The following is a 56968-nucleotide window of genomic DNA, read 5'->3' on the forward strand; positions in this document are numbered from 1 at the left end:
TCGACCGCAACACCGAGGCCAAGTTCATCTCCGCCCTCGAAGAGCACAACCGCGACGCCGCCGACCGCATCAAGGCGCTGATGTTCACCTTCGACGACCTCGGCAAGCTCGACGCCGGCGCCATCCAGACGCTCTTGCGGCAGGTGGAGAAGGACAAGCTGGCGCTGGCGCTGAAGGGCGCCAAGGAAGGCGTGCGCGACTTCTTCTTCGCCAACATGTCGGCCCGCGCCTCGGCCATGCTGAAGGAGGACATGGAGGCCATGGGCGCCGTGCGGCTGCGCGACGTCGACGACGCCCAGGCCGCGATGATCAACCTCGCCAAGGATCTCGCCGCCAAGGGCGAGATCATGATTTCCAAGAACAAGGGCGAAGACGAACTCGTCATGTGACGACCGTCCCCCGAGGAGTATCCGCTGATGGCGGCACCGGCCCGCTTCCTGTTTGACAACGATTTCTCGGCGCCCGCCAGCCGGGCCGACGCCGCGCCGGCCGTCGTGATGATCGCCGAGCCGCAGCATCTCGCGGCCATCGCCGCCGCCGAGGCGGCCGCCTACGAGCGCGGCCTCGCCGCCGGCCGGGAGACCGCCGAGGCGCAGGCCGCCGACCGCACGGCGCGCGAGGCGACGCGCCTCTCCGACGAGGCGCAGCGGCTCGCCAGCGCCGCCCAGTCGATCCTCGCCGTGCTCGACACCGAGCGCGCCCGCATCGAGGCCGACGCCATGCGCCTTGCCGAGGCGGTGGCCGTCAAGATCGCCGGCACGCTGGTCGAGCGGCAGCCGCGCGAGCGCATCCTCGGCCTGCTCGAAGACTGCTTCGCGCCGCTGCGCGCCGCGCCCCACCTCGTCATCCGCCTGTCCGACGCCGACGCCGGGCCGATCCAGGGCGAGTTGAAGCGCCTCGTCGCCGAGCGCGGCTTCGAGGGCCGCCTCGTCGTGCTCGGCGAGCCCGGCATGGCCCGCGGCGACTGCCGCATCGAATGGGCCGACGGCGGCATCGTGCTCGACCACGCCGCCGTCGTCGCCGGCATCGAGGCGGCGATCGCCCGCCACCTGCCGGCCACCGGGCCGGACGATCTCATTTCCCAAAGCGGAGACGCGTCATGACCGCCGCCGACGAACCCACCGGCATCGACCTCGAAAGCCACGTCGCCGAGCGCCGGCGCGGCGACGACGGCGAAGACCACGCCGTCGCCCGCTCGGCCGCCGAGCTTGAGGCGGTGTTCGACGTTCCCGTGCGCGTGTCGGCCATCCTCGGCCGCGCCCGCCTCGGCGTCAGCGACCTCCTCCAGCTCGCCCCCGGCTCCGTGCTGGAACTCGACCGCAAGGTCGGCGAAGCCATCGACATCTACGTCAACGACCGGCTCGTCGCCCGCGGCGAAGTGGTGCTGGTCGAAGACAAGCTCGGCGTGACGATGACCGAAATCGTCAAGGCCGAGCGCTGACCGGAGTTAGACCTATGCGCCTCCTGATCGTCGGCTCGCTCAACGGCCAGCTCACCGCCGCCACCCGCATCGCCATGGACAAGGGCGCCTCGGTGCTGCAGGCCGACACCATCGACACCGCGCTGAAGACGCTGCGCTCGGGGCGCGGCGCCGACCTGGTGATGATCGACGTGTCGCTGCCGGTGCAGCGGCTGATCGCCTCGCTCGAAGAGGAGCGCATCCACGTTCCCGTCGTCGCCTGCGGCATCGCCACCGACGCCAAGGCTGCCGTCGCCGCCATCCGGGCCGGCGCCAAGGAATACATCCCGCTGCCGCCCGACGCCGAGCTGATCGCCGCCGTGCTGGCCGCCGTCGCCGCCGACAGCCGCGACCTCGTGGTCCGCGACGAGGCGATGCAGGCGGTGCTGAGGCTCGCCGACCAGGTGGCGGCGAGCGAGGCGTCGATCCTGATCACCGGCGAGAGCGGCACCGGCAAGGAGGTGCTCGCCCGCTACGTCCACCGCAAGTCGGCGCGCGCCGACAAGCCCTTCGTCTCGGTCAACTGCGCCGCCATCCCCGAGAACCTCCTGGAATCGGAGCTGTTCGGCCACGAGAAGGGCGCCTTCACCGGCGCCGTCGCCCGCCGGGTCGGCAAGTTCGAGGAGGCCTCCGGCGGCACGCTGCTGCTCGACGAGATTTCCGAGATGGACGTCCGCCTGCAAGCCAAGCTGCTGCGCGCCATCCAGGAACGGGTGATCGACCGCGTCGGCGGCGGCAAGCCGGTGCCGGTCGACATCCGCATCGTCGCCACCTCCAACCGCAACCTCACCGACGCCGTCAAGGAAGGCCGCTTCCGCGAGGACCTGCTCTACCGCCTCAACGTCGTCAACCTGAAGATCCCCGCGCTGCGCGACCGGCCCGCCGACATCCTGGCGCTGGCCGAGCACTTCGGCCGCAAGTATGCCGAGATCAACGGCATGCCGGAGCGGCCGCTCGCCCCCGACGCCAAGCGCGAGCTGATCGCCGCCCGCTGGCCGGGCAACGTCCGCGAGCTGGAGAACACCATCCATCGCGCCGTGCTGCTGGCCACCGGCATCGAGATCGGCGTCGAGGCGATCCGCTCGCCGGACGGCGCCCGCATGGAAGGCGCCGTCGCCGTGCCGCGCGCCGCCGACCCGGTCGCCCGCGCCGCCCAGACCGCCGAGGCGGTGACGCGGGCGCTGGTCGGCCGCACCGTCGCCGAGGTGGAGCGCGACCTCATCCTCGACACGCTCGACCACTGCCTCGGCAACCGCACCCACGCCGCCCGCATCCTCGGTATCTCCATCCGCACGCTCCGCAACAAGCTCAACGAATACGAGGCCGAGGGCATCGACGTGCCCGACCCCGGCACCAGCCGCATCGCCACGGCGTGAGGAGACGTCACTGGAGTTCAGGATAGACCCGTTTCCGGCCGAGGCCGACATCGGGGCGCTCTGGCGCGCCGCCTGGGGCGGCCCGCTGCCGCCGCGCTTTGCGGATATCCTCGCTCGCAGCCTCGGACACGTGGGCGCCTATGACGGAGACAGGATCGTCGGCTTCGTCAACATCGCCTGGGACGGCGGCCTTCACGCCTTCATCCTCGATCCCTGCGTGCATCCGGATTTCCGCCGGCGGGGCATCGCCACCCGCCTGGTGAAGACGGCCGAAACACTCGCCCGGCAGCGCGGCGCGCATTGGCTGCACGTCGACTTCGAGCCCCACCTTACGGACTTCTATCGCCGCTGCGGCTTCCGCCCGACCGCCGCCGGGCTGATCGATCTCCGGCAAGATCAGGCGCAGTGAATCCGCCCGAGCCTCTCGTCAGGCCGACTTCTTGAGTTCGGCATTTTCCTTGTAGAGCGCCAGAAGCTGCTTGAACGGCCCGTCGACATAAGCCTGAAACGTCGGCAACTGCGCCGGCGCCGATCCGCTCTCCTTGGCGAAGCGGGCGATGATGTCGTCCGATTCTGTCATGTAGCTGTCGCCGAGGCGCAGCGTCGGATAGCTGACCTTGTCGAGATGAGGCTCCAGCTCCGCCCGCATGGCCTTCTCCTCCTCCGGCGAGCGGCTTTCGCGCAGGGTGACGGTGTCGAGGAGTCCGGCCTCGAGAAGATAAAGGCGCACCTTCAGGCAGAAGGGGCACTCATGCTTGACGAACAGGACAGGCTTTTCCGTACGTGTGGACATGGGGATCTCCAGTCGCGGTTTGGCCTGACGGAACCGTTTCGTCACCCGGATGTTCCAGCCGCCGCCGTCTGGGCGTTCGGACCGGGCGGCGCTTTTGAATTGGCGACCGCCGGCGGCCGTGCGGCGGCGGGCTTTTCGGACGCCATGAAATCCTCGATCGCCTTCAGATACTGCTTGGGATCCTGCAAATGGGCGGGATGGCCGACGTCCTTCAGCACGACGAGCCGGGCGCCCGGAATGACGTGGGCGATATGGGCGGCGTGCTCGGGGCGGATGACCGGATCATGGTCGCCGATGACGATCTCGGTGGGCACGCGGATCCTGGCGAGATCGCCGTCCGAATAGTTGGGCTCGGTCGCCCACAGCCGCTTGAACACCCGCTCGCGCGCCATCTGCCGGTCGCGCGCCCGCGCCGCCGGATCGGGCTGCGCCTCGCCGCCCGGCGACAGGCTGTCGGACAGCGGCGGCGGATCGATCTCGGGGATGGTCGTCAGGCCGGCCGGCGTGACGTTGGGCGCCTGCGCGAACAGCCCGTCGAGCAGCTTCGGATGGTGCATGGCGATGTCGATGCCGATGATGCCGCCGTCGCTCCAGCCGACCAGCGTCACCCTGTCGATCTTCAGCTTGGCGAGCAGCGCCACATAATCCTCGGCCATCCGGTGATAGGTCAGCCAGGCAAGGCCGTGCGTCGAGCGGCCTTGGCCGCGGCTGTCGGCGACGATCACCTCGTGCGCCCTGGCCAGCGCCGGCACCTCGAAGCTCCAGACGTCGCCGCTGGAAAGGCCGCCGTGGATCAGCAGGATGGGCGATCCCTTGCCCTCGCCGTAGACGGAATAGAACATGCTGATGCCGCGGATGTCGGCAAAGCCGCTCTCGTCGGCCGGCGGCATCGGCGGCGGCGCGGGAAACTGCTGCCACTTCGGCAGGGCGGCGGCCGACGCGGCGACGGCGATGCACAGCAGGCAGGCGGCACCCGGAAGGGAGCGGAAAATCGGCATCGGCGTGCCTCGCGGATTGGTACGGCAATTGTAACCGTGTACCGACGACAATGCCGCTCAAACAATCGTCATCGTCGGGCCGTCCCGGCCGGAACCGGGACGGCCCCTCTCCTCACCGTTTCGATGGCTTGTCCTTCAGGAGCGAGCGCACCGTCCGGCTGAAGGCGCGCTCGCGCTCGCGCCGCTCGGCGAGACTGGCCGAATTGAAGGCTTCCTCGCGTTGCAGCTTCTGCCAGCGCCGCAGCCGCATCTCGTCGATCTCGCCCGCCATGATCGCCGCCCGCACGGCGCAGCCGGGCTCCTCCTCATGCCGGCAGTCGCTGAAGCGGCAGCGAGCGGCAAGCGCCGCCAGATCGGAGAACACCTCGGCGATGCCCTCCGCCGCGTCGGCGAGCTGAAGCTCGCGCATGCCGGGCGTGTCGAGCACGGCATAGCCTTCCGGCAGCAGGTGGAGATGCCGGCCGGTGGTGGTGTGCCGGCCCCGGTCGTCGTCGGCCCGAACCGCGCCGGTCGCCGCCGCCGTCCGGCCGGCCAGGGCATTGACCAGCGTCGACTTGCCCACCCCCGACGAGCCGAGGAAGGCGACGGTGCGGCCGGGCTTGCACCAGGGGGCGAGCTTCTCCTTCGGCTCGGGACCGAGCGCATCGAGGACGACGGCCGGCACCGCCGCCGACACCGTCGTCGCGGCGGTGGCGAAGCGGTGGGCATCGTCGGCGAGGTCGGCCTTGGTCGCCACGATCACCGGCTCGACGCCGGCCTCGAAGGCCAGCGCCACGTAGCGTTCGAGCCGCGCCACGTTGAAGTCGCGGTTGCAGGAGGTGACGACGAACACGGTGTCGACGTTGGCGGCGATCAACTGCACCTGGCGGCCGGTGCCGGCCGCCCGCCGGTGGAACAGGCTCTTGCGGTCGAGCAGCCGGCTGGCGCCGGGCCGGGCGGCGTCATGCAGCAGCCAGTCTCCGACCGTGGCGTCGGCGCGCGGCGGCAGCGTCGCGCTGAAACCGTCGCCCTCGACGCAGAGGCCGCTGCGCTCGACGCTCATGACGCGCGCCGGCGGCATCCGGGCAAGTTCGTCGACGCTCACCTGCTGGGCGAAGAAGGCTTGCCAGCCGAGCCGTTCGAGCGAGGTCGGCGCGTATAGTCTCGGGCCGCCCGGAAGGGGCGGCAGAAAGCGGGAATAGTCCCGTGCCATTGCGGTAGGCTTTCCAATTTCGGCCGCGGGCAGGCGATGCCCCGGCGCGATGATGTCGGAATTGGAGAAAGCGCAAGCCTCCAGGCGCCCGCGCAACACCGGCGGGCGTCAACGGTGGAGCGATCTTGCGAGGGGAGGCACTCTGGCCTCCCCGCCTTACCGGGGCATAAAGCCTCCTGAGCTGAGGAATTGGGAAAATACCCGCCGGGCCGGGCGTTGTCAAAGCGCCGGCGACCTCCTCAGCCGGCCAGCCGGGCCGGCGGACCGTTGCTGCCGGCCGTCTCGCCGGTGGAACGGGCAAGCGTCCTCACGACGTCATCGAGATCGACCCGCCCGACAACGGCGCCGTTGCCGTCGGTGACGTCGGCGAACGACAGTCTGGCCTCGACGAGACGCAGCGCCGCATCGGCGAGCGGCAACGCGGCCGGCAGCCTGAGGGCGGCCGGCGCCCCGGATTCCGGCCTCGCCAGCGCCGACAGCTTGACGACGCGGCCGCGATTGACGTGCCGGACGAAGTCCTCGACATAGGCGGTGGCCGGCGACAGCACGATATCCTCCGGCCTGCCCTGCTGCACCAGTTCGCCGTCCTGCATGATGGCGACGCGGTCGCCGATCTTCAGCGCCTCGTCGAGGTCATGGGTGATGAAGACGACGGTCTTCCTGACCTCGGCCTGCAGGTCGAGCAGGATGGCCTGCATGTCCAGACGGATCAGCGGATCGAGCGCCGAGAAGGCTTCGTCCATCAACAGGATCGGCGCGTCGTTGGCGAGCGCCCGCGCCAGGCCCACCCGCTGCTGCATGCCGCCGGAGAGCTGGCTGGGATACTTGTCCTCGAAGCCGGCGAGACCGACGCGGTCGATCCAGCGCCGCGCCGTCTCCATCTGCGCCTCGCGGGGCACGCCGCGGATCTCCAGCCCGAACACCACGTTGCCGAGCACGGTGCGGTGCGGCAGCAGTGCGAACTTCTGGAACACCATGGCCGCGCTGGTCCGGCGGAAGGCGCGCAACTCGCTGGGGCTCAGCGCCCGCACGTCGGTGCCGCCGACGATCACCTCGCCGGCGGTCGGCTCGATCAGCCGGTTGATGTGACGGATCAGCGTCGACTTGCCCGAGCCCGACAGGCCCATGATCACCTGGATGTGGCCGGCCTCGATGTCGAGCGACACGTTGCTGAGGCCGAGCACGTGATTGTGCCGTTCGAGGAGTTCGGCCTTGTTCATGCCGCTGTCGCGGACGGCCTCGATGAAGCGATCGGGATACGGCCCGAACAGCTTGTAGACATTGCGGATTTCGATCGAGGTCCGGGACTCAGGCATGTTCGGCCTCGCGATGCTTCTGGAGCCGGCGGCCGAACGCCTGGCTGGTACGATCGAAGATGATGGCGATGCCGACGATGGCGAAGCCGTTGAACACGCCGAGCGTGAAATACTGGTTGGCGATCGCCTTCAGCACCGGCTGGCCGAGCCCCTGCACGCCGATCATCGAGGCGACCACCACCATGGACAGCGCCGCCATGATCGTCTGGTTGATGCCGGCCATGATGGTCGGCAGCGCCAGCGGCAGTTGCACCTTGCCGAGCTTCTGCCAGGCCGAGGCGCCGAAGGCGTCGGCGGCTTCCAGCACGTCCTTGTCGACAAGCCGGATGCCGAGGTTGGTGAGGCGGATGATCGGCGGCGCCGCGTAGATCACCACGGCGATCAGGCCGGGCACCTTGCCGATGCCGAGCAGCATCACCACGGGAATGAGATAGACGAAGCTCGGCATGGTCTGCATCACGTCGAGCACCGGCAGGAGGACGGCGCGCGCCCGCGCCGACCAGGCCATCAGGATGCCGAGGGGAATGCCGATCGCCACCGACATCAGCGTCGCCACGACGATCATCGCCAGCGTGCGCATGGTGTCTTCCCACATGCCGAAATAGCCGATTGCCATCAGGGCGACGACGGCGCCGGCGACGAGGCGCAGGCTGCGGCTGGCCAGATAGACGAGGCCGGCGATCACCAGCAGTACCACCGGCCAGGGCGTGGTCACCAGGAGCCGCTCGACGAAGATCAGGAACGACCGGAGCGGCAGGAAAAAGTCTTCGACGGTGGCGCCGAATTCGCGCGTGAAGGCGCGGAAGCCACCGTCGATGGCTTTCTTGAGAGCGGTGAGGGTGTCGGCTTCCATCACCGGAAAACCGTCGAAGAACGACATGCGCTCGATATCTCCTTGCGGGGTCGAATGCCGGTGGCGCCGCGCCTGGAAGCGGACGGCGGCCGATGCGAGGGAAAGGCGGGGCGCCGAAGGCGCCGCCGCGTCGCGGTCTCACCGGAATTCGGACTGTGCGGCAAAAGCGGAAGCCGGACGCCCGGCTTCCGGCGGATTCAGAGCGCCGCCTTGACCTTTTCGGCGACCTCGGCCGGGACCCACTTGGTCCAGATGTCGGCCTTTTCCTTGAGGAAGTAGCGTGCGCCCTCCTCGCCGGTCGCCTGATTGTCGGCCATCCAGGCCAGCATCTCGTTGACCGGATCGTTGGTCGGGAAGGACCGGGTCTTGATGTAGTCGTAGGCGGGGCCGGCTTCGTCGGCAAAGCGCTTGGTGACCACCGTGAACACCTCGGACTTCGCCCAGGCGTTCTTCTTGGGCGACGCGCAGTCGGCCACCGAGGTGCAGGAATTCCATTCCGCCTCGTCATAGGGCACGTCGAAGTCCAGCCGGACGAGGTGATACTTGCCGAGAATGGAGGTCGGCGCCCAGTAATAGCCGAGCCAGGGCTGCTTGCGCTCGTAGGCCTTGGCGATCGACCCGTCGAGGCCGGCGGCCGAACCGGTGTCGATCAGGCTGAAGCCCCGGTTCGCGGCGTCATAGGCCTTGAAGAAATTGCCGGTGGTGATCTGGCAGTTCCAGCCCGACGGGCAATTGTGGACGGCGCCCTTCGACGGATCCTCGGGATCGGGGAACAGGTCGGGATGCTTCAGCGCGTCGTCGATCGTCTTGATGTCGGGATGGGCCTCGGCGACATAATCGGGAATCCACCAGCCCTCGACGCCGCCCTCGCCGAGTGCCTCGACGGCATAGACGAGCTTGCCTTCGTCGACCGCCGCGTCGAGCGTTTCGCGCATGGCGTTGATCCAGGCTTCGGGCGCGATGTCGGGCTCGCCCTTCTCGGCCATCGAAGTCAAGGTCGGCTGGGTATCGCCGGGCACCAGGTCGACGTCGCAGCCGTAGCCGTTCTCGAGGATCGCCTTGTCCATCCAGGCGATGAGTTCGGCGGATTGCCAGTTCATGTTCGCGATGGTGACGCGTCCGCAGGTGCCGTCCGCCGCGAACGCCGGTACCAGGGAAGTCGACACTGCAACAAAAAACGTGGTCGCGAGAAGCTGTTTCATCATGATCTCCGGGCTTCGCGTTTCGGTCGTTGCGAATGATGAAACAGCCCACGACCCCGAACCTCCAGAAGCGGGGCGCCTTGCCGATGGAACTGGGCGTTCAGTCATTCGTCGACGCGCCCGCCACTGCCGAGCGCGCTCCGGCAGTATATAGATCGATATTCCCGAGGCAACCTCGTTTTTACTTCGTTAGAAGTCGCGAAGCCGATAGATTTATATTCCGTCGCACAAAAATTAACTTTATAAAACTTGATTTATACGTTTCAAGCAAAAGAAATAATGGTCATTTTGATTTTCAATAGGCCATTGGGCGAAAGATGGACTTTTCAAATCTCTCTTTCCACACTCCAGTTTCCGCCGGAGGCCAACCTGTTTGGAAATCGGCCGCTTTTCGGAACATGCCCTCAAAAGTTGTGAATGGCAGAAAACGCCCTCATAAGAAGATCGAACTATTCGGCGGGCGTTATTCTTCCAATTTCCGCCACTCATTTGCCGTGCCGCCGACACAATCCGCACCGGCGACAACGTCACGCCGAAGCGGCATGCCTCAGGGGACATCGCCTCCCGCGTTAACCACCCGTTAACCATGCGGTCGGCAAATTCTGCCGGGTGGCGCAATGCGCGTCGCGGCGACGAACCGGGGACGACCTCCTTGAGCGACATCACTTCAGAGCCGTCCGCGGCATCGCCCTCGCTGCCCTTCGGCCTCAGTGTACCGACGCGCGCCGACATCCGCTCGACGATCTTCCGCGGCGACATCGGCCTCGCCGTCGGCATCATGCTGATCATGGTCATCCTGATCCTGCCGATGCCGGCGATGCTGCTCGACTTCATGCTGGCGGTGTCGATCATCTTCTCGGTGCTGATCATGATGACGGCGCTGTTCATCCAGACGCCGCTGGAGTTCACCGCCTTCCCGACCATCCTCCTGATCTCGACGATGCTGCGACTGGCGCTCAACCTCGCCTCGACGCGCCTCATCCTCAGCCACGGCCACGAGGGAACCGACGCCGCCGGCCACGTCATCGAGGCCTTCGGCGGCTTCGTGATGGGCGGCAACTTCGTCATCGGCATCATCGTCTTCGGCATCCTGATCATCGTCAACTTCGTGGTCATCACCAAGGGTTCGGGCCGCATCGCCGAGGTGGCCGCCCGCTTCACCCTCGACGCCATGCCGGGCAAGCAGATGGCCATCGACGCCGACCTGTCCTCCGGCCTGATCAAGGAGGACGAGGCGAGAAAGCGGCGCAAGGACCTCGAAGCGGAAAGCGCCTTCTTCGGCGCCATGGACGGCGCCTCCAAGTTCGTGCGCGGCGACGCCATCGCCGCCCTGCTGATCACCTTCATCAACGTCATCGGCGGCATCATCATCGGCACCATGCAGATGGGCATCACGCTCGCCGAAGCCGGCCATTCCTACACGGTGCTCACCGTCGGCGACGGCCTGGTCAGTCAGATTCCGGCGCTGATCGTCTCCACCGCCGCCGGCCTCCTGGTGTCGAAGGCGGGCGTCTCCGGCTCGGCCGACAAGGCGCTCAGCGGCCAGCTCACCGGCTATCCGGCCGCTCTCGGCCTCTCGGCCACCGTCATGGGGCTGTTGTCGCTGCTGCCCGGCCTGCCCTTCCTGCCGTTCGCCACACTCGGCGCCGGCGCCGGCGGCCTCGCCGTCTGGGCCAAGCGCGAGAACGCCAAGCGGAAGATCGCCGCCGTCGTGGCCCAGGCGGAAGCCGACGCGCCGCCCCCGCCGCCGGCCGAGGAGCCGATCGCCACCGCCCTCAAGATGGACGACCTGCGCGTCGAACTCGGCTACGGCCTGTTGCCGCTGATCAACGACAACGGCAAGGGCGGCGAGAAGCTGTCCGACCAGATCAAGGCGCTGCGCCGCCAGATCGCCGCCGACCTCGGCTACATCATGCCGCCGGTGCGCCTGCTCGACAACGTGCAGCTCGGCGCCAACGAATACGTGATCAAGATCAAGGAGGTGGATGCTGGCAAGGGCACGCTGTTCCCCGGCCAGTACATGGTCATGGACCCGATGGGTGGCAAAGTCACCATTCCCGGCACCCAGACCACCGAACCCACCTTCGGCCTGCCGGCCACCTGGGTCGATGGCCGGCTGCGCGAGGAGGCGGCGATCCGCGGCTACACCGTCGTCGATCCGGCCACCGTGCTCTCGACGCATCTTTCGGAAACGCTGAAGACCAACGTCTCCGAGCTGCTGTCCTACGCCGACGTCAAGAAGCTGTTGTCCGAGGTGCCGTCCGACCAGGCCAAGCTGATCGACGAGATCGTGCCGAGCCAGATCACCGTCTCCGGCATCCAGCGCATCCTGCAACTCCTCCTGTCCGAGCGCGTATCGATCCGCGACCTCGGCACCATCCTCGAGGGCATTGCCGAGGGCCTGTCCATCTCGCGTTCGACCCAGACCATCGCCGAGCACGTCCGCGCCCGCCTCGCCCGCCAGATCTGCGCCGCCAACATGGCGCCCGGCGGCTACCTGCCGCTGATCAGCCTGTCGCCGGCCTGGGAGCAGGCGTTCATCGAGAGCGTGGTCGGCGAGGGCGAAGACCGGCGTCTGGCCATGGCGCCCAGCCGGTTGCAGGAATTCGTCGCTGCCGTCCGCGACCAGTTCGAGGAAGCGGCCAAGAAGGGTGAGTTGCCGGTGCTGATGACCAGCCCGATGAATCGGCCCTTCGTCCGCTCCATCGTCGAACGCTTCCGCGCCCATACCACGGTGATGAGCCAGGCCGAGGTGCACCCGAAGGTGCGCCTGAAGACGGTGAGCGCCATCTGAGACAGCGGTTAACGTAAACCGGCGCTTAAGCCCTCGGCGCTAATCTTGGCGCCATGAGGCCATTTCGTATCGCGTCCGGTCTTCTTTCCCTGGTGCTGTCCGCCGCTCTGGCGGGCTGCGGCTTCTTCGAATCCGAGGAGCGCGAGCCCTGGCGCGCCCAGGCGGAAGCCGCCTGCTACGCCCGCAACCTCGTCAAGCTGTCGCCGCTGATCCAGCCGGCCAGGGCCGTCGAGGGCAAGGGCATCTGCGGCATCGACCGGCCGCTCAAGGTGAAGGCGCTTGAGGACGGCACCATCAGCCTCGGCTCGCGCTCGCTGGTGCTGTCCTGCCCGATGACGGCGGCGCTCGAACGCTGGGTGGCCGAGAGCGTCATGCCGGCGGCGCTGTCCCGCTACGGCCTGCCGGTGGTCGAGATCAGGAATTTCGGCACCTACAACTGCCGGTCGCGCAACAATGTCGCCGGCGCCCGCCTCTCCGAGCACGCCTTCGCCAACGCCTTCGATTTTGCCGGCGTCGTGCTGTCCAACGGCTACACCGTCACCGTCAAGAAGGGCTGGTACGGCAACGCCACCGACCGCGCCTTCCTGCGCGAGGTGGCGCGCGGCGCCTGCGGCGCCTTCACCACCGTGCTCGGCCCCGGCGCCGACCGCTCGCACGACGACCACCTGCACCTCGACCTCGCCCGGCACAACAACGCCGGCACCTATCGCTATTGCAAGCCGCATCCGGACGTGCCGCCGCGCGGCGCGCCGATGTTCACGCCCGACCAGAACCTGCCGATGGCCAGCAACCTGCCGGCCAATCCGGTGTGGCCGGCCGCCCAGCCGGCGCCCGCCCCGACCTACGCCGCCGGCACTCCGGGCTTCGATGCGCCGCTGCCGCCGGCGCCGGTCGGCAACCCGGCCTACCAGACGGCGCAACCCGTCTATCAGCCGCCGCAACCCGTCTACCAGCCGGCGCCGGTCGTCCAGCCGGCCAACTGCCCGCCCGGCTACATCTGCACGCCGGTCGGACAGGGCGACTACGTACCGCCGCCCACCGGCGCCGGCAACATCGGCTGGAGCGTCGGCGCCCAACCCGTCCAGGGCTACGCGCCGACCGACATCACCGGCTCCATCGCGCCCTACTCGGACGATTGAGCCGCCTGGGCGCGTCTTGAGGCATCATGATCCATCATGACACGATGCCCCTCCGGACAGAGGCGCGCCCTGGCGCCCCAAACCCGTGACAAACTCGCGCTGCTGTCCGGGACGCCGAGTGACTGAATGACTCCCCGAGTTCATCCCTTCGTCTTACGCAGTTTCCCGATCAAATTTTGCTGACCTGGGCCGTTCGGGCTGGCCTTGCCGGCTCTGAACCGCTACAAGACACCTCTAGGCAGGCCGTGAGTTTCATCTCGCGCGTCCCGGCATTCTCCGGGTCCTGCACCCAGCATTTAGGTTCCGCCATGCAGACCTCGACCGGCCAGCCGGTTCGCCAGGGTCCCGGCTTTGCCGAGACCGTCGCCCTCATCGCCGCCCTGATGGGCCTGACGGCGCTCGCCATCGACACCATGCTGCCGGCCCTGCCGGCCATCGGCGCCAGCTACGCGCTGGCCGACGCCAACGAGTTGCAGCTCGTCGTCTACGCCTACATGATCGGCTTCGGCGTCGCCCAGGTGATCTACGGGCCGCTGTCGGACGTCTACGGCCGCCGGCCGCTGGTCATCATCGGCCTCGCCATCCTGATCGTCGGCGCCATCGTCTCGGCGCTCGCCTCCGACTTCGACCACCTCCTAGCCGCCCGCGTCCTGCAGGGCATTGGCGCCGCCGCGGCGCGCGTCATCGCCATTTCCATCGTGCGCGACCGCTATGCCGGCCGCGAGATGGCCCGCGTCATGAGCTTCACCATGATGGTGTTCATGATCGTGCCGGTGCTGGCGCCTACCTTCGGCGGCCTGCTGCTGGCCGCCGCCGGCTGGCGGTCGATCTTCGCCACCATGGCCGCCCTGTCGATCGCCGTTGGCCTGTGGTTCTACGTCCGCATGCCCGAGACGCTGCATCCGGAGTTCCGTCGCTCCCTGTCGGTGCGGTCGATCCTCGAGGCGGCGCGCATCTGCGTCACCAACCGCGAGGCGGTCGGCTATTCGCTGGCGATCGGCCTGCTGTTCGCCATGCTGATGGGCTTCATCGGCTCGGCCGAGCAGATCCTCGGCTCGGACGGCTATCACCTCGGCACGCTGTTCCCGCTGGCTTTCGCCTCGGTGGCGATCACCGGCGGCGTCGCCGCCTTCGTCAACAGCCGCCTGGTGCGCGCCTGGGGCATGCACCGCCTGTCGCACGGCGGCCACATCATCCATTTCGCGCTGACGATCGTCTTCTTCACCGTCGCCCATGCCTGGAACGGCCTGCCGCCGCTCTGGCTGTTCATGGCGCTGATGGTGATGATGCAGTTCTTCTTCTCGATCGCCATCTCCAACTACAACGCCCTGGCCCTCGACCCGCTCGGCGAGGTGGCAGGTACCGCCTCCTCGCTGATCGGCGCCTTCACCACGCTGGTCGGCACGATCGGCGGCGCGCTGATCGGCCAGTCCTTCGACGGCACGGTGGTGCCGCTCTCCGCCGGCTTCCTCGCCGCCTCCGGCGTGACGCTGCTGATCGTCGTCTGGACCGAGCGCGGCCGGCTGTTCCAGCCGCATCACCAGGGCGCGGTGCCGGCCGTCGCCGAATGACGACGACAATCGCCTGAGGGCGACAGACAGCAACCCGGAGCGAAACGGCCTCGGGCCGTCCGCACCGCACGCTACGCGCAACAACGCCGACACCTGATCGCTCGCGGCAAACGGGCGGTCGGTTGTCGGTGTTCTGCATTTGTCGGAGCATTTCCCTGTCCAGGCGTCCCCCGGCGCAAGACCGGCTCCCGCTTTTTGAAATTCTTTTCTCATCAAATACTTACAGAGACTTTCGCGCGCTGTCGGCACGACACTTTCCGGCGCTCACCGTCCCGATGGCCGACCGGACGGGCGGACGCCGGTCCGCCCGGCACCGCTTCCCGGCCGAACGGCGCGGTTGATAAGCATCTTCACCGATCGACCTTGGTCGCAAATCCCCAAAAAGCGACAAACCTGTAGTGACCGCTACTGAACTTGGCCCATCTCGACGGTAGAACCAGCTTCAACGCGGATCGGAACCGTTTGATCCAGTTCGGACCCAATGAAATGACAAAAGCCGAGGGAACTGCCACGCCTCCTCCTCCCATCGTGCCGTGGATGGAGTTCCAGAACCAGGAGATGTGGGAGAAGGCCCTGCATCTCGGACGCAAGGTGCTCTGGAAGGGCAAGACCTGCATCCAGCGGCCCGGCGATGACGTGACCGGCATCTTCCTGATCCGCGAGGGCGTCATCAAGGTGTCGGCCACCAGCGCCGAGGGCGTGCAGCGGACGCTCTGGTTCATGGGTCCCGGCAGCATTCTCGGCGAGGCGGCGTTGTTCGCCGGGCAAAGGAACACCCATCACATCGACGCCGTCGAGGACTGCGTGGCCTACGAGTTCTCCAGAAGCAACGTCGTCGACCGGCTGCTGGTCGACCATCCGGACCTCGGCGAGGCGCTGCTGACCAACCTCGCCACCAAGAGCTACATCATGTCGACGCAGGTCGAGGAGAGCACGTTCCTCAGCGCCCATCGCCGGATATGCCGCTTCCTCTACGGTCTCTGCCTGTCGCGCAACTCGCCGCAGATCTCGCTGTCGCACAGCGTGATCGCCGAACTGCTCGGCCTGCACCGCGTCACCGTCTCCAACGCCATCGGCGACCTCAAGCGGCGGGGGCTGCTGGAAGAACGCGGCCACGATCTCGTCGTCGCCGATATCGGCGCCATCGCCTCGCTGATCAACTCGGACATCTGACCGGCGATCATTCAACCACAGAACGCCTTTTCCCCCGGATCGTCGCGGTCCGGGCCGGGTGCTTGCACCCAAATTTCCGAAGTATTCCGACAACAAGCCAAGACAGGAGAAACGCTATGGACAAGCACTACGTTGCCGAACCCTACAAGATCAAGGTCGTCGAGCCGATCGCCGTCACCAGCCGCTCCGAACGCGAACGGTTCATGGCGGAAGCCGGCTACAACACCTTCCTGCTGCGCTCCGACCAGTGCTACATCGATCTCCTGACCGACAGCGGCACCTCGGCCATGAGCGACAACCAGTGGGCGGGCATGATGCTCGGCGACGAGGCCTATGCCGGCAGCCGCAACTTCATCCACCTGCAGGAGGTCGTGCGCGAATACTACGGCTTCAAGCACGTCGTTCCGACCCATCAGGGCCGCGGCGCCGAGAACCTCTTGTCGTCGCTCTGCATCAAGCCCGGCGACTATGTGCCGGGCAACATGTACTTCACCACGACGCGGGCCCATCAGGAGCGCAACGGCGCCAACTTCGTCGACATCATCATCGACGACGCCCACGATTCCCAGCGCGAGCTGCCGTTCAAGGGCAACATCGACATCGGCAAGCTCAGCCGCCTGATCGATGAGGTCGGGGCCGACAAGATCCCCTACGTCTGCCTTGCCGTCACCGTCAATCTCGCCGGCGGACAGCCGGTCAGCATGGCCAACATGCGCGCCGTCCACGAGCTTTGCTCCAGGAACGGCATCAAGGTGATGTTCGACGCCACCCGCTGCGTCGAGAACGCCTACTTCATCAAGACGCGCGAGAAGGAATACGCCGACAGGACGATCGCCGAAATCCTGAAGGAAATGATGAGCTACGCCGACGGCTGCACCATGAGCGGCAAGAAGGACTGCCTGGTCAACATCGGCGGCTTCCTGTGCATGAACGACGACGAACTCTACCAGAGGGCCTGCGAACTGGTGGTGCTGTTCGAGGGCATGCCGAGCTACGGCGGCCTGGCCGGCCGCGACATGGAGGCCATGGCGCGCGGCATCGTCGAGTCGGTCGACTACAACTACATCCACCATCGCATCAGCCAGTGCGAATACCTGGCCGAGAAGCTCAAGGACGGCGGCGTTCCGGTGGTCCGGCCGACCGGCGGACACGCGGTGTTCCTCGATGCCCGCGCCTTCCTGTCGCATATTCCGCAGGACGACTTCCCGGCCCAGACGCTGGCGGCCGAACTCTACATCGAGAGCGGCGTCCGGTCGATGGAGCGCGGCATCGTTTCGGCCGGCCGCGACAAGAAGACCGGCGAGAACCACCATCCCAAGCTCGAGCTGGTGCGCCTCACCATTCCCCGCCGCGTCTACACCTACTCGCATCTCGATATCGTAGCCGACGCCGCGGTGTCGCTGTACAAGCGTCGCGAGACGATCAGGGGCCTCGACATGGTCTACGAGCCTAAGCTGCTGCGCTTCTTCACCGCGCGCTTCCAGCCCAAGGCCTGATCACCCGCGCCCGGAGGAGAATCACCCTCTTCCGGGCGCTTCCAGTCAATGCGCCAGGGGAGCCCGCCGGCCTGGGCCGGACCGGGAGAAGGAAACGCTCATCGCCAACAACAGGGGACGCCGCATGGTCCGAAGAGGACGGACCGGTGCTGTGCCATCGGGAGGAAACATGAACATTTTCAGGACCAAGGATATCAACCTCTTGCATCGGGAGGTGGAGAACCACTCGCTGAAGCGGGCGCTCGGCGCCACCGATATCGTCATGATGGGCATCGGCGTCATCATCGGCACCGGCATCTTCGTGCTGACCGGCGTGGCGGCGGCCAATTTCGCCGGCCCCGGCATCATGCTGTCGTTCGCGCTGTCGTCGATCGCCTGCATCTTCATCTGCCTCGCCTATTCGGAACTGGCGTCGTCCATTCCGGCGGCGGGCAGCGCCTACACCTACACCTATGTCGCCGGCGGCGAGCTGCTGGCCTGGCTGGTCGGCTGGAACCTCATTCTCGAATACTCGGTCGGCGCCAGCGCCGTCGCCGGTGGCTGGTCGGCCTATTTCGTCGGCATCCTGAAATCGGCCGGCGTCGAGCTGCCGCAGGCCATAACCGCCGTTCCCTACGACGGCGGCATCGTCAACCTGCCGGCCGTGCTGATCGTGCTGTTCATCACTTTCGTGCTGGTGCGCGGCGTCAAGGAAAGCGCCACGGTCAACCGCTGGCTGGTCGGCGTCAAGCTCGCCGCCATCTTCCTGTTCCTGCTGCTGGCCGGGCCGAAGGTCGACGCCACCAACTGGACGCCGTTCCTGCCCTACGGCGTTGCCGGCATCTCGGCGGGCGCCTCGATCATCTTCTTCGCCTACCTCGGCATCGACTCGCTGGCCACCGCTGCCGAGGAGACCCGCAACCCGCAGCGCGACATGCCGATCGGCATCATCGTGTCGCTGCTGATCTGCACCGTGCTCTACATCGCCGTGTCCTGCGTGCTGACCGGCGTCGTGCCCTACGGCGAGCTGAACACCGCCGAGCCCGTCACCTTCGTGCTGCGCAAGCTCGGCTACAATTTCGGCTCCGCCCTCGTCGGCACCGGTGCCATCGCCGGCCTGACCACCGTCTGTCTGGTGATGATCTACGCCCAGACGCGCGCCTTCTTCGCCATGTCGCGCGACGGCCTGATCCCGCCCGCACTGTGCAAGGTGCATCCGAAATACGGCTCGCCGCACATCATCACGCTGATCGTCGGCCTCACCGTGGCGGGTATCGCCGGCTTCACGCCGATCGGACTGGTTGCCGAGATGTGCAACATCGGCACGCTGTTCGCCTTCACCGTGGCGACGGGCTGCGTGCTGGTGCTGCGCAGGACGCAGCCGAACCTGAAGCGGCCGTTCCGCTGCCCGGCGCCGAAGATCGTCGTGCCGCTGGCCATGCTGTCGAGCCTCTACATCATGTCCGGCCTGCCGGCCGCCACCTGGGTCCGCTTCGCCGTGTGGAGCCTGATCGGCCTCGCCATCTACGCCGTCTACGGCGCCCGCAACAGCCGCGTCGGCCAGACGAAGGCCGAAGACAAGATCGCAGCTTAAGGTGCGGGCCGCCGGGCTCTCGGCCAACGAGGCCCGGCGGCTTCACGCCCGCAGTTCCAAGGAGAATCCGGCCATGACCTCCCCCGAACAGCGCCTGGCGGCGCTCGGCATCGTGCTGCCCGAGGCAACGCTGCCCGCGGCAAATTATCTCCCCAGCGTAACCGCCGGCAGCCTGCTCTATCTGTCGGGCCAGTTGCCGATCAAGGACGGGCGCCTTGCCTGCGTCGGCAAGCTCGGCGACGACCTGACGATCGAGGAGGGCTATGCCGCCGCCAGGCTGTGCGCCATCAACCTGATCGTCCAGATCAAGGCGGCCGTCGGCGATCTCGCCCGCCTGCGCCGCATCGTCCGCCTCGGCGGCTTCGTCAACAGCACCCAGTCGTTCACCGACCAGCCCAAGGTGATCAACGGCGCATCGGACCTGTTCGTCGAAGTCTTCGGCGACGCCGGACGACACGCGCGCTCGGCCGTTGCCTGCCCGTCGCTGCCCTTCGGAGCCGGCGTCGAAGTCGATGCCGTCGTCGAGATGGCGGAAAACCACTGATTACCGGCGCCGCGCGGCCGTCCGGGTCTTCATTCCACGCCGCCCGCTCCCCATATGAAGGGAGTCACTTAGCGGAGCCCGAGCGGACTGCCGAGAGGCATCCGCCCGGGCTTCTCTTCTTGAGACGAGGAGTTAGCCATGGACAAGAAATCCCTGATGCCATTCGGGCGCGGAGCGGCTCCTTCTCGCACCCACGACGAGCCGTTCACCAGTCTGCGTCGCGAGATGGACCAGTTGTTCGACAGCTTCACCCGCGGCTGGGGTCTGCCGACGCTGGCCGACGAGAGCGTGCTGAGTCCGCGCGTCGACGTCGTCGAAACCGATGCCGGCCTGGAGTTCACCGCCGAACTGCCGGGCATCGATCCCAAGGAGATCGAGCTGGATATCGAGGACGACATCCTCACCCTCAGGGCCGAGCACAAGGTCGACCGTGAGGAGAAGGACGACAAGCGCCGCTATCATCTGGTCGAGCGCCGCAGCGGCACCTACATGCGCCGCTTCGCCCTGCCGTTCGCGCCCGACCGCGACAAGGTGGCGGCCGAGTTCGACAAGGGCGTCCTGAAGGTGACGGTGCCGCGGTCGCCCGACCAGCCCAAGACCAGCAAGCGCATCGAGATCAGGCCGGCCGCCTGACGGCCGCTGCGACGACAGGGACGGGGGCGCTTCGGCGCCCCTTTCTCATTTCAGGGCGGCGATCGCCGCCTTGTCGGGATAGCAGATGACGGCAAGCCCGTTCGCCGCCTGCCAGCGACCGATGGCAACGCGAGTGCGGAAGCCGACAAGGCCATCGGCCGTGCCGACATCGTGGCCCATGCCTTCGAGCCGCCGCTGCACGGCGCGGACGTCGGCGCGCGTGAAGCCGCCGACCTTGCCCCAACCGCCCCGGATCCTTTCCGCCTTGCCGATCCGGTCGGCCACCATGCCGATGGTCAGGGCATAGACGTCGGATTCGTTATAAGCCTTCAGCACATAGAAATTATCCGACACCAGAAACGCCGGCCCCATCCGCCCGGCCGGCATCAACAGGTGCCCGACCGGCCCGACGTCGGTGACGGTGAGCGGCCGGCCGTCCGCGCGCGTCACGCCGGCTCGCGCCCAGGCGGCAAGCGGCTGGCCCTGGTCCGGTCCCTCAAGCGTGCAGGGCACCGACGGCGGCAGCTTCACCTCGACGCCCCACGGCAGGCCGGCCCGCCAGCCGCGCGCCCGCAGGAAATGGCCGATCGAGGCCAGCACGTCGGGCGTCGAGGTCCAGATGTCGCGGCGGCCGTCGCCATCACCGTCGACGGCGTCGGTGAGGAACTTGGTCGGCATGAACTGCGGCTGGCCGAGCGCGCCTGCCCAGGAGCTTTTCATCGCCGCCCGGCCGATATGCTCTTCCTCCAGGATGCGGAGCGCCGCCACGAGTTCAGGGAAGAATTCGGCGCGGCGCGAGCCCATGTAGGCCTGGGTGGCCAGCGTGCGGATGGCATCCTTCTCGATTGTGGCCGTGCCGAAGGCCGATTCCTTGCCCCAGACGGCGAGCAGGATGCCGGCCGGCACGCCGGTCGCCCGCGCCACGCGGTCGAGCAGCGGCCGATGGGCGGCGAGCCGCTTGCGGGCGCCGGCCGACAGCGCATCGAGCTTGCCGTCGGCGAGATAGGCGGCGGGGCTGTGGAACTCAGCCTGGAAGGCGTCGCCGCCCGGCGCCTTCAGGTCCGGCAGGCTCGTGTCGGGGTCAAGGCCGACGATAGCCTTCTCGAAGGTCGGGCGTCCGACACCGGCCGCCCTGGCGGCCGGCCACACCTTGGCTTCGAGCCAGCGGGCGAAGGCGGCGTCGGCGGCCATCGCGCCGGAGGGGGAAACGGCCAGTCCGGCGACGGTCCCGAGGGCGGCAAGGAGGAGGATGATTCGCTTCATGAACGGATGGAATCGGGCTTTCGGCAGCCGGTCAAGGCCGACCGGCAAAGGGAATGCCACGGGGTCGGTTGGCGCTTGACAGCCCGCCTCCCCCGCCCTTATATCGGCGCACTTTCCGCCGGCCAGCCGGCGGCGCGTGGCAGTGTAGCTCAGTTGGTTAGAGCGACGGACTCATAACCCGTAGGTCGGCGGTTCGATTCCGCCCGCTGCTACCATTCGATTCCCGAGATATCCGGTTCCGTCCGAACGCTCCCTTGCGCATACCCGTGTCATATTGCTTCCCTATGACGAAGACGATGTGACAGGGGGCAGACCATGCGTCATGGGGACGGCAGCGCCGGCGATGCCGATTACGGCCGGATCGGACACTCCTATGGCGCCTATCGCCAACCCGATCCGCGCATCGCCGCCATGATCGAGGCGGCACTCGGCCCGGCCGAAACAGTGCTCAACGTCGGTGCCGGCGCCGGCTCCTACGAGCCGACCGACCGCCGGGTCACCGCCGTCGAGCCGTCGGCCTCCATGCGGGTGCAACGGCCGCCGCGGCTTGCGCCGGCCATCGACGCCGTGACCGAGCGCCTGCCGTTCGGCGACGACAGCTTCGACGCCGCCATGGCCACCTTCACCATCCACCAGTGGACGGACCTCGCTGGCGGCCTCGGCGAGATGCGCCGGGTGACGCGCGGGCCGGTGGTCATCCTCACCTGCGATCCCTTCGAAGTGGCAGCCTTCTGGCTGAACGACTACGCGCCGGAGGTACTCGCCACCGAAGCGCGGCGCTATCCCCCGTTCGAGGCCATTGCCGAGGGTCTCGGCACGCCGGTCGAGCGCGTCGCCGTGCCCATCCCCTTCGACTGCCGCGACGGCTTCAACGAAGCCTACTACGGCCGTCCCGAGATGCTGCTTGACCCGGCGGCCCGTCTTGCCTGCTCGGCCTGGAGCTTCGTCACGGCCGATTACGCCGCCGCGGCGGTCGCCGCGCTCGCCGCCGACCTTGACAGCGGCGCCTGGGATGCCAGATACGGCACATTACGGACGCAGCCCCATTACCTCGGCTCGCTCTACCTGCTGGTCTCCTCCGGCAAGGCGGGCTGACGGACTAGAGCAATTCCAGCAAAAGTGGGAACCGGTTTTGCGTCCGGAATTGCGTCTCAACAATGAGATAGAGCATTTCCGGTGAACCGGATTTCACCGGAAATGCGCTAGGTGAGGGATCGGCATGACAGACGACCGGCAGGGCATCCCCATGGGGTCGATCGACGAGGGCAGCATCCATGCGCTGGTGCATGGCTTCTACGGCAAGGTGATGGCCGACCCGGACCTCGCCGCCATCTTCGGCCGCGAGATCAGGAAGGACGAATGGCCCGCCCACTTGGACAAGATGTGCGCCTTCTGGTCGTCGGCGCTGCTGCGCTCGGGGCGTTACGACGGCCGGCCGCTCCGGCCGCATCTCTTGATCCCCGATATCGAGGACCGGCATTTCCAGCGCTGGCTGACGCTGTTCGCCGAAACGGCGCGCCAGGCGTTCGACGAGAAGGATGCCGTCGGCGTCATCGCCATGGCCGAGCGCATCGGCCACAGCTTCCGCCTCGCCCGCGCCCAGAACGCCGGGCGCGACAGCGTCGCCATGACCATGCTGCGCGCCGAGCCGCTCAGCCCGCCGCCGCCCGCCTCGGATCGTAGTTGAGGATCGGCGCCAGCCATCTTTCAGCCGTCGCCATGTCCCAACCCTTGCGGGCGGCATAGTCGGCCACCTGATCGGCGTCGATCTTGCCGATGCCGAAATACTCGCTGTCGGGATGGCTGAAGTAGAGGCCGGAGACGGCCGAACCCGGCCACATGGCATAGCTCTCGGTCAGCTCGATGCCGGCCTTCTCGGTCGCCTGGAGCAGCGAGAACAGTGTGCCCTTCTCGGTATGGTCGGGCTGCGCCGGATAGCCGGGCGCCGGCCGGATGCCGCGATACTGCTCGCCGATGATCTCCTCGGGCGTCAGCGCCTCATCCGCCGCGTAGCCCCAGAACTCGCGGCGCACGCGGGCGTGCATGCGCTCGGCGAAGGCTTCGGCGAGGCGGTCGGCCAGCGACTGGCTGAGGATCTTGGAATAGTCGTCGTTGGCGCGGGCGAAGCGCTCGGCCACCGCGTCCTCGCCGAAGCCGGCGCTGACGGCGAAGCCGCCGACATAGTCGGCAAGGCCGGTCTCCTTCGGCGCCACGAAGTCGGTGATCGAGAAGTTGGCCCGCGCCGTGCCGCGTGCCATCTGCTGGCGCAGGCCGTGGAAGGCGGCGAGCCGTTCGGTGCGGCTCTCGTCGGTGTAGAGTTCGATGTCGTCGCCGACCGCATTGGCCGGCCAGAAGCCGATGACGCCGCGCGCCGTCAGCCACTTCTCCTCGACCATCTGCCTCAGCATGGCCGTCGCGTCCTCGTAGAGCGGCCGGGCCGCCTTGCCATAGACGGCGTCGTCGAGGATCTGCGGGAAGCGGCCGCGCATCTCCCAGGTGGAGAAGAAGGGCGTCCAGTCGATATAGGGCACCAGCTCGCCGAGGTCGTAGCTCTCGAACACCCGCGTGCCCAGGAAGGTCGGCTTCGGCGGCGCGTAGCCGCTCCAGTCGGGCGAGAAGCGGTTCTTGCGCGCGTCGGCGATGGAGAGCCGCCGCCGCTCCTCGCGGCTGCGGGCGTGATCCTCGGCAATGCGGGCGTATTCGTTTCTCACCTCGTCGATGTAGACCACCTTGCGCTCCGAGAGCAGCGACGAGGCGACGCCGACGGCGCGGCTGGCGTCGGTGACGTAGACCGCCTGCCCGCGAGTGTAGTTGGGGTGGATCTTCACCGCGGTGTGGACGCGGCTCGTCGTGGCGCCGCCGATCAGGAGCGGCACGTCGAAGCCCTGCCGCTCCATCTCGGCGGCGACGTGGCACATCTCGTCAAGCGACGGGGTGATCAGGCCCGAGAGGCCGATCAGGTCGGCCTTCACCTCGCGCGCCGCGTCGAGGATCTTCTGCGCCGGCACCATCACGCCGAGGTCGATCACCCTGAAATTGTTGCAGGCGAGCACCACGCCGACGATGTTCTTGCCGATGTCGTGCACATCGCCCTTCACCGTCGCCATCAAGACGGTACCGGCCGAGGAATCCTCGGTGATGCCGAGTTCTTCCTTTTCCTTCTCCATGAACGGCATCAGCCAGGCCACCGCCTGCTTCATGACGCGCGCCGACTTCACCACCTGCGGCAGGAACATCTTGCCGGCGCCGAACAGGTCGCCGACCACGTTCATGCCGGCCATCAGCGGTCCCTCGATGACATGCAGCGGCCGGGCGACGGCCAGCCGCGCCTCCTCGGTGTCCTCGACGATGAACTCGGTGATGCCGTGGACGAGCGCGTGCTCCAGCCGCTTCTCGACCGGCAGCGAGCGCCAGGCGAGATCGACGGTCTTCTCCCTGGCGCCGTTGCCGGCATAGCGCGGCGCCGCGTCGACGAGGCGCTCGGTGGCGTCGGGCCGGCGGTTGAGCACCACGTCCTCGCAGAGGTCGCGCAGCTCCGGGTCGAGGTCGTCGTAGACGCCGAGCTGGCCGGCGTTGACGATGCCGAAGTCCATGCCGGCGGCGATGGCGTGGTAGAGGAAGACGGTGTGCATCGCCTCGCGCACCGGCTCGTTGCCGCGGAAGGAGAAGGAAAGGTTGGAGACGCCGCCCGACACGTGGGCGCCGACCAGATTCTGCCGGATCCAGCGCGTCGCCTCGATGAAATCGACGCCGTAGTTGTTGTGTTCCTCGATGCCGGTCGCCACCGCGAAGATGTTGGGATCGAAGATGATGTCCTCGGCCGGCACGCCGACCGTCTCGGTCAGGATGCGGTAGCAGCGGGCGCAGATGTCGATCTTGCGCTGGTAGGTGTCGGCCTGACCGGTCTCGTCGAAGGCCATCACCACCATGGCGGCGCCGTAGCGGCGGACGAGGCGCGCGTGATGGATGAAGGCCTCCTCGCCTTCCTTCAGCGAGATCGAATTGACGATGCCCTTGCCTTGCAGGCATTTGAGGCCGGCCTCGATCACCGTCCACTTCGATGAATCGACCATCACCGGCACGCGGGCGATGTCCGGTTCGGCGGCCATCAGGTTGAGGAAGGTGACCATGGCCGCCTCGCTGTCGAGCAGGCCCTCGTCCATATTGACGTCGATGACGGTCGCCCCGCCCTCCACCTGGTCGCGCGCCACCGCCAGCGCCGCCGGGTAGTCGCCCTCGCGGATCAGCTTGCGGAAGCGCGCCGAGCCCGTGACGTTGGTCCGTTCGCCGACCATGACGAAGCTGGCTGATGAGGCGGGAGTATCGGTCATGGCTGGGAATATCCTGCTGGGCGGTTCACCGGGGTCGCGTAGGCGGTTGCTTCGGGCGGTCGCTAGACCCCGATCACCGTCGGTTCGAGGCCGGAGAGGCGCAGGCGCGGCGCGATCTCCGGCGGCACGCGCGGCGGCACGCCCTTCACCGCCTCGGCGATCGCCCGGATGTGGTCGGGCGTGGTGCCGCAGCAGCCGCCGACGATGTTGACGAGGCCCGAGCGAGCAAACTCGCCGACCAGTTCGGCCATCGCCGCCGGGCTCTCGTCATATTCGCCGAACTCGTTGGGCAGGCCGGCGTTGGGATAGGCGCAGACCAGCGTGTCGGAGACGCGGGCGAGATCGGCGACGTGAGCGCGCATCTCGCGGGCGCCGAGGGCGCAGTTGAGGCCGATGGAGAGAAGGCCGGCGTGGCGCACCGAGTACCAGAAGGCCTCGGCGGTCTGGCCGGACAGCGTGCGCCCCGAGAGGTCGGTGATGGTGCCGGACACCGAGATCGGCAGCCGCACGCCCTTCTCCTCGAACACCTCCTCGGTCGCGAACAGCGCCGCCTTGGCGTTGAGCGTGTCGAACACCGTCTCGATCAGGATCAGGTCGGCGCCGCCGTCGATCTGGCCGCGCACCGCTTCCGCATAGGCGCGGCGCAGTTCGTCGAAGGTGATCGCCCGGAAGCCGGGGTTGTTGACGTCGGGCGAGATCGAGGCGGTGCGGTTGGTCGGCCCGAGCGCGCCGGCGACGAAGCGCGGCCGCGACGGATCCTTCGCCTCGGCGGCGTCCGAGGCGCGACGGGCGATGCGGGCGGATTCGAGGTTCAGCTCGTAAGCCAAAGCCTCCATGCCGTAGTCGGCCTGGGCGACGAAGGTCGAGGAGAAAGTGTTGGTTTCGAGAATGTCGGCGCCGGCGTCGAGATACTGGCTGTGGATGTCATAGATGACGTCGGGACGGGTGAGCGACAGCAGGTCGTTGTTGCCCTTGAGGTCGCGCGGCCAGTCCTTGAAGCGCTCACCCCGGAAATCGGCCTCGCTCAGCCGGAAGCGCTGGATCATCGTGCCCATGGCGCCGTCGATCACCAGGATGCGTTTGGCGGCGAGCGCGCGCAGGCGGCGTTCGGTCTCGGACGGCTCGGTCATGGCATCCTCCGTGAGGTCAGGCGGAAACGGCGGCGACGGCGGCAACGGGCTCGGTCTTCGCCCTGAGGCCCATCATGTGGCAGACGGCATAGACGAGATCGGCGCGGTTCATGGTGTAGAAGTGGAACTGGCGGAAGCCGCGATCGATCAGGTCCATCACCTGCTCGGCTGAGACGGCGGCGGCGACCAGCTGCCGCGTCGCCGGATCGTCCTCCAGCCCCTCGAAGCGCTGGGCGAGCCAGGTCGGCACCGAGGCGCCGGCCTTCCTGGCAAAGGCGGCCGACTGCTCGAAGTTGACCACCGGCACAATGCCCGGCACGATCGGCACGTCGATGCCGGCCGCCCGCACCCGGTCGACATAGCGCTCGAACTTGTCGTTGTCGAAGAAGAACTGGGAGATGGCGCGGCTCGCGCCGGCCTCCACCTTGCGCTTGAGTATGGCGATGTCGGCGGCGACGTCCGGGCTCTCGGGATGCTTCTCGGGATAGGCCGACACGGAGATCTCGAAATCGCCGATCGCCCGGATGCCGGCGATCAGGTCGGTCGTCGAGGCGTAGCCCTCCGGGTGCGGCCGGTAGGCCGTGCCGAGGCCGCCGGCCGGATCGCCGCGCAAGGCGACGATGTGGCGGACGCCGGCGTCGCGATAGCCGCGCACCACGTCGTCGATCTCTGCTCGACTGGCGCCGACGCAGGTGAGATGGGCGGCCGGCTTGAGGTCGGTCTCGCGAACGAGGCGGGCGACGGTGGCATGCGTGCGCTCGCGCGTCGAGCCGCCGGCGCCGTAGGTCACCGACACGAAGCGGGGGCCGAGCGGCGCCAGACGGGTGATCGACGCCCACAGCGTCTCCTCCATCTTCTCCGTCTTGGGCGGGAAGAACTCGAAGGAGACGCCAAGGTCGAGGGCGCCGAGATTGTGGCTGAACCGCATGGTGATGTTCCCGAAATGTCGTGTCGTGTCGGAGGCCGTCAGGCGATGCGCTGCCGCAGATCGTCGGCCATGTCCATTCGCCGGTCGGCGGCGAGGAACAGCGACACGGTGAGGCCGTCGGCCGTCTCCGGCGGCAGGTCGCGCACCGTGTCGAAGGCGAGGCCGGCCGCCTCGATCCAGCCGCGCATCTGCTCGTGGCTGAAGCCAAGCCGGCGGTGGGCGTGGTCGGCCCGCAGGAACTCGTGGTCGTGCGGCGCGAAATCGACGATCAGGAGGCGACCGCCGGGGGCGAGCGCCGCCGCCGCCTCGCGCAACGCCCGCGCCGGATCGTCGAGATAGTGCAGCACCTGATGGATGACGACGAGGTCGAAGCCGGTACCGACCGACAGCGCCGTCACGTCGCCCTGGCGGACGTGGGCGTTGTCGATGCCGGCCGCCGCGAGATTGGCGCGGGCCACCGACAGCATGTCGTGGCTCATGTCGATGCCGACGGCGCGGCCGTAGCGGTCGGCGAGCAGCGTCAGCATGCGGCCGGTGCCGGTGCCGATGTCCAGCATGTTGTGGATGGGACGATCGCCGACGGCGGCGCGGACCGCCGCTTCGACGTCATGCTCGGCGACGTGCAGCGTGCGAAGACGGTCCCAGCTCACGGCGTTCCGGGCGAAATAGCGCTGGGCGGCGGCGGCGTGCGCCGCCTTGATGGCGTCGAGCCGGCGGCGGTCGGATTCGACGGCCGGATCGGCCGGATCGACGCCGTCGATCAGCGTGCGGACCAGCGCGGCGGCCGGCCCGTCGTCGACCAGGCGATAATAGGCCCAGGCGCCTTCCGGCAGACGCTCGACGAGGCCGGCCTCGGTCAGGAGCTTGAGGTGGCGCGACACGCGCGGCTGGCTCTGGGCCAGCACCTCGGTCAGGTCCTTGACCGTCGCCTCGCCGAGCGACAACAGCGCCAGGAGACGCAGCCGCGTCGGCTCGCCGGCGCTGCGCAGCACCGACACCACATCGTCGAAGGAGGCCGCCGGCGGGGCGGCGAATTGCACGATAGACATAAAGATATGTTTATGTCGAAAGACGCATCGTTGCAAGAGGCTTGATGGTCATCGGCCGGCAGGACGTGCAAACGCCCGGCCAGGGGCCGGGCGTGTCCCGCCATGTTCCGATATGCCGCCGCCGGTCAGCCGATCGCCCGGATCCCGCGCGAGGCGGTGACGCGGGCGCGGGCGGCGCGCGGATCGATCTGCTGGAACTGGGCCAGCGCGTCGTTGCGCTGCCACTGGTCGAGCCGGTGCTTCCACGGGCCGCACTTCAACATTTCCTGCGCCGTGGAGAAGCGCAGGCCGAGCGCCCGCGCCATGACGATGAACGGCTCGGTATCGACGCGCACCAGCCAGTGCTTGGCCTCCTCCATGTCGAGGTCGGCGAGCAGGGCGAAGGTGGCGACCACGTCGGCGAAGCGATCCTCGACGGCATACTGGCAGAGCAGCGCCTCCGAGACGATGCGCGCCCCGCCTTGCTGGCGGATGCGCTCCCAGGCCGATTCGAAATCGTAGAGGCCGAGCCAGTAGGAGTTGGAAAGACGCGCTTCGGCCAGCCGCGCCGCCTCGGCGAGGTTGGCCTCGAGGTCGTCGTCGGCGGTGCCCATCACCGTCGAGCGCACCTGGTCCACCGCCTTGCCGATCACCTGCGAGATGACGGCATCCGGCGTATCCGGGCGGCGGCCGAGGATTTCGGCGGTGCGCGGATCGGAGAGCGCCTGCTGCACGATGCAGGCGAGCGCGATCTCGCCGAGGCGGGCGCCATAGTTGCCGGCGATCAGGCGGCGGACCTCGACGTCGCCGCGGCTGACCACGATATCGGCCACTCGCTCGCTCAGCACCGAGCGCTGGGCGATCGCCTTGAGATGGCCGTTGCCCTTCTCCTCGGCGATGGCCGCGAGGTCGTGATCGTTGAGCACCGGCGACTGGCGCAGCACCGGCGAGGCCACGGCCACCGCGTCGTCCTGGGCGAACTTGCGGATGGCCCGCTCCGGCGCCCGGCGCAGCGGGGCGATCTTCTCGGCGGCGAAGATGCGCGCCTCGATCTCCACCATCTCCGACAGACGGGTGATCACGTCGTCGTAGATCTCGATCTGCTCCAGCGTGCAGCGCTCCGAGGTAAAGGCGAACAGCGACGAGACGCCCTTCAGCAACTCGTTCTTGCGAGCCGGAGACGGATCGAGGGCAAGACTTTTGAAGTCGACGAGATTCGTTTCGAGCATTCCGGCCACCACCCGTAAAAAGCGTGACGGCCAAACTAGCGCCGACAGATGGATACGGATTTCACGAAATCGCTAGGATTTTACGAAAACCGCGATCGCTTGCCGGGGTCAGCCGTCGATGGTGCCGTCGTAGCCGAAGAAGCGGCCGGACGTTTCGAGCGTCAGCCCGTCGATGACGTCGACGATGCCGCGGGCGCTGTCGATGAGGCTGAGCGGCGCGTCACCACCGTCCGACGACGGGCCGACGGCGCCGGGATGGATCAGCGCCACCGCCACGCCGGCCGGCCGGAGATCGCTGGCCAGCGACTGCATCACCTTGACCACCGCCGCCTTGGCGACCTGCCGGGAATCGGGGTCGAGGAGGTCGAGGCTCGTAACGTCGCCGATCGGCAGGATGGTGGCGATCTTGCCGCCGCGCGTCATGTTGGACAGCGCCGCCCGCGCCACGAACAACGGCGCCGTGGCGTTGACCTGTAGTGTCGCCCGGTAGCGCCCGCCGACCGGATTGCCGCCCGGCGTGAAGCCGTTGGCCATCAAAAGACCAGTGTTGTTGATCAGGATGTCGATGCGCTCCGACAGCCGCGACGCCAAATTGACCACCGAACTAGCCGCCGCGATGTCCAAGGCAATCAGCCTCATGCGATCGGGATGGCCGGCCTGGAGCGCGACCAGCGCCGGGGGTGGCGCCGGCGCCGGCCGATGGACGGCGAGGACGCGCGCGTCGCGCATCAGATACTGCCGGACCAGTTCCAGACCGATGCCGCGGCTGGCGCCGGTGATCAGGACCGTGGGTGTCATGGTTCTCTTCCCGTCGCTCTTCGCCGCGGCCGGATGCGGCCGGAACGGACGGCCGGCATCATGGCCGCCCGCCAACGCTCGCGCATGGGGAAAAAGACTTATAGGAACATTACGATAGTGGATGGACCGGAGGGTGAGGCAAGCCGGCAACGGTGTCGTGCCGTCCGCGGACCTCGGAGCCTGACCCGAGGCCCGGTGGTCTCAGGCAGGCAGCGATGGTTTCGAGAACCGCAGCGGAGCGAACTTGAGGTGCGCGAGCACCGGAAACGCGGAAAGCGAAGCCGGCTGCCCGCCCCGTAGAGTTTCGGGCAGGCTCTCAGGGTGCCGCTTCCTCGCCGCCGGCGTCCCACGGCCAGGGGCCGTTCGCCTCGCGAAGCCGCTTGCGGGCGCCCTTCAGGATCTTGTCGAAATTCTCGGCGAGCGGTTCTTCGAGCGCCCTTTCGAGGAGGATCAGCACGGCGTCGAGCGCCCACACCTCGGCGTCGTCCTCCAGCGTCTCCTCGATGCCCTCGGCATTCTCGTCGTCGACGACGCGGGCCAGCCACTCGTGCAGCACGATGGCCTCGTCGCGGGTGATGGTGAGGGTGACAGTGTCGGACATGATTACCTCGTCGCCACGATGAACAGTCTCGGGAATCTCAGGAGCACGCCGCCGCCGGCGAGCGGCGGATAAGCGTCGGTCACCTTCGCCGTGTAGGCGGCGAGGAAACCGGCCCGCTCGTCCGCATCGAGCGGATCGAGGAACGGCTTGAGGCCGGTCGACCGCACCCACTCGACCACCGCCGCCGCGTCGGCGAGCGGATGATTGTAGACGGTATGCCAGATGTCGAGCAGACGGCAATGCGGCTTCAGCGCCTCGTAATAGGTCCGGACCGGTGGCAGCGGCGCCCTGGCGGCGCCCGCGAGCTTCGCCGCCCAGCAACCGCCCGCCGCCACCTCGCGCATCAGCGCATGGGTTGGCTCGGCGAGATTGTCCGGCATCTGCACGGCGAGCACGCCGCCGGGCGCCAGTTCACTGACAAGACGGACGAACAGATCTAGGTGGCCGGGCAACCACTGGAATACGGCATTGGCGAACAACAGTTCGGGCGGCGCGTCAGGCCGGAAGTCGGCGGCGTCGGCCAACCGGAACTCGACACCGGGCAGCCGGGCGCGAGCCGTTTCCAGCATGGCCGGCGAGGTGTCGATGCCGAGAAGCCGCGCCGCCGGAAAGCGCTCGACCAGCAGCTCCGTCGAGTTGCCCGGCCCGCAGCCGATGTCGATGACGAATGCCGGATCGGCGAGCGGCACGGCGTTGAGAAGATCGCGGGCCGGCCGCGTCCGCTCGTCCTCGAACGTCAGGTAGGTTTCGGGCGACCAGTCGGCCATGGGAACCTCTTGCCGGTGCGTCAGCGCTTGCCGCGGAAGATAGCCCAGACGACTAAAGCAAAAGCCGCCGCCAACCAAGCCACGCATGCCGATGACAGCCGGTCGTCGGCTCGATATTGCCGGATGGGACAAATGCCACTACATTATGGGCAAAAGCCCAAGGAGGGCGAAATGTCAATCGAAGCCGTCAAGGTGGTCGAAGTCGTCGGCGGCGAGCGGACGCTCGGCAAGGTCATCCGCAACGCCGGCGACCTGATCGCCGCCGTCCGCGCCGGATTTCCGGCCGCCACGGTGGCCTATGTCGTCGATGCCGGGAAGATGTCGCTCACCGAAGTCGACTTCGCCGTCATGCCGAGGAAGACCCTGACGCGGCGCAAGAAGGCGGGCATGCTGACGGCCGAGCAGTCGGATCGTCTGGTCCGCGTCGCCAAGGTCATCGCCCTCGCCGAGGAGACCTTCGGCTCGCCGGAGAAGGCCAAGGCGTGGCTGCGACGGGAAACCGGTCCGCTCGGCGGCGTGTCGCCGATGTCGCTCCTCGACACCACCGAGGGCGCGGCCCAGGTGGAGCGGCTTCTCAACCGCATCGCCTGGGGCATCGCCGCGTGAGCCTCGTCTGCTGGCGCATCGCCCGCGACGTCCACGCCGATCTCAGCGGCTACGGCGCCCTGATCACCGGCGGGCGCTGGAACTCGCCCGGCCGGGCCGTCGTCTACACCGCCCTGGAGGCAAGCCTCGCCGTGCTGGAGGTCCGCGTCCACCTCGACCTGCCGCCGGAGCTGCTGCCCGATGATTACGTTCTCATGCGGATCGAAGCGGCGACGCCACCCGCCGTCGAGCGCCTGTCGGCGGCGCCCGCCGATCCCCAGGCCTTCGGCGACGAATGGCTGGCCTCCGGCCGGACGGCCGCGCTGGACGTGCCGTCGGCCCTGGTGCCGGAGAGCCGCAATCTGCTGATCAATCCCGCCCATCCCGAGGCCGGCGCCTTCTCGATCGCCGGCAAGCGGCCGTTCGGCTTCGATAGCCGGCTGTGGCTTGGCGCCTAGAGCTATTGCAAAGGCCTTCGCCTTGGGAGAGCGCGAGTTCAAATGCCGCACCGACCACCAAATCGGGCGGGGGTTTGGCGGCCTTGCAGTACCGACGTGCAAACGGCGAGCGCCATAAAAGACGCTGCTATTCCGATCGCAATTCTGAATATAGAGCCCTCCGGACCGCCGACCATTGCCGGCGGCCCGGAAGCTATCCTCACCGCGTCAGCGGCTTGTACTTCATCCGGTGCGGATTGACCGCATCGGCGCCGAGGCGGCGCTTCTTGTCTTCCTCGTAGGCCTCGAAGTTGCCCTCGAACCATTCGACGTGGCTGTCCCCCTCGAAGGCCAGGATGTGGGTGGCGAGGCGGTCGAGGAACATGCGATCATGGCTGATGATCACGGCGCAGCCGGCGAAATCCTCCAGCGCGTCCTCAAGGGCGGCCAGCGTCTCGGTGTCGAGGTCGTTGGTCGGCTCGTCGAGGAGGAGCACGTTGGAGCCGGACTTGATCATCTTGGCCATGTGCACGCGGTTGCGCTGGCCGCCGCTGAGCGAGCCCACCTTCTGCTGCTGGTCGCCGCCCTTGAAGTTGAACGACGAGCAGTAGGCGCGGCTGTTCACTTCCTTCTTGCCGAGGTAGATGACGTCGGCGCCGCCGGAGATTTCCTCCCAGACGGTCTTGTCGGGATTGAGCGCGTCGCGGCTCTGGTCGACGTAGCCGAGCTTCACCGTCTCGCCGACGGTGATGGTGCCGGCATCCGGCTGTTCCTGGCCGGTGATCATGCGGAACAGCGTCGTCTTGCCGGCGCCGTTGGCGCCGATGATGCCGACGATGCCGCCCGGCGGCAGCGAGAAGCTGAGGTCGTCGATCAGCAGGCGATCGCCGTAGCCCTTGCTGAGGCCCTCGACCTTGATGACGTTGTCGCCGAGGCGCGGGCCGGGCGGGATGACGATCTGGGCATTGGTGACCGTCTGCCGCTCCTCGTTGCGCCGGAGCAACTCGTCATAGGACTTGATGCGCGCCTTCGACTTGGCCTGCCGCGCCTTGGGGCTGGCGCCGATCCACTCGCGTTCGCGCTCCAGCGCGCGCTGCTGGGCGGCCGCCTCGCGGCCCTCCTGCTCCAGGCGCTTGGACTTGGCGGTGAGATAGGCCGAATAGTTGCCCTCGTAGGGAATACCGCGGCCGCGGTCGAGTTCCAGGATCCAGCCGGTGACGTTGTCGAGGAAATAGCGGTCGTGGGTGACGATCAGCACGGCGCCGGGGAACTCGCGCAGGTGCTTCTCCAGCCAGGCCACCGACTCGGCGTCGAGGTGGTTGGTCGGCTCGTCGAGCAGCAAGAGGTCGTTGTTTTCAAGCAGCAGCTTGGCCAGCGCCACGCGGCGGCGCTCGCCGCCCGACAGCGTGTTGACGTCGGCGTCGCCCGGCGGGCAGCGCAGCGCGTCCATCGCCATCTCGACCTTGCCGTCGAGGTCCCAGAGGTTCTTGGCGTCGATGATGTCCTGGAGCTTGGTCGCCTTCTCGGCGTTCTCCTCGGAATAGTCCATCATCAGCGCGTTGTACTCGTCGATCAGCGCCTTGTCCTTGGCGACGCCCAGCATGACGTTGCCGAACACGTCGAGATCAGGATCGAGCTGCGGCTCCTGCGGCAGGTAGCCGACGGTGGCGCCCTTGGCGAGCCACGCCTCGCCGGTGAACTCGCGGTCGATGCCGGCCATGATCTTCAGCAGCGTCGACTTGCCCGAGCCGTTGGGGCCGAGCACGCCGATCTTGGCATCCGGGTAGAACTGCAAGTTGATGTTGTCGAGAACCTTCTTGCCACCACCGAAAGACTTGGTGGTGCCGTGCATGTAGTAGATGAACTCGCGCGCCATGGCGTATCGACCTTCGGGTGGGCGGGTTTGCGTTTGGCCGGTGTTCTAGAGCATCCGCCGCCGGAAGGGAAAGCAAAAATGCGGACGGCGACCGCTAGCCGGAGCAATGCGAATTCACTCCACGAGAACACAATCGATCTCAATTCAGCCAAGTTTTGGCCCGCCCGGCCGGTGCCGTTCAGAATAAAATACCCCGCACATCAAACATAAAGGTTGACTATCCGGCCCGGAAACCCTATTTGAAAGCGCATCGATCTTTTGCTGCCGAGCTTTGGTTACGACGCGACTGGCATCGCGTTTTGAACGAATCCTCCCTTTAAAGCATCGTTATCTCCATCCGCGACGCTTTTTGCGTTGCGATTTTCATTCATGCTGGGAAAGGGTTCATCATGACCACTGGCACAGTTAAATGGTTCAATTCCACCAAGGGTTTCGGTTTCATTCAGCCTGACAACGGCGGTCCGGACGCGTTTGTCCACATCTCGGCGGTTGAACGCGCCGGCATGCGCGAAATCGTCGAGGGCCAGAAGCTCAGCTACGACATGGAGACCGACAGGAAGTCGGGCAAGATGTCGGCTGGCAACCTGCAGCCGGCCTGATCGGGATCTGTTCTCCCTTGACCACGGATGTACTGGCATTGCCGAGAACATGAAACCAAGCGAGGTCAGGCAGCTTGCCTGGCCTTTTTCTTTGTCGCACCCCAGGAGGATTCCCATGGCCGAGCAATACAGCAAGTCGCGTCAACAGGCCGAGATCGCTTTCGGCAAGACGCAATCGCAGTTCTTTGCACGCGGGCGCGCCTTCGAGGAGCTTGATTTCATCACGGCGGCGCGCAACGAGAAGACCCTGCGGCTGCGAGAGGCGCGTCTTGCCCGGGAGTTGCAGGACAGCATCGACCAGGCAGCCCAGCCTGCGCCGAAACGAGCCGGCAGATCCTGACCGGCGAGCAACACGTGATACAGGACCAGAGATTTGAGAGCCGTCAAGAACCAAGACCTTAACGACCGTCGCAGCGCCGCGAGCGACGCCAGAGCGGCCCAGCTTCAGGCCTATCGCGCCGCCATCGAGGCCGCCGCGCCGACCCGTGAAGCCAAGCAGGCGGAGCGCCTGGCGATTGCCGAGGCGCGGGACGCGCGCCGCGCGACACGCGAGCGGGTAAAGCTTGAGGAACAGAACCGCATTGCCGCCGAAGCGGCGGAACGCGAAGCCGTCATCGCAGCGGCGGCCCGAGCGGAAGCCGAAGCGCGCGAGCTGGCCAACAAGACTCGCATCGCCCGCGTCCTCGAGGACGAAGCGGCGCGCAAGGCCGAGCGCGATCGGCGCTACGCCAACCGCAAAGCCCGCCGGGCCTGAAGCATCCGCCCGAAAGGCTGCTGACTTCTCGTGTCGAGCGGATGCGCGAAAGCAAGCTGTCCGCGTTGGAATATGTCCCGACCAGCCTCATCTGACCGGGACATATCCTAGATTCAATGATTTGAGCTTAGTCGGCCCGGATTGCTTCAATCCGGGCCGAATTAGCTTCGGGCCGGCAGAGGTCCAACCGCCGCCGCTCGTCGGCCCGCCTCGATCATGGCATTGAGGACGAGACGGTGGGGCCGGGCGGCGATGGAGCAAATCAGCTCCACCACCGAGCCGATGTTGCCGGCGACGTCGGCAAGCCCTCCCGGCGACGCGGCGGTGCGGCGGGCGCCCACCGCTGCCTTCAACAGCAACGACAATGACGCCTCGGCCTTTCAGGTCGAGAATGCGCCGGGCGGCGCGGATGTTTCTCACAGGCGCGCTCGTCAATGGTGTAGGCTTTCGCGCTATGCAGAACGCCTTCCCAAGCTGCCATTCCCTCCTCGGGGAACGGCAAGGAGCGACGCACAGACATGACAAGCCTGGCCGCCATCCTCTACCCGCCCGAAACCGACGTCGACGCCCTGCTCGCCGGCGCCGCACGGGCAGCAGCGTCATCGGGCGCGCGGGTTGGCGGCGTAGTTCAGTCGCGCCATGCTGAGGGATGCCAGGGCATGGCGCTGGTCGATCTCGGCGGCGGCGGTGCCCGGTCGATCGCCCAGGACCTCGGGCCGCTCTCCATCTCCTGCAAGCTCGACACCTCGGCGATGGCCGACATCGCCGCCGACCTCGAACGACAGATCGACGCCGGCCTCGACCTGCTGGTCGTCAGCCGCTTCGGCAAGGCGGAGATCGAGGGCGGCGGTCTCCGCTCGCTGTTCGGCCGGGCGATGCTGGCCGGCACGCCCTTGTTGACGGCCGTGCGCCAGCAGAACGCCGCCGCCTGGAACGCCTTCCACGGCGGCCTCGGAGAGAGCCTGCCGCCCGAGGCGGCCGCCGTCGCCGCCTGGGTGGCGGCGACGCTTGGCTAAGCCTCACTCGGCGGCGATCGGCAATCCGTCCGGCCCGAGCAGCCGCGGTCGCGGTCCGATCGGCTCGGAGGCCGACACCAGACGCGGCCGCGTCGGCAGCGGCGGCTCGGCGTGCTCGTCCTCGTCCGATTCGTTGGGGTCGGCGACCTTGCCGAACAGCCAGCCGATGGCCCGGTTGAGGCGGTTGATCATCAGGTAGAGCGAGGGGATGAACACCAGCGACAGCACCGTCGACACCAGCAGGCCGCCGATCACCGCGATGGCCATCGGCGCCATGAACTCGGCGCCCTGGCCGGTGCCGTGCGCCGCCGGATACATGCCGGCCACCATGGCGATGGTGGTCATGACGATCGGCCGGGCGCGCTTGCGGCCGGCGTCGATGATCGCCTCGGTCTCGCTCAGCCCGTGCTTCTGCCGCTCGACGGCGAAATCGACCAGCATGATGGCGTTCTTGGTGACGATGCCCATCAGCATCAGCACGCCGATGATCACCGGCATCGACACCGCGTAGCCGGTGAGCAGCAGCGCCGCCACCACGCCGCCGATCGACAGCGGAATGGAGCCGAGGATGGTGATCGGCTGGAACACGCTGTTGAACAGCAGGATCAGCACGATGAACACGATGGTCAGGCCGGAGATCATCGCCACGGCGAAGGCTTCGAAGATCTCCTGCTGGATCTCGGCATCGTCGGTGTTCTGGATGTGCACGCCGGCCGGGAAATCCTTCACCACCGGCAGTGCATTGATCTTCTCCAGCCCCTGGCCCGACGTGAAGCCCGGCATCATGTCGGTGCCGACCTTGACCAGACGCTCGCGGTCGTAGCGGTCGATGGTCGACGGCCCCTGGCCGAAGCCGATGTCGGCGACGGCCGACAGCGGCACCGGCACGCCGGAAGCGGTCGGCACCTTCAGCGCCGCCAGCGTCTCGATGTTGCCGCGGGCCGCCGTGTCGAGCTGCACGCGCACCGGGATCTGCCGGTCGCCGTCGGTGAACTTGGCGAGGTTGCTGTCGGCATCGCCGACCGTGGCGACGCGCAGGGTTTGCGACAGCGCATCCGTCGATACGCCGAGATCGGCGGCGACGTCGCGGCGCGGCGTGACGCGGATCTCCGGCCGGGCGAAGGAGGACAGCGCCGACGGGTTGGAGAACATCGGATCGGAGCGCATCTGGTTCTCGAGCGCCGCCGCCGCCTTGGCCACGGCGTCGCCGTCCTTGCCCAGCACGCCGACGGTGGCCTCGCGGTCGCCGCGTTCGTTGACGAAGTAGAAGCGGATGTCGGGCACGCCGCGCAGCACGCCCTGCACCTTGTACTCCACCTGCTTCTGCGTCAGCGCCCGTTCGGTGCGCGGCAGCAGGTTGACGATGACGGCGGCGCGGCGCGTCTCCAGCGTGCCGGTCGGCGAGGTGCCGCCCATCACGAACACGCTCTTCACCTCGGGGAAGGCGTCCAACTGTCCGGCGATGCTGTCGGTGACGACCTGCGTGTCGTCGAGCGTCGAGCCCGGCGGCAGTTCGATCGAGGTGACGATACGCGCCTGATCGCCCGGCGCGAACAGTTCGGTCGGCAGCTTGGCCGCCTGCCCCATGGCAAAGACGAAGGTGGCGAGGCAGAGCACGATGGTGACGATCGGCATCACCGGCACGCTGAGCACATGTCCGCGGAGCCTGAGCTTCGGCGACCACAGCGTCATCTTGAGGAAGGAGGCATAGGCGCGCACGAACGGCCCGCCCTCGTGCTCCTCGGGATGCGGCCGGGTGAGCCAGGCCGAGAACAGCGCCAAGAACACCACGCCGGCCGCCACCCACAGCGCCGTCATCTCGGCGCCGGAGCGGGTGAGGAAGTCGACGGTGGCGTCGACACCCTCGAAGATGCCGGATTTCGCCGACAGCGGTCCGTGGGCCTTCAGCCAGTCGATGCCCATAAAGGCGATGATGCCGAAGGGAATGAACCAGACGATCCGCCGGAGCGCCGTGCGGGCAAAGCCGCGATAGACTGGCCGGCCGTCCTCGCCGTCGCCGGTGTAGGGCGTCTTCATGAAATAGGCGGCCAGCATCGGCGTGATCAGGCGGGCGGTGAGCAGCGAGAAGAACACCGCCAGCGCCACCGTCAGGCCGAACTGCTTGAAATACTGGCCGGGGATGCCGCCCATGAAGCTGACCGGCGAGAAGATGGCGATGATCGTCGTGGAGATGGCGATCACCGCGAGGCCGATCTCGTCGGCCGCCTCCACCGCCGCCCGATAGGGCTTCTTGCCGGTGCGGATGTGGCGGACGATGTTCTCGATCTCGACGATGGCGTCGTCGACCAGGATGCCGGTGACCAGCGTGATGCCCAAGAGGCTGACCATGTTGAGCGAGAAGCCCAGCATGTCCAGCGCGAAGAAGGTGGGAATGGCCGACAGCGGCAGCGCGATGGCCGAGATGATCGTGGCGCGGATGTCGCGCAGGAACAACAGCACGACGATGACGGCGAGCAGGGCGCCCTCGATCAGCGTCTTCATCGAGTTTTCGAAGCTGTTGTAGGTCTGCACCGTCGAATCGTCGATGCGCTTCATCGACACGTCGGGATATTCCGCGGCGAGGCGGTCGATCACCGCGCCGGCGCCCTTCGACACCGTGGCGTCGCTCGCCCCCTTGGCGCGGTAGATGGCGAAGGCCACCGCCGGCCGGCCGTCGAGCCGGGCGAAGGACTTCGGCTCGGCCCAGTGGTCGACCACCTTGCCGACGTCGGAGAGACGCAGGTCGCGGCCGTCGCCGAGCGGCAGCCGCGTTGCCGCCAGGTCGGCCAGCGAGCGGGCGCCGGCCAGCGTGCGCACCGCCTGCGTCTGGCCGCCCACCTCGCCCTTGCCGCCGGAGAGATCGATATTGACCGCCTTCAGCGCGGCGTTGACCTGGGCGGCGGTGATGCCGAGCGCCATCAGACGGTCGGGATCGATCTGCACCTGGATCTCGCGCTTGACGCCGCCCATGCGCTCGACGCGGCCGACGCCGTTCACCGTCTGCAGGTCGCGGATCACCTTGTCGTCGACGAACCACGACAGCTCTTCCGGCGTCATGGCCGGCGACGCCGCGGCATAGGTGATGATCGCCTGGCCCTCGACGTCGATGCGGCGGATGATCGGCTCGTTGATCGAGCCGGGCAGGTCACCGCGGATTTCGGCGACGGCGTCCTTGACGTCGTTGAGCGCCCGGTCGGTGGCGACGTCGAGGTTGAAGATGACGGCGGTGGTCGACACGCCGTCGGTCACCGTCGAGATCATGTGGCGCACGCCGGTGAGGCCGGCGAGGGCATCCTCCACCGGCTTGGTCACCTGCGTTTCCAGCTCGGACGGCGCCGAGCCGGAATCGGTCACCGTCACCGAGATCAGCGGCAGGTCGATGTTGGGCATCATGGTGATCGGCAGCCGGGAGAACGAGTAGAGCCCCAGCGCGATCAGGCAGACGAACAGCAGGATCGGCGGAACCGGGTTCCGGATCGACCAGGCGGAGAAGTTCCAGTTCATCCCTTGACTCCCGTGGCTCCAGCGCCCGCGACCACCTGCGGCTTGACCTTATCGCCGCTCCTCAGGAAGGTGCCGGCCTTCGACACCACCAGTTCGCCCTCGGCAAGGCCGTCGGTCACCTCGATGAGGCCGGCATCGGTGAGGCCGGTCTTCACCTCTCGCGTGTCGACGACGCCGTCCTTCACCACCTGCACCGTCGAGACGCCGCCGTCGTCGGCGATCGCCGTCACCGGCAGCACCAGTCCCTCGCTGCGGGCGACCTCGATCGTGCCGCGGGCGAAGGCGCCGACGCGCAGGCCGTCGCCGCCCGGCAGGGCGATGCGCGCCTTGCCGAGCCGCGTCGACGCCTTGATCTCCGGCTGGACGAGGCGCACCACGCCGTCGACCGGCTTGTCGACACCGGACGGCCGCACCGCCACCTTCTGGCCGACCTTGAGCTGCGGCAGCAGCGTCTCGGTGACGTCGGCGTCGAGTTCGATGTCGCCGTCCTCGGCGATGACGAACAGCGGGTTGCCGCCCGCCGAGGCGACCTGCCCCACCACCGCGGTGCGGCTGAGGATGAGCCCGGCCCGTGGCGCCTTGATGTCGGTCTTGGAGCGGCGCAGCTCCAGTTCGTCCCGCTGCGCCTCGACCAGCGTGCGGCCGGCCTCGGCGGCGGACAGCGCCTGCCGGGCGACCGCCAGCTGCGCCGTGGCCTGATCGGCCGCCGCCTGCCGCTGCTCCAGCGTCTCGGTGGCGGTGAAGCCTTTCTGCGTCAGCGTACGCGCCCGTTCGAGCGCCTGGCCGGCTTGCGTCGACGATGCCTCGGCGGCGGCGATCTGGGCACGCGCCTGGGCGATCTGGGCGTCGGTGGAGGCCAGCTGCGAGGTGTTCTGAGCGAGGAGCACGTCGATGCTGTCGACGGCGAGCCGCGCCAGCACGTCGCCTTCCTTCACCCGATCGCCAGCGTCGACGAGGATCGTCTCGATCTTCAGACCCTCGACGCCCGGCGTCACCAGCACCTCCTCGCGCGCCACCAGCGTACCGGTGACGATCACCTTCTGGCTCAGCGCCTTTCGGCCGGCGCTGACGACGCTCACCGTCGGCACCACTTCCTGGGCGGCAGCGGTCGGCGCCGGCGCGGCGGCCGGCTCCTGCGCCAGCGCCGGCAACGTTACGACCGGACCAGCCAGCAGCAGACCGGCCAGGGACATCACCCGGAACTTCATTGCGAAACGTCTCCGCAGACGGTCTGTCGGATCAAATGCCAATTTCTGAAGCTCCGATAGGAACAAGACTATGCTGGTGATTGTGATGACGCCGGCAGGAACCGGGAGACCGGTCCCGGCGTTACGCAACTGTCGGGACCGAACCGGGAGGTCGGCGCCGGAACATGAACCAAGGTTAATCCGCGCAGACATGTGGCTTCACCCCCGCCTTGCCAAGGGGGGAGAGGCCGCCGACGCTCCATTTTCCAGCACGACCGTGACAACACGCGACAGGATCACCCCGGCCCGATCGACGTCGTAGTCGGGCTCAAGGCCCATGCGCAGGATGACGCCATCGGCGAAGGCCACCAGCGTCATCATGATCATGTCGACGTCGGCGTCGGCGGCGATCTCGCCCGCCGCCTTGGCATTGGCGAACACCTCATGCATCAGCTGGCGGTTCTCTTCCTCGCATTTGGCGAAGAAGGCGCCGACCGCCGTGTTGCGCATGCTCTCGACATAGACCTCGAGCATCATCTGCACCGCCCGGCGGTCGCGCATCGCATCGATATAGGCAAGACCGCAGCGCAGCAGCCGGTCGTGCAGCGTGCCGGGCTCCAGCATCAGTTCGAGGATGCGCCGGCCGGCGCACTGCTCCTCCTCGGCGATCGCCTCGATAATCGCATCCTTGGAGACGAAATAACGATAGAGCCCGCCCGGACTCATCTTCGCCTCGGCGCAGATCTCCTGCATCGACGTGCGATGGAAGCCGGCGCGCGAGAAGCAGGTGCGCGCCGCATCGAGAATGCGGGCGCGACGCTCGTCCTGTGGCGACGGCGGCAGCCCGCCGGAAGCGGGCGCAAAGGCGCTGAAACTCATGCAGGAACCTCCGGAGGCGTCCAGGCGGGCACCTGAAATGCGAGAACGAACGTTCGTTCCCATAGAATTGTATTCCTTTTGCGTCAATACAAGGATCGATGTCCGGAATCGTTCAATCCAGCGCGCCGATCGCCGGGCGATAGAGCCACGCAGAGATGACCATCCCGCTAACGGCTTGTGGTCACTTCGATTTGTTCGCGGGACCGCCGCGCGTCCGGCCGCGGCATCTGAGCGGACATCCTGCCCGCCCGCCGGCCGTCATGGTGCCGCGCCCGGCCTTTCCCGCCTGAACCGGCGCCGCCGTCTGCCCAAATACGGATTGACACAGTCAGCTTTCTTTTTGACTTGCAGCGTCCTGCAATGAGGTTCATGCTCCCATCTGTCAGCAACAAACGAAAGGAGGTGGTCTGGTGAAGCCAAGCAATCGATCCTCGATCGAGGCAAGCATCCGCTGGACAATAGCTTCCTTGAGCGATCTCCAGCTCTGAAATTGCCATCGCATCGTCGCGGCGAACTTCCAAGCCCGCGCGAAGACTGATTGTCGCATCCTTTTACTTGAAGGCCGGATGCGACATCGGATCGAGGAGGCGCATGCCTCGTTCCTCCCTGCCTGGGTGGAGCGGGGCATGTCGTCGTGGATGAAGCGCGCCTTCACATTCCCGTGAACAGCCGTCAACTGCAACCGCCCGACACCTCTGTCGCCGGGCGGGCGTTTTCTCCTGTCACGACTTTTGGCTTGAAACGCCTCCTCCGGCCGCTACCATGGCTTGGCCGATCGGGTTGGCCGATCCGACCGGTTGCAGTCTCGAGCGATCCCGAGGTCCGGATGTCCAGCATCGTCAAGCCGACCCGCTTTTCCGTGCAGCCCCTGCACCGCCTGACCCGCCGCCTCGCCGGCGTGGCGGCCGGCCGGGCGGAGCCCGACCTGGTCATCACCGGCGTCCGCGCCCTCTCGACCTATTCCGACCGCATCCTCAACGACCGCGAGGTCTGGGTGGCGGCCGGCCGCATCGCCGCCGTCAAGCCGGCCGGCAGCTATCGTGGCGGTTCGGCGACGATCTACGACGCCCACGGCGGCATCATCGCCCCCGGCCTCGTCGACCCGCACATCCACATCGAAAGCTCGATGGTGACGGCCTGCGCCTATGCCGAGGCGGCGCTCCTCAACGGCACCACCACCATCTTCTGCGACAGCCACGAGATCGGCAACGTCATGGACGTCGCCGGCATCGAGGCGATGATGGAGGACGCCCGCGAGGCGCCGCTCTCCGTCTTCCACACGCTGGCCAGCACCGTGCCGGCCACCACGCCGGAGCTGGAGACGGCCGGCGGCGATCTGACGCCCGACAAGATCGCCGGCCTGTTCGACCGCTGGCCGGAGGCGGTGGCGCTCGGCGAGAAGATGGACTTCGTGCCGGTCACCCTCGGCGACGAGCGCAGCCACGCCATCATCGCCGCCGCGCTGTCGCGCGGCCGGCCGGTCTCCGGTCACGTCTACGGCCGCGAGTTCGTCGCCGCCTACGCCGCCTCGGGCGTCACCGACACCCACGAGGCCGTCGACCGCGACATCGCCGACGATCTCCTGGAGGCCGGCGTCTGGATCTTCCTGCGCGGCGGCCCGCCGACCACGCCCTGGCACTCGCTGCCCGAGGCGATCAAGACCATGACCGAGCTTGGCGCCTCGCCGCGCCGCATCGCCGTCTGCACCGACGACCGCGACGCCGAGGATCTCCTGGCCTTCGGCCTCGACTGGGTGGTGCGGCAGGCGGTGAAGGCCGGCCTGCCGCCGGCCACCGCCTGGGCCATGGGCTCGATCTCCGGCGCCACCCGCTACGCCATGGACGGCGAGATCGGCGGCCTCGGCGGCGGCCGGCGCGCCGATCTGGTGCTGCTCGACGACGACCTGGTGCCGCAGAGCACCTGGTACGGCGGCGAGCTGATGGTCGACCGCCGCTCGATCGCCCCGACGCTGGAAGCAACGCTCGAAGCGCGCTACCGCTACCCCGATGCCGCCTATGCCACGGTCCACCTGCCGAAGGCGCTGAAGCTGACGCCCGCCCTGCCCACCGCGCCGACCGTCGCCAACGTCATCCGCGCCGAGCTGCCCGGCATCGTGCTGAAGCACGTCCGCCTCCCTCTCGAACCGGCCAACGACTGGCAGACGCTGTTCGACCGCCACGACCTCTGCTTCGTCACGGTGGTCGAGCGGCACGGCAAGTCGGCCGGCAACGTCGCCCACGGCCTCCTCCAGAACTTCGGGCTGAAGAGGGGCGCCGTCGCCTCGTCGGTCGGTCACGACAGCCACAACATCATCGTCGCCGGCACCAACGAGGCCGACATGCGTGTGGCGCTCGAAGCCATCGAAGCCGAGGGCGGCGGCGTCTGCATCGTTCACGACGGCAAGGTGTCGGCCATGGTGCCGCTGCCGGTGGCCGGCCTGATGTCCGACAAGCGCGTGCATCTGGTCGCCGGCGAGGTCGAGGCGCTGAAGGCCGAATGGGAGAAGGCCGGCTGCACCCTGCCCTACATGGGCTTCAACCTGATCCCGCTGTCGGTGATCCCGGAAATCCGCATCACCGACAAGGGGCTGGTGCTGGTGCCCGAGATGACGCAGCTGCCGCTGTTCGCGGCGGAGTAAGGGAACGTCCATCGCGGCGGCCTCCCCCCCGCCGGGGCGTGGAGGCGTCCGGAACGCGGCGCGGAAGGGGATAGCGCAATGGAAACGGTCTCGATTGCCCTCATTCTCATGCTGGCCGTCGTCATCAGCGGCACGCTGACGCGCATGTTGCCCATCGCCCTGCCGCTTCCGCTGGTGCAGATCGCGCTCGGCGCAGCCATCGCCTCGGTGGCCGACCTCGGCGTCGAACTGCAGCCCGACCTGTTCTTCCTGCTGTTCCTGCCACCGCTGCTGTTTCTCGACGGCTGGCGCATTCCGAAGGAGGGCCTGTTCCGCGACAAGGGCACCATCCTGGAACTCGCCCTCGGTCTTGTCGTCTTCACGGTGGTCGGCGTCGGCTTCTTCATCAACTGGATGGTCCCGGCGATGCCGCTGGCGGTCGCCTTCGCGCTGGCGGCCATCGTCTCGCCCACCGACCCCATCGCCGTGTCGGCCATCGCCGCCAGAGTACCGATCCCCAAGCGGCTGATGCACATCCTCGAAGGCGAATCCCTGCTCAACGACGCCTCAGGCCTGGTCTGCATGCGCTTTGCCGTGGCGGCGGCCCTGACCGGCACCTTCTCGCCGGCCGACGCCTTCGCGACATTTCTCTGGCTGGCTTTCGGTGGCATCGCCATCGGCGCCGGCGTCACCTGGCTGGCGATGAAGGCCAAGACCTGGATATCCCGGCGCTTCGGAGAAGACAGCGGCTCGCAGATCCTGGTCAGCCTGCTCATTCCCTTCGCCAGCTACCTCCTGGCCGAGCACCTTCATTGCTCCGGCATTCTCGCCGCCGTCGCGGCCGGCATCACCATGAGCTATGCCGAGCAGGCCGGCCACGTGCTGGCCGTCACCCGCGTCCAGCGCAGCGCCGTCTGGGACACCGTGCAGTTCGCGGCCAACGGCATCATCTTCGTGCTGCTCGGCGAGCAATTGCCGAAGATCGTCTCCGGTGCGGCCGAGGTGGTCCGCGAAACCGGCCATCACGACCCGGCATGGCTGGTTATCTACATCGTGGCGATCAATCTGGCGCTGGCGGCGCTGCGCCTCTTGTGGGTCTGGGCCTCGCTGCGCTTCACCCTGTTCAGGGCGGCGCGCCAGGGCAAGACCGTGGTGACGCCGAGCTGGCGTCTGGTGGTGGCGACATCGCTGGCCGGCGTGCGCGGCGCCATCACGCTGGCCGGCGTGCTGACGCTGCCGCTGACCATGACCGACGGATCGCCCTTCCCGGCCCGCGACCTCGCCATCCTGCTGGCCGCCGGCGTGATCATCGTGTCGCTGGTGGCGGCGAGCATCGGGCTGCCGCGTCTTCTCAAGACCCTTGAGCTGCCTCCGGACGCCTCGCATCAGGAGCAGGAGGACAGCGCCCGCACGGCGGCGGCCGAGGCGGCGATCCGGGCCATCGAGCAGGCGCAGCACAGGATGGGGGAAGGCCGCGCCGACGCCGATCTCTACATGGACGCCGGCACGCGGATCATGGAGCTGTACCGGCGCCGCATCGACGGCCGCACCAAGACCGGCGACGAGCGCCAACTGGCCCGCAAGATCGACGAGATCGAGCGCAAGCTGCGCCTCGCCGGCCTCGGGGCCGAGCGCGACGAGATCTATCGCAATGCCCGGGCCCGCAAGATTTCCGACGAGGCGGCCCGCAAGCTGGTCAGGGAAATCGACCTGATGGAAGAGCGCATCGGGTCCGCGACCTAGCGGGATGTCAGCAACCGGCCGCCCGGCCGCTCAGCTGTTGCCGCCCGTCAGCCTTGTTAGCAGCTCCGGCGTGAAGGGATCGGCCAGCGCCGCCTCCGGCCGGCTGACCGGCGTCTTGTCCGACGTCATCTTGGAGAGCCGCGCCGCGCCCTTGTCCTGAAGGATCGCCCGGAAGGCCGGGTGCATGCCGCCGTCGACATAGGACATGCGGGGCAGCGCGGGATTGGCGGCGGCGATCGCCGCGGCGGCGGCGTCGTCCGCGGCGGCCTTGGCGGCGACGGCGGCGGTCAGCGTCGCGTCCGTCTGCAACGACGGACAGGGCGCCAGCGGATCGACCGTCGCGTCGAGATTGTCGGCGTTGAAGACATAGCGGCGACCGCAATAGCCGACGCGCGGCTCCTTGCGCGTCAGTTCGAAGGCGTCGCTGCCTTCCTTGAGGGTGCGCCAGAAGGCCATGTTCGGATTATCGCGATGCAGGGCGAGGTTGGCCGGCGTCATGCGGAAGGGCAGCGCCTCGACCTGAAAGGCGCCCTGACCGCCCCGGAACGCCTCGCGCGCCACGGCGTAGATCTCGAACGCCGCATCGTCGGTGACGGCGTAGCAGCCCGACGACGAACAGGCGCCGTGGATCATCAGGGCGGCGCCCCGGTAGCCGAGCGCCGCCTCCAGCCGGTTGGGGAAGCCGAGGTTGAAGGACAGGTAATAGCGGCTGTCCGGGTTCATCTGGGCCGGCGCGACGGAGTAGAAGCCTTCCGGCGTCTGGCGGTCGCCCTCTACCGTCTTCGGCCCCAGCTTCCCCGACCAGCGGCAGATGGGATAGGTCTTCAGCAGCACGTAACGGCCGTCGCGGCCCATCTTCCAGAGTTCGAGTTCGCTTTCCTGCTTGAAGACGCGGATCAGGATGGGCGAGGTGACGCCGAGGCCCTTGCTGGTCATCGCGGAGATGAGCCGCGCCGGCACCGGCCGTTCCGAGCGCTTGAGGTCGTAGCCGAACAGCGCGCAGCCGGAGAGGGCCGCCGCGGCAATCAGCAGAAACGCGGCCGAACGCAGTCTCGTCACGGACAAACCTTTCATCGGGGCGGCGCGCCATCCGGCTCGAAGGCGATCCCGACGCCCGCCGGCCGGCGGGCGCCCGTCGTCTCGGGCGCCGATCAGCCGAAGCACCGTGTGGCGGAGGACTTCGGACAGAATATGGCGCGAGGCGGCTTTCACGTCCTCAGGCTGGCACGGATGGCCTCGGCGATCTTGTCGGAACGGGTGACGCCGCTCTCCCGCGCGGAGCGGTCGAGCGCGGCGAGCAGATGCTCGTTGAGGGTGATCTGCACCGGAACGGGCTTGCCCGGCATGTCCACCGGCACCGCGGCGATGATCGCCTCGTGCAGCTCCTGCGTCCGGCGGATGTCGTCGAGCGTCCGCAGCACCGGCATGGCCTGGCTGTTGTCACCGAGCGCCTTGACATGCGCCGCCAGCGCCACGGCGGCCCGGGCGATGGCGTCGTTGAGGTTGCTGGCGGCCGAGACGCAGCCGGGGAAGTCCGGGAAGGACACGCCATAACTGCGGTTTTGTTCTTCGTGAATCAGCGCGACGGCGTAGGCCATGTGAGCCTCCTGGCTCGGATGTCGAAACGGAAGGGGAGCTAGAGCGCTCGTCGCGAGGAGCCGGCGCGGGCTCCCTCGCCAACCGAGGGTCTCGGACCGGATGCGGCACGCCCTGAGCCGGCCCAAGATGGTTAACGCTCGCAAAACAGGGTAAACAAAATATTAACATGAGACGAAAAGTCATTTATCCCGGCGTCGGCTCGGCCAGACCGGCGCCGGCCGCCTTCAGCGCCAGCGCGACATGCGACCGGGCTAGCTCCAGCAATTCCGGCCGCCGCGCACCAGCCCGCGCCCGCAGCGCCAGGGAGTGCTGCAGCGCCGCCAGCATCGCCGCCAGCCCGGCGACATCCGTCTCCGCCGGTATCTCGCCGGCCTCGGCCGCCAGCATCATCCGCTGCCGGAACAGGCTGTCGGTCCTGCCGACGGCGGTGGCCAGTTCCGCGCCGATCTCGGGATCGGCAGCCGCCTCGCCGGAGATGACGCTCAATATCGGACAGCCGAGCGGATCGCTTTCCTTCGGCACATAGACGCCGATGATCTCGGCGAAGTAACCGTCCAGACCCTTTTGCAGCGACGGCTCGTCGAACAGGGCGCTCCGCCGCCGCTCGGCCGATTGCTCGGCATAGAGGCGGACGGCCTTGCGATAGATCTCCAGCTTGTTGCCGAAGGCCGCATAAAGGCTCGGCCGCGCCATGCCGGTCGCCGCCGACAGATGGTCGAGCGAGGTGGCGGTGTAGCCGCGCCGCCGGAATTCGCCGAGGGCGGCCGCCAGCGCCGCGTCCGGATCATATTCCCTGGGCCGGCCACGGGAGGGTTTGCTTTTCATTTTGTACCGCTTCGCAAAAAATTAATTGCCGCTCCATTTTATGCGATCTAGTATGAAAATGTGAGAGGAAATGGAGAACGAACATGGCTGACAAAATCCGCATCGGCATCAATGGCTTCGGCCGCATCGGCCGCATGGTGCTCCGCGCCGCGGGGGCGCGCGACGATCTGGAGATCGTCGCCGTCAACGACCTCCTGCCCATCGATCATCTGGCCTATCTCCTGACCTACGACAGCGTCCACGGCGCCTTCCCCGGCCGGGTGGAAACGGCGGCCGGCGCGCTCGTCGTCGACGGGCGAGCGGTCGCCGCCTTCGAGGAAAAGGACCCGGCCGCCATCCGCTGGGCCGAGGCCGGCGTCGACATGGTGATCGAATCGACCGGGCGGTTTCTCACCACCGAGGCGGCCGAGGGCCATCTCCGGGCCGGTGCCGGCAAGGTGGTGCTGTCGGGGCCGCCCAAGGACGACACGCCGGTGTTCGTGATGGGCGTCAACGCCACGGCCTACGCGGGCGAGACCATCGTCTCCAACGCCTCCTGCACCACCAACTGCGTGGCGCCGCTGGCCAAGCTGATCAATGACGCCTTCGGCCTTGAGGAAGCGCTGATGCTGACCGTTCACGCGGCAACGTCCAGCCAGAACACTGTCGACGGCGTGGCCCGCAAGGACTGGCGCTTCGGGCGCGGCGTCTTCAACAACATCATTCCGGCGACCACCGGTGCGGCGCGCATGGTCGGCCGGGTCATTCCCGAGCTGAACGGCCGGATCAATGGCATGGCGGTGCGCGTGCCGGTGGCCGACGTCTCGATGGTCGACCTCACCTGCCGCTTGCGCACCAGGGCGACCTACGCGGACATCTCCGAAGCGGTTCGCGACGCGGCGGCCGGTGCCTATCGCGGCATCCTGCAATATTGCGACGACCCGGTGGTCTCGTCCGATCTGCGGGGCAATCCCCACAGCTCGATCTTCGACGTCAAGGCGGGCATGCAGACCTCCGAGGGCCTGACCAAACTGATCGCCTGGTACGACAACGAATGGGGCTACGCCTCCCGCTGCCTCGATCTGGCGGCACACATGCTGCGCAAGCAATAGGGCGCGGCGGGAAATCCTCTACCCCGTCCCGGTAGGGTTTCCGGTCAGGAATTCGCCCCATAGTAGGCCATGAACACGTCGAGGCCGTTGTCGACCATCTTCTCGGCGGCTTCGCGCGACGGCCTGAGCGCGGCGCCAAACAGCGACTTCTTCATCATCTCCGCCGTGCAGAGCGAGATGAAATGCTGGGCCGCGACGGCCGGATCGCAGGGCCTCAGGCGTCCATCCTCGACGGCCCGGCCGAACACCTCGGTCAGGCGCGTGGTGCCGCGCTCGGCGCCCGCCTTGAAGAACATGGCGCCGACGGCCGGAAACTTCTCCACCGCGCCGATGACCATGCGGATCGAAGAGATGTGGTTGTCGGCGGTGAGAAGCTCGTTGAAACTGATGGCGAAGGCCCGGAGGTTGTCGCGGAAGCTGCCGGCCACCGGCTGGAAGGCGTCGAGGGCGGCCGCGAGTTCCCGCTTCTCGTCGGAGATCAGCTCCTCGAACAGCTCGTCCTTGTTGGTGAAGTAGACATAGAGCGTGCCCTTGGAGACGCCGGCCGCCTTGGCGATGGCATCCATCGCCGCCCCTTCGTAACCCTTGGCGCGGAACACCTCGCGGGCCCCGTCGAGGATCTGCTGCCGTTTCTCGTTGTCATGGCCTTCGGCGCCGGAAACCGGTTCGCCGGGCCGCGCCGACACCTTGCTCATCCACCCCTGCCCTTGCGGCTTCGATTGGCCGCCATTGTCGCTGTTCCGGCCGCCGACGGCCATTCTCCCTTGGGCGATCCTCATCCCGAAACGGCGGCGGCCGATCACGTTTTGCTGAGAGTGCCCTCGAAGGACACGAAAGGTCAACCAAGCGCTCGAGCCACTATTGACCGAACGGTTCGGTCATGAGATAACACTTTCGACGGTCAGGAACAATACTGACCATATCGAATGCATCGCGCCGGCGAATGGCGCGGTCCGCCCGGCGGGTCCGGCGACGGACAGATGGAGACTTCAATGGCCAAGCGCGAAGGCAACGCCGCCCACGAGAGCGACGGCTCGGACGCCACCGTCACCCCGATCCGGCCGGCCGCCGAGGCCAGCCCCGGCACGCCGCACCATGCGCCGGCTGCGAGCCACGCGGCGCCGGCGCCGGCGGCCCCGCCCAAGAAGAAGCGCGGCATCGTCGGCCGCCTGGTGCTCGTCGCCCTCATCGGCACCGCCGCCTGGTTCGGCGGCAAGGCCGGCTATGCCTGGTGGATCGACGGCCGCTTCCTGGTCACCACCGACGACGCCTATGTCGCCGCCGACATCACCACGCTGGCCGCCAAGGCCTCCGGCTACGTCACCGACGTCCTGGTCGCCGACAACACGGCGGTGAAGAAGGGCGATGTCATCGCCCGCATCGACGACGGCGATTATCGCCTCGCCGTTGCCCAGGCCGAGAACGCGCTCGCCGGCAACGTCGCGACCGTCGTCCGCATCGACCGGCAGATCGCCGCCGGCGCGGCGCAGGTGGCGCAGGCCAAGGCCGGCGTCGCTTCGGCGGAAGCATCGCTCGAATCGGCGGACATCAATTTCTCCCGCCAGTCGACGCTGGTCTCCAGCAAGGTGTCGGCCCAGTCGCAGCTCGACGACGCCCGCACCGCCCGCGACGCGGCGCGCGCCTCCGTCGCCGCCGCCGAGGCGGCCGTGTCGGTGGCCGAGGCCAACATCGACGTGCTCAAGGCCCAGAAGGCCGAGGCGGAAGCCACCGGCAAGACGCTGCAGACCGCCGTCGACAAGGCGCGGCGCGATCTCTCCTTCACCGAGATCCGCGCGCCGGTGGACGGCGTCATCGGCAACAGGGCGATCGAGATCGGCACCTACGTGACGCCCGGCCAGCAGCTCGCCTCGCTGGTGGCGGCCGGCAGCGCCCATGTCGAGGCCAACTACAAGGAAACCCAGCTCGCCAGGCTGGTGCCCGGCGAGACGGTGCGCATCACCGTCGACGCGCTCGGCGAGGAGGAGACCATCCTCGGCACCGTCGAGAGCCTGTCGCCGGCCACCGGCTCGGTGTTCAGCCTGCTGCCGGCCAACAACGCCACCGGCAACTTCACCAAGGTGGTGCAGCGCCTGCCGGTGCGCATCTCGATTCCCGCCGACGCGGCGGCAAGCGGCAAGCTCCGCCCCGGCCTCTCCGTGGTGGTCGCCGCCGATCCGCGCACCGCGCCGGCAAGCTGACACCTTCCCAAATGACCGACCGTCGCGCGCGGGCTCCGGCCTGCGCGCGCTCGGCCGACAGCCCTCGGTCGCTCCCATGTCCGCCATCGCTCCGGCCGCCGCCGGCCCCACCTTCACCAAGCGCCGGCTGTTCACCTTCATCTGCATGGTGTTCGGCATGTTCATGGCGATCCTGGACATCCAGATCGTCTCGGCCTCGCTCGCCGAGATCCAGGCCGGCCTCGGCGCCGCCAACGACGAGATCTCCTGGGTCCAGACCTCCTACCTGATCGCCGAAGTGATCATGATCCCGCTGTCGGGCTACCTGTCGCGGATGATCTCGACGCGCTGGATGTTCGTCATCGCCGCCGGCGGCTTCACCGCGGCGTCGCTGATGTGCGCCTTCTCCTCGACCATCAACGAGATGATCGTCTGGCGCGCCGTGCAGGGCTTCATCGGCGGCGGCATGATCCCGACGGTGTTCGCCTCGGCCTACACCATCTTCCCGCGCGACAAGATGTCGATGGTGGCGCCGATCATCGGCCTCGTCGCCACGCTCGCCCCGACCATCGGCCCGACGGCCGGCGGCTATCTCACCGAGCTGTTCTCCTGGCACTGGCTGTTCCTGGTCAACGTACTGCCCGGCATCTTCGTGACGGTGGCCGCCTATGTCCTGATCGACTTCGACGAGCCGCAGCCCGAACTGTTCAAGACCTTCGACTGGTGGGGCCTTCTCGCCATGGCCGCCTTCCTCGGCTCGCTCGAATACGTGCTGGAGGAAGGCCCGAGCAAGGACTGGCTCGACGACCGGCGTATCGCCGCCTTCACCGCCGTGATGACGATCGGCGGCATCGTGTTCTTCGTCCGGGCGCTGACCCGCAAGAACCCGATCGTCGACCTGCGCGCCTTCGGCAACCGCAACTTCGCCTTCGGCAGCGCCTTCTCCTTCTGCCTCGGCATCGGCCTCTACGGCCTCACCTATCTCTATCCGGTCTATCTTGCCCGCATCCGCGGCTTCTCGGCCTTGCAGATCGGCGAGACGATGTTCGTCTCCGGCGTCGCCATGCTGTTCATGGCGCCCTTCGCCGGCCGTCTCAGCCGCGTGCTCGATCCGCGCGTCATGATGGGCGCCGGCTTCCTCGGCATCGCCGTTTCTACCTGGCTGTCCAGCAGCATGACCGCCGACTGGGACTTCTGGGAGCTGTTCTGGCCGCAGGTGTTCCGCGGCGTGTTCATGATGATGTGCATGGTGCCGATCAACAACATCGCGCTCGGCACACTGCCGCCGGCCGAGATGAAGAACGCCTCGGGCCTGTTCAACCTCACCCGCAATCTCGGCGGCGCCGTCGGCCTGGCGCTGATCAACCAGATCATGACCAGCCGCGGCGACCTGCATTACGACCGGCTGCGCGAGGCGGTCAACATCACCAGCGCCACCGCCGTCTCGACGCTCGACGGCATGACGCACGCCCTGTCCGGGCTCGGCAGCAGCGCCCGCCTCGCCGCCATCTCCAGGCTGACCGGCATGACGCAGCAGCAGGCGACGGTGATGGCCTTCGACGACATCTTCCTGCTGTTGACGCTGCTGTTCCTGGGGCTCGTTCTCGCCCAGCCGCTGGTCAAGAGACCGGCCGCCCAGGGCGGTGGCGGCGGCGGCCATTGAGCCCAAAACGCCAGCGAGGCGGCCTCCAGGGAGGTCCGCCTCGCGTTCGACGCCGGGGGGCGTGATGCGCGGTTGGGAAGCGACCGCGCGTTCTCCGGTGGCGCGGGAGTCACCGCCACCGGAAATCGACTGAGGGAACGTCAAGCGACGATCATCCCTCGTGAATCCTGAATTCCTCTTCGCCAACTATCCTATCGAAACGATTCATTGACAAGGCGTAAGTCACGCCGGGGAGGTGGTTCCCCCCGGCGGAGTGGCTTTTTTGTCGTACAATTCAGGCGATGGTAGAGGTGCTCTCCATGCGCCAGGCCTTCGGCAGCTTGCGCGTCTTGCCGGTGACCTCGACCTTGGCCCGGAGACGGATGTCGGCACTGGAGGCACCGAGCTGCACCTCGTGCTCCCCCGGCTCGACGACGCGATAGCCTTCGGGGCCGGTGAAGCACAGCATGTCCACGGGCACGGTGAAGGTGACGCGCTTTGCCTCGCCCGGCAGAAGCTCGACGCGGCCGAATGCCTTCAGCTCCTTGACCGGCCGCACCACCGAGGCGAGCACGTCGCGGATGTAGAGCTGCGGCACGGCGACGCCCTTGCGGTCGCCGGTGTTCCTCACCGTGAAGCTGACGACGATGTCGCCGGTCTCCACGTCCACCTTGCCGGACTTGAATGTCAGGTCCTCGAAGGCGAAGCTGGTGTAGCTGAGGCCGTGGCCGAACGGATACTGGCTGCCGAAATGGCGGGCGATCGGCGTGCCGGAACTCTTGAGCTTGTGATTGTAGAAATAGGGCGCGGCGCCGACGCCGCGCGGCACCGACAGCGTCAGCCGGCCGGACGGCTCGACCTTGCCGGTGAGCACATCGGCCAGCGCGTTGCCGCCTTCCTGGCCGGCGAAGAAGGTCCACACCTGGGCCGCCAGCTTGTCCTCGAGGCCGCCGAGATTGTAGGGCCGGCCCGACGACAGCACCACCACCACCGGCGTGCCGGTGGCGACCACCGCCTCGAGAAGCTGCTGCTGCACGCCCGGCAGGTCGAGCGAGTCGGCGTCCGAGCCCTCGCCCACCGTGCCGGTCTGGAAGATGCCGGAGAGGTCGCCGACGCAGACGATGGCGACATCGGCCGCCCTGGCCGCCTCGACGGCGTCGGCGATCATGTCGGTGCGGGTGGACAGCGACGACGCCTGCTCGACGGCGGCGCTGTCGTCGACGTCGCCGGGGAACACCGGCGCGCCGGCCTTGCGCTCGTCGAGAATGTTGCAGCCGCGGGCGTAGATCAGGTTGGCGCTGCCGGCGGCGGCCTGGAAGGCGGCGCGCGGCGTCACCACCGGGCCGGCGCTCTCGTTGGCGTCGGAGAGGATCAGGTGAACCGGGAAGGAATAATCGCCCAAAAGGGCCAGCGGGTCGTCGGCGGCCGGGCCGATCAGTGCGATCTTCTTCCTGGGATCGAGCGGCAGGATGCCGTTGTTGTCGAGGATGGTCACCGACTGCTCGGCCACCCGGCGGGCAAGGCTCACCGCCTCCGGCGTCTGCAGCCGGATCGCCTGATCATCGGCATAGGGCTTCTCGAACAGGCCGAGGCGGAACTTCTCGGTCAGTACGCGGGCAACGATCTCGTCGATCTTCTCGGGCGTGATCAGGCCACGGTCGAGCGCCTCGCGCAGGTGGGTGGCGCAGTCCTCGCCCGGCAGTTCCTGATCGAGGCCGGCGTTGAAGGCCAGCGCCGCCGCCTCGGCCTGGTTGGAGGCAAGGCCATGGTGCTGGTAGAGCAGGCTGACGCCGATGTAGTCGGCGACGACGAGGCCGTCGAAGCCCCAGTCCTCGCGCAGCACCTCGGTCAGGAGGTGCTTGGAGGCATGGCTCGGCTCGTTGTCGATGTCGTGGTAGGCCGGCATCACCGAGCCGGCGTTGGCCAGCTTCACCGCCATCTCGAACGGCAGCAGGAAAATGTCGTTCAGTTCGCGCCAGCCGAGATGGATCGGCGCGTGGTTGCGGCCGCCTTCCGAGAAGGAGTGGCCGGCATAGTGCTTCAGCGTGGCGAGGAAGTCGCGCTTCGGCCCCTGCATGCCGCGCACGTAGCGGGTGGCCATCACGCCGACCAGATAGGGATCTTCGCCGAAGGTCTCCTCGGTGCGGCCCCAGCGGGCGTCGCGGGCAACGTCGAGCACCGGCGCCAGACCCTGGTGGCCGCCGATCGACCGCACCTCGTCGCCGATGATCCGGCCGACCTCTTCGATCA

Annotated in this window: 49 protein-coding genes, 1 tRNA gene and 1 pseudogene (2 of these 51 only partly in view); 27 read left to right on the forward strand and 24 right to left on the reverse strand. The window is 67.7% G+C overall.

The features are described 5' to 3' along the window. The 5 genes in view from fliG to H512_RS0114320 are tightly spaced (at most 27 nt apart) and all read left to right on the forward strand, a layout consistent with a single transcriptional unit that may run on beyond the window. Positions 1 to 389, forward strand: the final stretch of a protein-coding gene (gene fliG / locus H512_RS0114300; RefSeq protein ID WP_053239894.1) for a flagellar motor switch protein FliG. The gene continues 676 nt to the left of window position 1, outside the view; the window shows 389 of its 1065 coding nt (coding positions 677-1065); its start codon lies beyond the left edge, outside the window; the stop codon is at positions 387 to 389. Between the two features lie 27 nt (positions 390 to 416). Then, positions 417 to 1103 carry a FliH/SctL family protein gene (locus H512_RS24125; protein WP_053239895.1) on the forward strand — a complete coding sequence of 229 codons (687 nt, stop codon included), beginning with the start codon at positions 417 to 419 and terminating at the stop codon, positions 1101 to 1103. Then, positions 1100 to 1441: a flagellar motor switch protein FliN gene (gene fliN / locus H512_RS0114310; RefSeq protein WP_026784037.1), complete on the forward strand. Its 342-nt coding sequence runs from the start codon at positions 1100 to 1102 to the stop codon at positions 1439 to 1441. The genes H512_RS24125 and fliN overlap by 4 nt, the downstream gene beginning before the upstream one ends. Before the next feature lie 14 nt (positions 1442 to 1455). Further along, positions 1456 to 2835: a sigma-54-dependent transcriptional regulator FlbD gene (gene flbD, locus H512_RS0114315; RefSeq protein ID WP_026784038.1), complete on the forward strand. Its 1380-nt coding sequence runs from the start codon at positions 1456 to 1458 to the stop codon at positions 2833 to 2835. A 10-nt stretch (positions 2836 to 2845) separates the two neighbouring features. Further along, positions 2846 to 3244: a GNAT family N-acetyltransferase gene (locus tag H512_RS0114320; protein WP_026784039.1), complete on the forward strand. Its 399-nt coding sequence runs from the start codon at positions 2846 to 2848 to the stop codon at positions 3242 to 3244. An 18-nt stretch (positions 3245 to 3262) separates the two neighbouring features. On the opposite strand, the gene H512_RS0114325 is transcribed toward H512_RS0114320, so the two are convergent. From H512_RS0114325 to H512_RS0114350, 6 genes are all read right to left on the reverse strand, one after another. Next, positions 3263 to 3628, reverse strand: coding sequence for a glutathione S-transferase N-terminal domain-containing protein (locus H512_RS0114325; RefSeq protein ID WP_026784040.1), 366 nt, complete (start codon positions 3626 to 3628; stop codon positions 3263 to 3265). Positions 3629 to 3669: 41 nt separating this feature from the next. Next, positions 3670 to 4626, reverse strand: coding sequence for an alpha/beta fold hydrolase (locus H512_RS0114330; RefSeq protein WP_245585418.1), 957 nt, complete (start codon positions 4624 to 4626; stop codon positions 3670 to 3672). 112 nt (positions 4627 to 4738) lie between these two features. Beyond that, positions 4739 to 5818: a ribosome small subunit-dependent GTPase A gene (rsgA, locus tag H512_RS0114335; protein ID WP_026784042.1), complete on the reverse strand. Its 1080-nt coding sequence runs from the start codon at positions 5816 to 5818 to the stop codon at positions 4739 to 4741. Between the two features lie 239 nt (positions 5819 to 6057). Continuing rightward, positions 6058 to 7134, reverse strand: coding sequence for a quaternary amine ABC transporter ATP-binding protein (locus tag H512_RS24130; RefSeq protein ID WP_053239896.1), 1077 nt, complete (start codon positions 7132 to 7134; stop codon positions 6058 to 6060). Further along, positions 7127 to 8014, reverse strand: a complete 888-nt coding sequence (locus H512_RS0114345; RefSeq protein ID WP_026784043.1) for an ABC transporter permease — start codon at positions 8012 to 8014, stop codon at positions 7127 to 7129. The genes H512_RS24130 and H512_RS0114345 overlap by 8 nt, the downstream gene beginning before the upstream one ends. A gap of 170 nt (positions 8015 to 8184) precedes the next feature. Next, positions 8185 to 9189, reverse strand: coding sequence for an ABC transporter substrate-binding protein (locus H512_RS0114350; RefSeq protein ID WP_026784044.1), 1005 nt, complete (start codon positions 9187 to 9189; stop codon positions 8185 to 8187). A 652-nt stretch (positions 9190 to 9841) separates the two neighbouring features. On the opposite strand from H512_RS0114350, the gene flhA reads away from it, so the two are divergent. From flhA to H512_RS0114390, 8 genes are all read left to right on the forward strand, one after another. Further along, a complete protein-coding gene (gene flhA, locus H512_RS0114355) occupies positions 9842 to 11983 on the forward strand; it encodes a flagellar biosynthesis protein FlhA (RefSeq protein WP_425414180.1) in 2142 nt (713 codons plus the stop codon). A gap of 53 nt (positions 11984 to 12036) precedes the next feature. Then, positions 12037 to 13122 (forward strand): extensin-like domain-containing protein, encoded by a 1086-nt coding sequence (locus H512_RS25855; protein ID WP_084798500.1) that lies wholly within the window; start codon positions 12037 to 12039, stop codon positions 13120 to 13122. Between the two features lie 308 nt (positions 13123 to 13430). Next, on the forward strand, positions 13431 to 14693 hold the full coding sequence (locus H512_RS24140) for a multidrug effflux MFS transporter (protein ID WP_036791864.1): 1263 nt from the start codon (positions 13431 to 13433) through the stop codon (positions 14691 to 14693). A 486-nt stretch (positions 14694 to 15179) separates the two neighbouring features. Then, positions 15180 to 15866, forward strand: a complete 687-nt coding sequence (locus H512_RS0114370) for a Crp/Fnr family transcriptional regulator (protein ID WP_084798501.1) — start codon at positions 15180 to 15182, stop codon at positions 15864 to 15866. 116 nt (positions 15867 to 15982) lie between these two features. After that, the gene (locus H512_RS0114375) at positions 15983 to 17362 is read left to right on the forward strand and encodes a tyrosine phenol-lyase (protein WP_026784047.1); all 1380 of its coding nucleotides are present in this window, start codon (positions 15983 to 15985) and stop codon (positions 17360 to 17362) included. Between the two features lie 169 nt (positions 17363 to 17531). Continuing rightward, a complete protein-coding gene (locus H512_RS0114380; protein WP_026784048.1) occupies positions 17532 to 18935 on the forward strand; it encodes an amino acid permease in 1404 nt (467 codons plus the stop codon). A 73-nt stretch (positions 18936 to 19008) separates the two neighbouring features. Continuing rightward, complete coding sequence (locus H512_RS0114385) at positions 19009 to 19479, forward strand: RidA family protein (RefSeq protein WP_026784049.1); 471 nt, start codon at positions 19009 to 19011, stop codon at positions 19477 to 19479. Between the two features lie 138 nt (positions 19480 to 19617). Next, a complete protein-coding gene (locus H512_RS0114390) occupies positions 19618 to 20112 on the forward strand; it encodes an Hsp20/alpha crystallin family protein (protein WP_026784050.1) in 495 nt (164 codons plus the stop codon). A 45-nt stretch (positions 20113 to 20157) separates the two neighbouring features. Here the strand turns inward: H512_RS0114390 and H512_RS0114395 are convergent, their stop codons facing one another. Then, entirely contained in the window at positions 20158 to 21375 is a 1218-nt protein-coding gene (locus H512_RS0114395) for a lytic murein transglycosylase (protein ID WP_026784051.1), read from the reverse strand. 138 nt (positions 21376 to 21513) lie between these two features. Here H512_RS0114395 and H512_RS0114400 point away from each other — a divergent pair. The 3 genes from H512_RS0114400 to H512_RS24145 all read left to right on the forward strand — a co-directional run bounded on the left by H512_RS0114400 (position 21514) and on the right by H512_RS24145 (position 23062). Then, positions 21514 to 21590 (forward strand) — tRNA-Met (locus tag H512_RS0114400). A gap of 100 nt (positions 21591 to 21690) precedes the next feature. Then, positions 21691 to 22470: a class I SAM-dependent methyltransferase gene (locus tag H512_RS0114405; protein WP_026784052.1), complete on the forward strand. Its 780-nt coding sequence runs from the start codon at positions 21691 to 21693 to the stop codon at positions 22468 to 22470. Positions 22471 to 22594: 124 nt separating this feature from the next. Beyond that, positions 22595 to 23062: a group III truncated hemoglobin gene (locus tag H512_RS24145; RefSeq protein ID WP_053239898.1), complete on the forward strand. Its 468-nt coding sequence runs from the start codon at positions 22595 to 22597 to the stop codon at positions 23060 to 23062. Here H512_RS24145 and metH read toward each other — a convergent pair. The 7 genes and pseudogenes from metH to tam form a co-directional block, all read right to left on the reverse strand. After that, positions 23028 to 26836, reverse strand: a pseudogene (gene metH / locus H512_RS24150) (methionine synthase). The gene H512_RS24145 and the pseudogene metH overlap by 35 nt on opposite strands. 16 nt (positions 26837 to 26852) lie before the next feature. After that, on the reverse strand, positions 26853 to 27764 hold the full coding sequence (gene metF / locus H512_RS0114420) for a methylenetetrahydrofolate reductase [NAD(P)H] (RefSeq protein ID WP_026784053.1): 912 nt from the start codon (positions 27762 to 27764) through the stop codon (positions 26853 to 26855). Positions 27765 to 27802: 38 nt separating this feature from the next. After that, positions 27803 to 28813: an ArsR/SmtB family transcription factor gene (locus H512_RS0114425; RefSeq protein WP_053239899.1), complete on the reverse strand. Its 1011-nt coding sequence runs from the start codon at positions 28811 to 28813 to the stop codon at positions 27803 to 27805. Positions 28814 to 28938: 125 nt separating this feature from the next. Further along, on the reverse strand, positions 28939 to 30021 hold the full coding sequence (locus tag H512_RS0114430) for a DUF2336 domain-containing protein (protein ID WP_036791872.1): 1083 nt from the start codon (positions 30019 to 30021) through the stop codon (positions 28939 to 28941). Positions 30022 to 30129: 108 nt separating this feature from the next. Further along, positions 30130 to 30819, reverse strand: a complete 690-nt coding sequence (locus H512_RS24160) for an SDR family NAD(P)-dependent oxidoreductase (RefSeq protein ID WP_053239900.1) — start codon at positions 30817 to 30819, stop codon at positions 30130 to 30132. Positions 30820 to 31135: 316 nt separating this feature from the next. After that, on the reverse strand, positions 31136 to 31420 hold the full coding sequence (locus tag H512_RS24165) for a hypothetical protein (RefSeq protein WP_053239901.1): 285 nt from the start codon (positions 31418 to 31420) through the stop codon (positions 31136 to 31138). A 2-nt stretch (positions 31421 to 31422) separates the two neighbouring features. Beyond that, the gene (gene tam, locus H512_RS0114445) at positions 31423 to 32187 is read right to left on the reverse strand and encodes a trans-aconitate 2-methyltransferase (protein WP_026784056.1); all 765 of its coding nucleotides are present in this window, start codon (positions 32185 to 32187) and stop codon (positions 31423 to 31425) included. 171 nt (positions 32188 to 32358) lie between these two features. Between tam and parS the strand changes: the two genes are divergently transcribed. Next, positions 32359 to 32793: a type II RES/Xre toxin-antitoxin system antitoxin gene (gene parS, locus H512_RS0114450; RefSeq protein ID WP_026784057.1), complete on the forward strand. Its 435-nt coding sequence runs from the start codon at positions 32359 to 32361 to the stop codon at positions 32791 to 32793. Then, positions 32790 to 33230, forward strand: a complete 441-nt coding sequence (locus H512_RS0114455) for an RES family NAD+ phosphorylase (RefSeq protein WP_026784058.1) — start codon at positions 32790 to 32792, stop codon at positions 33228 to 33230. The genes parS and H512_RS0114455 overlap by 4 nt, the downstream gene beginning before the upstream one ends. Before the next feature lie 199 nt (positions 33231 to 33429). Here the strand turns inward: H512_RS0114455 and ettA are convergent, their stop codons facing one another. Next, entirely contained in the window at positions 33430 to 35085 is a 1656-nt protein-coding gene (gene ettA, locus H512_RS0114460; RefSeq protein ID WP_026784059.1) for an energy-dependent translational throttle protein EttA, read from the reverse strand. 389 nt (positions 35086 to 35474) lie between these two features. Here ettA and H512_RS0114465 point away from each other — a divergent pair, with 389 nt between their 5' ends. The 3 genes from H512_RS0114465 (at position 35475) to H512_RS0114475 (ending at position 36438) form a co-directional block, all read left to right on the forward strand. Next, entirely contained in the window at positions 35475 to 35684 is a 210-nt protein-coding gene (locus tag H512_RS0114465; RefSeq protein WP_026784060.1) for a cold-shock protein, read from the forward strand. 115 nt (positions 35685 to 35799) lie between these two features. After that, positions 35800 to 36024 carry a hypothetical protein gene (locus H512_RS0114470; RefSeq protein ID WP_026784061.1) on the forward strand — a complete coding sequence of 75 codons (225 nt, stop codon included), beginning with the start codon at positions 35800 to 35802 and terminating at the stop codon, positions 36022 to 36024. Between the two features lie 33 nt (positions 36025 to 36057). Further along, entirely contained in the window at positions 36058 to 36438 is a 381-nt protein-coding gene (locus tag H512_RS0114475) for a DUF6481 family protein (protein ID WP_026784062.1), read from the forward strand. Positions 36439 to 36599: 161 nt separating this feature from the next. Here the strand turns inward: H512_RS0114475 and H512_RS0114480 are convergent, their stop codons facing one another. Continuing rightward, positions 36600 to 36803, reverse strand: coding sequence for a hypothetical protein (locus H512_RS0114480; protein ID WP_156899499.1), 204 nt, complete (start codon positions 36801 to 36803; stop codon positions 36600 to 36602). Positions 36804 to 36956: 153 nt separating this feature from the next. Here H512_RS0114480 and H512_RS0114485 point away from each other — a divergent pair, with 153 nt between their 5' ends. After that, a complete protein-coding gene (locus H512_RS0114485) occupies positions 36957 to 37454 on the forward strand; it encodes a DUF2478 domain-containing protein (protein ID WP_026784064.1) in 498 nt (165 codons plus the stop codon). A gap of 3 nt (positions 37455 to 37457) precedes the next feature. Here H512_RS0114485 and H512_RS25860 read toward each other — a convergent pair whose 3' ends face one another. From H512_RS25860 to H512_RS24175, 3 genes are all read right to left on the reverse strand, one after another. Then, positions 37458 to 40958 (reverse strand): efflux RND transporter permease subunit, encoded by a 3501-nt coding sequence (locus tag H512_RS25860; RefSeq protein ID WP_053239902.1) that lies wholly within the window; start codon positions 40956 to 40958, stop codon positions 37458 to 37460. After that, positions 40955 to 42166, reverse strand: coding sequence for an efflux RND transporter periplasmic adaptor subunit (locus tag H512_RS0114495; RefSeq protein ID WP_026784065.1), 1212 nt, complete (start codon positions 42164 to 42166; stop codon positions 40955 to 40957). Before H512_RS0114495 ends, H512_RS25860 begins: the two co-directional genes overlap by 4 nt. A 198-nt stretch (positions 42167 to 42364) precedes the next feature. Next, positions 42365 to 43024: a TetR/AcrR family transcriptional regulator gene (locus H512_RS24175; RefSeq protein ID WP_053239903.1), complete on the reverse strand. Its 660-nt coding sequence runs from the start codon at positions 43022 to 43024 to the stop codon at positions 42365 to 42367. Positions 43025 to 43850: 826 nt separating this feature from the next. Here H512_RS24175 and H512_RS0114510 point away from each other — a divergent pair. Together H512_RS0114510 and H512_RS0114515 are read left to right on the forward strand one after the other, a co-directional pair. Then, on the forward strand, positions 43851 to 45662 hold the full coding sequence (locus tag H512_RS0114510) for an adenine deaminase C-terminal domain-containing protein (protein WP_026784066.1): 1812 nt from the start codon (positions 43851 to 43853) through the stop codon (positions 45660 to 45662). A 78-nt stretch (positions 45663 to 45740) separates the two neighbouring features. Then, positions 45741 to 47384, forward strand: coding sequence for a Na+/H+ antiporter (locus H512_RS0114515; protein WP_026784067.1), 1644 nt, complete (start codon positions 45741 to 45743; stop codon positions 47382 to 47384). A gap of 30 nt (positions 47385 to 47414) precedes the next feature. Here the strand turns inward: H512_RS0114515 and H512_RS0114520 are convergent, their stop codons facing one another. From H512_RS0114520 to H512_RS24180, 3 genes are all read right to left on the reverse strand, one after another. Then, complete coding sequence (locus H512_RS0114520) at positions 47415 to 48443, reverse strand: L,D-transpeptidase family protein (protein WP_245585419.1); 1029 nt, start codon at positions 48441 to 48443, stop codon at positions 47415 to 47417. Positions 48444 to 48592: 149 nt separating this feature from the next. Further along, positions 48593 to 48982, reverse strand: a complete 390-nt coding sequence (locus H512_RS0114525; RefSeq protein ID WP_026784069.1) for a type II toxin-antitoxin system HicB family antitoxin — start codon at positions 48980 to 48982, stop codon at positions 48593 to 48595. Positions 48983 to 49166: 184 nt separating this feature from the next. Then, positions 49167 to 49808 (reverse strand): TetR/AcrR family transcriptional regulator, encoded by a 642-nt coding sequence (locus H512_RS24180; RefSeq protein WP_053239905.1) that lies wholly within the window; start codon positions 49806 to 49808, stop codon positions 49167 to 49169. Between the two features lie 83 nt (positions 49809 to 49891). Between H512_RS24180 and gap the strand changes: the two genes are divergently transcribed. Next, a complete protein-coding gene (gene gap / locus H512_RS0114535; protein WP_026784070.1) occupies positions 49892 to 50899 on the forward strand; it encodes a type I glyceraldehyde-3-phosphate dehydrogenase in 1008 nt (335 codons plus the stop codon). Positions 50900 to 50943: 44 nt separating this feature from the next. Here the strand turns inward: gap and H512_RS24185 are convergent, their stop codons facing one another. Beyond that, entirely contained in the window at positions 50944 to 51594 is a 651-nt protein-coding gene (locus H512_RS24185) for a TetR/AcrR family transcriptional regulator (protein ID WP_036791954.1), read from the reverse strand. Between the two features lie 297 nt (positions 51595 to 51891). Between H512_RS24185 and H512_RS0114545 the strand changes: the two genes are divergently transcribed. Continuing rightward, complete coding sequence (locus H512_RS0114545; protein WP_053239907.1) at positions 51892 to 53097, forward strand: HlyD family secretion protein; 1206 nt, start codon at positions 51892 to 51894, stop codon at positions 53095 to 53097. A gap of 76 nt (positions 53098 to 53173) precedes the next feature. Then, entirely contained in the window at positions 53174 to 54739 is a 1566-nt protein-coding gene (locus tag H512_RS0114550) for a DHA2 family efflux MFS transporter permease subunit (protein WP_036791879.1), read from the forward strand. A gap of 274 nt (positions 54740 to 55013) precedes the next feature. Here H512_RS0114550 and H512_RS0114555 read toward each other — a convergent pair whose 3' ends face one another. Continuing rightward, on the reverse strand, positions 55014 to 56968 hold the 3' portion of the coding sequence (locus tag H512_RS0114555; RefSeq protein WP_026784073.1) for a glycoside hydrolase family 3 N-terminal domain-containing protein. The gene runs 418 nt beyond the window's last position; only the last 1955 of its 2373 coding nucleotides appear in the window; its start codon lies off the right edge, out of view — the gene reads right to left on this strand; the stop codon is at positions 55014 to 55016.

The organism is Pleomorphomonas koreensis DSM 23070 (genome assembly GCF_000425185.1).
In the GTDB taxonomy this organism is placed as follows: Bacteria; Pseudomonadota; Alphaproteobacteria; order Rhizobiales; family Pleomorphomonadaceae; genus Pleomorphomonas; species Pleomorphomonas koreensis.

Excerpts from the sequence above, each read along its gene's own strand:
- H512_RS24125 (WP_053239895.1), top strand. The coding sequence starts at position 417 with ATGGCGGCACCGGCCCGCTTCCTGTTTGACAACGATTTCTCGGCGCCC.
- fliN (WP_026784037.1), top strand. The coding sequence starts at position 1,100 with ATGACCGCCGCCGACGAACCCACCGGCATCGACCTCGAAAGCCACGTC.
- flbD (WP_026784038.1), top strand. The coding sequence starts at position 1,456 with ATGCGCCTCCTGATCGTCGGCTCGCTCAACGGCCAGCTCACCGCCGCC.
- H512_RS0114325 (WP_026784040.1), bottom strand. The coding sequence starts at position 3,628 with ATGTCCACACGTACGGAAAAGCCTGTCCTGTTCGTCAAGCATGAGTGC.
- H512_RS0114330 (WP_245585418.1), bottom strand. The coding sequence starts at position 4,626 with ATGCCGATTTTCCGCTCCCTTCCGGGTGCCGCCTGCCTGCTGTGCATC.
- rsgA (WP_026784042.1), bottom strand. The coding sequence starts at position 5,818 with ATGGCACGGGACTATTCCCGCTTTCTGCCGCCCCTTCCGGGCGGCCCG.
- H512_RS24130 (WP_053239896.1), bottom strand. The coding sequence starts at position 7,134 with ATGCCTGAGTCCCGGACCTCGATCGAAATCCGCAATGTCTACAAGCTG.
- H512_RS0114345 (WP_026784043.1), bottom strand. The coding sequence starts at position 8,014 with ATGTCGTTCTTCGACGGTTTTCCGGTGATGGAAGCCGACACCCTCACC.
- H512_RS0114350 (WP_026784044.1), bottom strand. The coding sequence starts at position 9,189 with ATGAAACAGCTTCTCGCGACCACGTTTTTTGTTGCAGTGTCGACTTCC.
- H512_RS25855 (WP_084798500.1), top strand. The coding sequence starts at position 12,037 with ATGAGGCCATTTCGTATCGCGTCCGGTCTTCTTTCCCTGGTGCTGTCC.
- H512_RS24140 (WP_036791864.1), top strand. The coding sequence starts at position 13,431 with ATGCAGACCTCGACCGGCCAGCCGGTTCGCCAGGGTCCCGGCTTTGCC.
- H512_RS0114370 (WP_084798501.1), top strand. The coding sequence starts at position 15,180 with ATGACAAAAGCCGAGGGAACTGCCACGCCTCCTCCTCCCATCGTGCCG.
- H512_RS0114375 (WP_026784047.1), top strand. The coding sequence starts at position 15,983 with ATGGACAAGCACTACGTTGCCGAACCCTACAAGATCAAGGTCGTCGAG.
- H512_RS0114380 (WP_026784048.1), top strand. The coding sequence starts at position 17,532 with ATGAACATTTTCAGGACCAAGGATATCAACCTCTTGCATCGGGAGGTG.
- H512_RS0114385 (WP_026784049.1), top strand. The coding sequence starts at position 19,009 with ATGACCTCCCCCGAACAGCGCCTGGCGGCGCTCGGCATCGTGCTGCCC.
- H512_RS0114390 (WP_026784050.1), top strand. The coding sequence starts at position 19,618 with ATGGACAAGAAATCCCTGATGCCATTCGGGCGCGGAGCGGCTCCTTCT.
- H512_RS0114395 (WP_026784051.1), bottom strand. The coding sequence starts at position 21,375 with ATGAAGCGAATCATCCTCCTCCTTGCCGCCCTCGGGACCGTCGCCGGA.
- H512_RS0114405 (WP_026784052.1), top strand. The coding sequence starts at position 21,691 with ATGCGTCATGGGGACGGCAGCGCCGGCGATGCCGATTACGGCCGGATC.
- H512_RS24145 (WP_053239898.1), top strand. The coding sequence starts at position 22,595 with ATGACAGACGACCGGCAGGGCATCCCCATGGGGTCGATCGACGAGGGC.
- metF (WP_026784053.1), bottom strand. The coding sequence starts at position 27,764 with ATGCGGTTCAGCCACAATCTCGGCGCCCTCGACCTTGGCGTCTCCTTC.
- H512_RS0114425 (WP_053239899.1), bottom strand. The coding sequence starts at position 28,813 with ATGTCTATCGTGCAATTCGCCGCCCCGCCGGCGGCCTCCTTCGACGAT.
- H512_RS0114430 (WP_036791872.1), bottom strand. The coding sequence starts at position 30,021 with ATGCTCGAAACGAATCTCGTCGACTTCAAAAGTCTTGCCCTCGATCCG.
- H512_RS24160 (WP_053239900.1), bottom strand. The coding sequence starts at position 30,819 with ATGACACCCACGGTCCTGATCACCGGCGCCAGCCGCGGCATCGGTCTG.
- H512_RS24165 (WP_053239901.1), bottom strand. The coding sequence starts at position 31,420 with ATGTCCGACACTGTCACCCTCACCATCACCCGCGACGAGGCCATCGTG.
- tam (WP_026784056.1), bottom strand. The coding sequence starts at position 32,187 with ATGGCCGACTGGTCGCCCGAAACCTACCTGACGTTCGAGGACGAGCGG.
- parS (WP_026784057.1), top strand. The coding sequence starts at position 32,359 with ATGTCAATCGAAGCCGTCAAGGTGGTCGAAGTCGTCGGCGGCGAGCGG.
- ettA (WP_026784059.1), bottom strand. The coding sequence starts at position 35,085 with ATGGCGCGCGAGTTCATCTACTACATGCACGGCACCACCAAGTCTTTC.
- H512_RS0114465 (WP_026784060.1), top strand. The coding sequence starts at position 35,475 with ATGACCACTGGCACAGTTAAATGGTTCAATTCCACCAAGGGTTTCGGT.
- H512_RS0114470 (WP_026784061.1), top strand. The coding sequence starts at position 35,800 with ATGGCCGAGCAATACAGCAAGTCGCGTCAACAGGCCGAGATCGCTTTC.
- H512_RS0114485 (WP_026784064.1), top strand. The coding sequence starts at position 36,957 with ATGACAAGCCTGGCCGCCATCCTCTACCCGCCCGAAACCGACGTCGAC.
- H512_RS25860 (WP_053239902.1), bottom strand. The coding sequence starts at position 40,958 with ATGAACTGGAACTTCTCCGCCTGGTCGATCCGGAACCCGGTTCCGCCG.
- H512_RS0114495 (WP_026784065.1), bottom strand. The coding sequence starts at position 42,166 with ATGAAGTTCCGGGTGATGTCCCTGGCCGGTCTGCTGCTGGCTGGTCCG.
- H512_RS24175 (WP_053239903.1), bottom strand. The coding sequence starts at position 43,024 with ATGAGTTTCAGCGCCTTTGCGCCCGCTTCCGGCGGGCTGCCGCCGTCG.
- H512_RS0114510 (WP_026784066.1), top strand. The coding sequence starts at position 43,851 with ATGTCCAGCATCGTCAAGCCGACCCGCTTTTCCGTGCAGCCCCTGCAC.
- H512_RS0114515 (WP_026784067.1), top strand. The coding sequence starts at position 45,741 with ATGGAAACGGTCTCGATTGCCCTCATTCTCATGCTGGCCGTCGTCATC.
- H512_RS0114525 (WP_026784069.1), bottom strand. The coding sequence starts at position 48,982 with ATGGCCTACGCCGTCGCGCTGATTCACGAAGAACAAAACCGCAGTTAT.
- H512_RS24180 (WP_053239905.1), bottom strand. The coding sequence starts at position 49,808 with ATGAAAAGCAAACCCTCCCGTGGCCGGCCCAGGGAATATGATCCGGAC.
- gap (WP_026784070.1), top strand. The coding sequence starts at position 49,892 with ATGGCTGACAAAATCCGCATCGGCATCAATGGCTTCGGCCGCATCGGC.
- H512_RS24185 (WP_036791954.1), bottom strand. The coding sequence starts at position 51,594 with ATGAGCAAGGTGTCGGCGCGGCCCGGCGAACCGGTTTCCGGCGCCGAA.
- H512_RS0114545 (WP_053239907.1), top strand. The coding sequence starts at position 51,892 with ATGGCCAAGCGCGAAGGCAACGCCGCCCACGAGAGCGACGGCTCGGAC.
- H512_RS0114550 (WP_036791879.1), top strand. The coding sequence starts at position 53,174 with ATGTCCGCCATCGCTCCGGCCGCCGCCGGCCCCACCTTCACCAAGCGC.